Genomic DNA, 50,902 nt, shown 5'->3' on the forward strand with positions numbered 1-50,902 from the left:
TGCTCGACCAGATCGACGATCGAACGGCGCAGCTTCGAATCGGTGATTCGGGTGAACGCCTTGGTCAAAGCGAGCCCTTCCGATGTCGCGAGGAAGTCCGAGACATAAGAGGGCGACGCGCCTTCGGCGAAGCCGTCGGGGCCGGCGACGCCGCTCGGTCCGCCTTCGAACAGGAACGATACCGGCACCTGCAGAATCTCTGCAATTTGCTGGATGCGGCTCGCGCCGACCCTGTTGGTGCCCTTCTCGTATTTCTGGATCTGCTGGAATGTCAGGCCCAAAGCTTCACCGAGCTTTTCCTGACTCATGCCCAACATGATGCGGCGCATGCGCACGCGACTGCCGACATATTTGTCAACAGGGTTGGGCGCTTTCGACATTTCCTCAGCCCTCCAAACACCACCGTCGGCGCAATGAACGATTGCCTCAGGTGACAGCGACGTCAAAACTTCACTCTGATTGGGGAAACATTGCGGAGAAATTTAGCAATGCACCGCTGTCTTTTGCAGACGGTGCAGAATGGGGAGCCCGTGTGCAGTCTGTCAACCGTGGGACTACGGTTGTCAAAGGATTCCGGCCACCTCGCCGGACATCGCAAGCCGCGGTAATCAGGGGCGCCGTTTGGCAACGCGCCGCCGCACCGCCAAAATCACAGCCAGTGCGACGAGCATGGCTGCGGGGATGTCACCGACTCTCGCATAGATCGTGGGCGGGATTGCGGTCGGCAGATTTGCGTCCAAAATGCCTTCGATGCCGAGGCCGAGGCTGGCCACCGTCCGTCCCACCGGATCGATCACGGCCGAGATGCCGGTATTGGCCGAGCGGACCAGCGGCAGTCCAAGCTCAATGGCGCGCATCCGCGCCTGCTCCAGATGCTGGTACGGACCGGTCGAAATGCCGAACCAGCCGTCATTGGTGAGGTTCACCATCCAGCCCGGGCGCTCGTCGCGCGTGCCGATCTCGTCGGGGAAGATGGCCTCGTAGCAGATCAGTGGCAATGCGGGCGGTGCGCTCGGCACCGGTAGCATGTGCCGCACCGTACCGGGAATGAAGCCGCCGCGCATGCGCGTCAGTTGCTCGAAGCCGAGCTTCTCCATGATGCCCTGGTACGGAAGATATTCGCCGAACGGCACCAGGTGCAGCTTGTCGTAGACGGCGAGCACACTGCCGTCGTGGTCGATCACATAGATCGAATTGTAGGCCCGCGTGATCGGCGTGCCCGGTGGCAGATCGGGCGCGCGGACCGAGCCGGTGATCAGCACCGTGCCCTTGGGCAGCAGCGCGGCGATCTCAGCCATCGCGTCGGCTTCGCGGGTCAGGAAGAACGGAAAGGCTGATTCCGGCCAGATCAGGATTGTGGCCGCGCTCACGCCGCTCGATTGCGGTCCGGAGGCGCGGTCCGACAGCGCCAGATATTTCTTCATCACCGCCGCCTTGGCGGAGTAGTTGAATTTCAGGTCCTGCTGCAGGTTGGGCTGCATCAGGCGCAGCTTGGCGCCCGCAACCATCGTGGTCGGATGCAGCGACAGGCGGATCGCCCCGAAAATGCCCATGACGACCAGCAGCGCGAGCGCCGCAGCCGGCACGCGCCATGCCGGCTTGCGATCGCGCGTGCGGTCGATCAGCACCGCCGGGCTTGCGAAGATCGCGACCGTGAGGAAGGTCATGCCCCACTGGCCGATCAGCGAGGCCGTCTGTGCCAGCGCCAGCGGCTCCGACAGCGCATAGCCGAACGCGTTCCAGGGAAAACCCGTGAGCGCGTGCCCGCGCAGCCATTCGCCAATGGTGAGGCTTGCGGCGAGCGCGAGAATGCGGGTGGCGTCCTTGGTCCAGAGCAGGCGGGCCAGCGCGAAGCCGATCGCCGTGAAGACGGAGAGATAGGCCGGCAATCCCAGCACGGCGAACGGCGTCAGCCAGGCGAACACGTCGGCGTCGACGAAGAAGGCGTAGCCGATCCAGTAGAGGCCAGGGACGAAATAGCCGAGCCCGAACCAATAGCCGGTCAGCGCCGCGGCGGGGACGCCGCCGTAACGTCCGGCACCCGCGCCGTCGATCAGCCAGACCATCACCGGGAAGGTGATGAACAGCACCGGAAAGACGTTGAATGGCGCCAGCGCCAGCACCGAGAACGCGCCGCACGCCATCGCGAGGAACGCGCGCTTCCATCCCCAGGTCAGGATGATGGCAAGCGCAATCTGCCGGAAACGCTGGAACGCGCTCACTGCGGGCCGGTCCCGTCGGCAGGCGGCGGGGTCGGGGTGTCACTGGCCGGCGGCTGGCCGCTGTCGGGTGCGGCCTCGCGGCGGCTTCGCTCGCGCTGGGTGCGCGGTGTGGGGCGTTCTTTCCGGGTCGAGATGCGCAGCCGCTTGACGCGGCGCGGATCGGCATCGAGCACCTCGACCTCGTAATGGCCGGGACCGGAGATCACCTCGCCGCGCACCGGCAGGCGCCCGACGAAGCTGACGAGATAGCCGCCCAGCGTCTCGACTTCCTCGCCGGCCTCGCCGGTGACGAAGTCCTCGCCGATGACGGTGCGGACATCCTTCAGGCTGGCGCGGGCGTCGGCGATGAAGGCGTTGTCGGGCAGCCGCACGATCGACGGCGGCTCGTCGCTGTCATGCTCGTCGTCGATCTCGCCGACGATCTGCTCGACAATGTCCTCGAGCGAAACCAGCCCGTCGCTGCCGCCATATTCGTCGACGACGAGGGCCAGGTGAATGCGCGTCGCCTGCATCTGCGCCAAAAGGTCGATCGCGCGCATCGACGGCGGCACGTAGAGCAGCTTGCGGATGATGCGCGCATCCTGCAGCGGCAGCGCGAGGTCCACGGCCTTCAGGTCGAGCCCGGCCGGCAGCGGCTTCTTGCGTTTGGTCTTGGTGGCCTCCGAGACGCGCGCCCGCGCGGTCATGAAGGCGAGCAGATCGCGGATGTGGACGATGCCGACGGGATCGTCGAGCGTCTCGTTGTAGACGACGAGGCGCGAATGGCCCGCCCTCTCGAACCGATCCATCAATTCGCCGAGCGGAATGTCGCGCTTCACAGCGATGATGTCGGCACGATGCACCATGACGTCGGCGATGCGGCGCTCGTGCAGGCCGAGGATGTTGCGCAGCATGGTGCGCTCGACCGCGGAGAAGCCGGTGTCATCGGGCGTCGATGCGTCCAGCACCACCTGGAGATCGTCACGCACCGAGCCGGCTTTCCAGCCGAACAGCGTGCGGATGGCCCGCAAAAGCCAGCCCTCCGCGGTCGGGCGCATGACCTCGCCCGGCGTCACGACGGCCGGCAGATTGGCCGTGTTGCGCGGATTGTCGTGAATAGGCTCTGAGTCCGGCATATCAGTGCGTCCCCGCGCGGTCTGCATAGGGATCGGGGATGCCGAGATGAGCCAGGATCTCGGTCTCGAGTGCTTCCATTTCTTCCGCGTCGTCGTCGTTCTCGTGATCGTAGCCGATCAGGTGCAGGAAACCATGCACCGCGAGATGACTCAAATGATGGTCGAACGGCTTGTGTTCCTCGTCCGCCTCGCGCCGCATGGTCTCAAAGGCGATCGCGATGTCGCCGAGCATGCGCGGCGCATCGCCCGGCTTCCATTCGCCCTCGGGCTGCAGCGCGGGAAACGACAGCACGTTGGTCGGCTTGTCGATGCCGCGCCAGTTGCTGTTGAGCGTGCGGATGCCGGCATCATCGGTCAGCATCACCGCCACTTCCGCGTCCGCGACGTCTTCGTCGACGGATCCGGCGGCCGCCGCAACGGCGCGCTGGATCACGGCTTCGGCGTCAGGCTCGCTTTGCCAGCAATCGGCGACGACGAGGACCTCGGTGATGGGAAGGTTGGGATGTGACATGGCTCTGTTCGGAACGATAAGGCGTTGTGTCAACGCCCGCCTGGTCCCGCTGTTGTCTCGTCAGGATTTGTTGCCGGCGGGCGGCCGCTGCGCCGAGCCTTCATAGGCGGCGACGATTCGTGCCACGAGCTCGTGGCGGATCACGTCCTCGGCCTTGAAATGAACTTGCGCGATGCCTTCGACGCCATCGAGCAGGCGCGTCGCCTCGGCGAGTCCCGAAGTCTGGCCGTTCGGCAGATCGATCTGCGAGGGATCGCCGGTGACGATCATGCGGCTGTTCTCGCCAAGACGGGTGAGGAACATCTTCATCTGCATCGACGTGGTGTTCTGGGCTTCGTCGAGGATGATCGCGGCATTGGTCAGCGTGCGACCGCGCATGAAGGCGAGCGGTGCGATCTCGATCTCGCCGGTCTGCAGCGCGCGCTCGACGATGCGCGCGTCCATCAGGTCGTAGAGGGCGTCGTAGATCGGGCGCAGATACGGATCGACCTTCTCGCGGAGATCGCCGGGCAAAAAGCCGAGCCGCTCGCCGGCTTCCACCGCCGGGCGCGACAGGATGATCTTGTCGACCTCCTTGCGCTCGAACAATTGCGCGGCATGGGCGACCGCGAGCCAGGTCTTGCCGGTACCGGCGGGGCCGATGCCGAACACGAGTTCATGACGCTTCAGCGCGCGGATGTAGGAGTCTTGCGCCGCCGTGCGGGCGCGCACCGGGCGCTTGCGCAAGTTGATGCTGTCGAAGGTCGACTTGGCCGACTTCGCGTCAAACTCGAACAGCGAGCCTTGCGCGATCACGGCGCGGATTGCGCCTTCGACTTCGCCCTGGTCGACGTCCTGGCCTTTCACCGCGTGGGCATAAAGAGTCTCCAGCACGCGGCGCGCCGCGTCGCAGCCGTCGCGGGTGCCGCCGATGGTGATGTGGTTGCCTTTGGAATCCACGACGACGCCGAGCCGGCGCTCGATCTGCGCCAGATTCTGGCCGTAGGGGCCGACCAGCGCGGATGCGGCGCGGTTGTCGTCGAAGTCGATGACGACCTGGGTCTCGGGCGGAACTTGCATGTCGCGGTCAAATTTGCGGCTGGGAGCGATAGCAGACGAATCCGATGCGCTTTTTGGCAAGGGTTCAGGCTCCAGTGGCGATGGATGATAAAGCGGGCTCGCGCGCATGGCGTGGCGCGGCGAGCTCGCCGAGGAAACTGTAGCGCTCGAGGCTGTCGATCCTGACCGGCAGGATTTTTCCGATGATGTCAGGCGAGGCCATCACATGCGCGGGCTGCAGGAAGGCGGTGCGGCCGACGATCTGGCCGTCCTTGCGCGCCGGACGTTCGAACAGCACGTCGACCGTTGAGCCAATCGCAGCCTTGTTGAAGGCCGATTGCTGGCTGTCGATCAAGTTCTGGAGCCGCTCCAATCGCTGGTCCATCTCGGCGGGGGACACCGTCTCCTGCATGTCCGCGGCCGGCGTTCCCGGCCGGGCGGAGTATTTGAACGAATACGCCGCAGCGTAGCCGATTTGCGTGACAAGCGCGAGGGTCGCGAGAAAATCTTGCTCGGTCTCGCCGGGAAAGCCGACGATGAAATCTGATGAAAAAGCAATGTCTTGGCGCGCGGTGCGGAAACGATCGACGACGCGCCGATAATCATCGGCGGTATGTTTCCGGTTCATGGCGGCAAGAATCCGGTCCGAGCCCGACTGCACCGGAAGATGCACGAACGGCATCAGGGCGTCGAGATCGCGATGGGCTTCAATCAGACCGTCATCGACGTCGCGGGGATGGCTGGTCGAATAGCGCAGCCGCGCGATGCCGGGAATCGTCGCCAGATGTTCGAGTAGCCGGCCGAGCCCCCAGGTTTTTCCGTCAGGCCCCTCGCCGTGATAGGCGTTGACATTCTGCCCGATCAGCGTGAGCTCGCGCACGCCATTGTCGGCAAGTCGCTTCACATCGTCGACGATCTTCGCCACCGGGCGCGAGACCTCCGAGCCCCGCGTGTAGGGCACCACGCAGAACGTGCAAAACTTGTCGCAGCCTTCCTGCACCGTGACGAAAGCGGAAATGCCGCGCGCGCGGATCGCATCGGGTTTTGGCGGGGTCAGGAAGCCGAACTTGTCGGCGGCGGGAAACTCGGTCTCGATCGCGCGGCCTTCATGGCCGGCGCGCTTCAGGAGGTCGGGCAGATGATGATAGCTCTGCGGTCCGACCACGACGTCGACAACGGGCGCGCGGCGCACGATCTCTTCGCCTTCGGCCTGCGCGACGCAGCCGGCCACCGCGATCTGCATGGCGCGGCCCTCGCGCGCCGCTTCGTCCTTGGCGACGCGCAGGCGGCCGAGCTCGGAATAGACCTTTTCGGAGGCCTTCTCTCGGATATGGCAGGTGTTGAGGATGACAAGGTCGGCGTCCTCGGCACGGGCTGTCTCCACGAATCCTTCCGGAGCCAGGGTGTCCACCATGCGCTGGGCATCGTAGACATTCATCTGGCAGCCATATGATTTGATGTGCAGCTTGCGCGGCGGCGTCATGGAACCCGGAGGTGAGGTGGAGGACGGCCCTCAAATATAGGCTGAGGGATCGAAAATCCAGCGAATGAGCCGATTTGGGTCGTCATTCCGGGGCGCGCGCCAGCGCGAACCCGGAATCCCGCGCGAAAACCTCTGGATTCCGGGTTCACGCGCGTTGCGCGTGCCCTGGAATGACGGCAATGGGCCGAAATCAGCCTGTCAGGGCGTCCGCGGCGACGCGCCGGACCAGGTCCGGCAATTCATGCATATCGCCGAAGGTCAGGTCGGCGCCGGCCTGGCGCAGGGTCTCGGCATGGCCGTCGTCGCAATGGCTGCCCCCGTAAAAGCCGAACACCTTCATCCCGGCCGCCCGCGCGCCGGCAATGCCGGCCAGGCTGTCCTCGATCACGACGCAGCGCTCGGGCGGCACGCCCATCTGGCTGGCTGCGAACAGGAACAGGTCCGGCGCCGGCTTGCCGTTCGCCACTTGGGAGGACGAGAAGATATTCGGCGAGAGGCGTTCATAGAGCCCCGTGCTTCCGAGGCTCACCTGCATGCGCGGATGCGAGCCGCTCGAAGCAACACAGACGCGTTGCGTCACGACATCGAGCACGTCGTGGATGCCGCGGATCGCCTCGAGGTCGGCTTCGAACGCGCGGAACAGCTCGTCCTGGAGATCGCCGTGATAGGCCTCGGGCAGCTTGCGGCCGAGCTCGCTTTCGATTTCGAGATTGGCCTGCTTCGTCGAACGGCCGAGGAAGCGCTCGGACACCTGTGCCGAGGTGATCGGATAGCCGTGGCGCGTGAGCACATCGGCATGAGCGCGACAGGAAATCACCTCGCTGTCCACGAGCACGCCGTCGCAATCGAAGATGATGAGGTCGATGGGCACGAGACTTAAGACGTCGGCTTGTCGTCGTCGAGCGGGACGCAATAGAGCTCGAGCCTGTGATCGACCAGCTTGTAGCCGAGCTTGCGGGCGATTTCCGCCTGCAGCTTCTCGATCTCTTCCGAGGTGAACTCGATCACCTTGCCGTCGCGCAGGTTGATGAGGTGGTCGTGATGGCTGTCGCGCATCGTCTCGTAGCGCGCGCGGCCCTCGCGAAAATCGTGGCGTTCGATGATGCCTGCGTCCTCGAACAGCTTGACGGTGCGATAGACCGTCGAGATCGAGATCTTGTCGTCGACCGCGACACAGCGTCGGTACAATTCCTCGACGTCGGGGTGATCGACCGCTTCCGCAAGCACGCGCGCGATCACGCGGCGCTGCTCGGTCATGCGCATGCCGGTGGCGGCACAGCGCGCCTCGATGCCGGTCGCCTTGGGTGCCGAAGAAGGTTTAAGTCCGGTCATGGTGTGTCCGTCTGCGGGGGCGCTTAATGCCATCAATGTTACGACAAGTCACGCCGCATCAGAAGTGCGTTCAATTGTTCCCCGTTCGGCTGCTTATAGTAGCGTTCGCGGCGCCCGACCACCACGAATCCGGCCCTCTCATAGAGGCGTCGTGCGGGCTGGTTGTTCTCCTCGACCTCCAGAAAGATCGTTCGCACGCCGCGTCCCGCAAGGTGACCGAGATGGGTCATCAGCAGCGTGCGGGAGAGGCCGCGGCCGCGGTGGGCCTGGTCGATCGCGACCGAGAGGATTTCGGCTTCGTCCGCGCCGATCCGCGACACCGCAAAGCCGATGATTTTGCGCCCCACGCGCAAGCGGTGCACCAGCGTGTTGCGCTCGCTGAGCATGGCCTCGAATTCGCTCTCGCCCCAGCCATGCGCAAAGGACGCGCCGTGCAATTGCGCCAGCCGTGCCGCGTCGCGTGCTGCTGCCGGCTCAACGGCGGCCGTGCCGCCGCGCCACCAGTCCGAAAACCATCTCATCATGAGCTTGCGGCTGGAGCGAGCGGCGGCAATGCGGCCGGCTTTGCGTCGGGCGCCTTCAGATAAAACGGCCGCGCCGGCGTCGTGTCGGGATTGGCCGCGGCACCGAGCCACGCGACCCAGCCGATGTCGGGTGCGGGCTGCGCGTCGACGGACACAGGTTGTGGCGCATCCTTGGGCCAGCGCTCGGCGAGAATGTTCGCGGCGTTGCCGACCAGGTGTGGCGCGCCGAATCGCGCCGCTGCGATCGCCTCATCGATGGAGGCGATGCCTGGCTGCACCAGCTGGCTGCCGTCGCCGCCGACGATCTGGAAATAGACGTGGTCATGCCGCGCATCGATCGCCGAGATCACCGGCACCGAACCGCTCCGGCCGATGATGGGGGCCGCATAGGCCGACAAGGTCGTCAGCCCAACCACCGGCCGCTTGGCTGCGAGCGCAAGACCGCGTGCCGCCGAAATGCCGACGCGCAAGCCGGTGAAGCTGCCGGGACCGACGGTCACAGCGATGCGGTCGAGTGTAGTGAAAGCAAGGTCCGCCGATTGCATCACGCGCGCGATCATCGGCATCAGCGCCTCGGCGTGACCGCGCTTCATCAGCATCTGCTCCTGCGCAAGGAGCTCGCCGGCGTCGGTATCGAGCACTGCGGCCGCGCACGCCTCCAGCGCGGTATCGATGGCAAGGATCAGCATGAAAAAGCGAATGGCTGATGGCGAATAGTAGGCAGTCTAGCGAACCAGACGATTATCCGCCATGTGTCATTCACTATACGTAGCCCCATGGCGCCGCACTTCGTAGGGTGGGCAAAGGCGCTCTTGCGCCGTGCCCACCATCTCTATCCTACGGCAGGGAGGTGGGCACGCTTCGCTTTGCCCACCTACGGCATCCGTGCTCACATCGGCCGGACTTCGACCACGTCGGGCACGAAATGCTTGAGCAAATTCTGGATGCCGTGCTGCAGCGTCGCGGTCGAGGAGGGGCAGCCCGAGCAGGCGCCCTTCATGTTGAGATAGACGATCCCGTCCTTGAAGCCGCGGAAGGTGATGTCGCCGCCGTCATTGGCGACCGCCGGCCGCACCCGCGTCTCGATCAGGTCCTTGATCATGTCGACCGTCTCGGCATCGGCTTCGTCGAAGAATTCGTCCTCGTCGTCGAGATCGATGTCGCCCTGCGCTTCGCCGCCGGCGAGCAGCGGCGCGCCGGACATGTAGTGCTCCATGATGGCGCCGAGGATCGCGGGCTTGAGCTGCTGCCATTCACCGTCCGCCTTGGTGACGGTGATGAAGTCCGATCCGTAGAACACGCCGGTGACGCCGGGCACGTCGAACAGCTTTTCCGCGAGCGGCGAACGGGTTGCGGCTTCGCGGCTCGAAAATTCCATCGGGCTGCCGTCGGACACGACGCGGCCGGGAATGAACTTCAGCGTGGCGGGATTGGGGGTGGCTTCGGTTTGAATGAACATGGGTTTCTCCAGACGTCGCCGGTTCAAGGCCGGCGCGTGGCCTCTTCCCTAGCAGATGGCGACGGAGAACGCACGATCAAGACCGTTTTGCAGATAAATCAGGGAGTTAGGTCCCTTTTGTCGTCCCTCGCGTGCTTCTCGTTCCGTCATTCCGGGGCGATGCGTAGCATCGAACCCGGAATCTCGAGATTCCGGGTCCGCTATGCGGGCGCCCCGGAATGATTGTGACGATAAGCAATCACCGCCGGCGGATGAAGCCGACGATGTCCTTGGAGAGCTTCATGGTCTCCTCGGCGATGGCGCGGGCCCGGTCGGAACCCTCGTTCAGGATGGTGTCGATGTGGCCGGGGTCCGCAACCAGGCGCTTCATCTCGCCGGCGATCGGTGCGAGCTTGCTGACGCACAGCTCGGCCAGCGCGTTCTTGAAGCTGGAGAACTGGCCGCCGCCGAATTCGCGGAGCACGTCGGCCTTGGAGCGGTCGGAGAGGGCGGCGAAAATGCCGACCAGATTGTCGGCCTCGGGGCGCGCTTCCAGGCCTTTCTCTTCGCTCGGCAGTGGCTCCGGGTCGGTCTTCGCCTTGCGGATCTTCTGCGCGATGGTGTCGGCGTCGTCGGTCAGGTTGATGCGCGAATTGTCCGACGCATCCGACTTCGACATCTTCTTGGTGCCGTCGCGCAAGCTCATCACCCGCGTCGCCGGCCCCGTGATCAAGGGTTCCGGCAGCGGAAAGAACAGGCCGTCATTCGTGCCTTGCGCGCGGATCGAGTCGCCGAAATCGTTGTTGAACTTCTGCGCGATGTCGCGCGAGAGCTCGAGATGCTGCTTCTGGTCCTCGCCGACGGGAACATGGGTGGCGCGGTAGAGCAGGATGTCGGCGGCCATCAGCACGGGATAGTCGAACAGCCCGACCGAGGCGTTCTCGCGGTCCTTGCCGGCCTTCTCCTTGAACTGGGTCATGCGGCCGAGCCAGCCCATGCGCGCGACACAGTTGAAGATCCAGGCGAGCTCGGCGTGGCCGGAGACCTGGCTCTGGTTGAACACGATGTGCTTGTTCGGATCGATGCCGGCGGCGATGAACGCCGCGGTCACCTCGCGGGTGTTGCGCGCGAGCTCGACCGGTCCGCCCCAGACGTCCAGGCCTTGCGTGATCGCGTGCATGTCGACCACGCAATAGATGCAGTTGTGGGTTTCCTGCATCTTCACGAAGTTGACGATCGCGCCGAGGTAGTTGCCGAGGTGCAGATTGCCCGTCGGCTGGACGCCTGAAAAGACCCGTTCAACGAATGGCATGGTCAGCTTCCCATAGGTATTTGGCCGTCGTTTCCAACAGCGAGGCTGCCCCGTCAAGGGCAATTCGCTAAGCGGGCCGCCTCAGTGCGGCAGCCGCCTCGCGCCAGGAGGCCGCGCCGAGGATTTGCAGAAGCAGGCCGTAGACGGCGATCCCGGCCGCGATCTGAAGGCCCAGCACCAGGACGCGAACCAGGCCATGGGCCTCTGATGGCATCAGATCCCTGGTCAGCCAGAGCAGGGCACCCATGGCAGCTGCGGCAAGCACGATCCGCGGCAGCCGCTTGCGGGCGGCGACGTCAAGCGAGAAGCCGAATTCGCTAGTGCCTTTTCGCAGCAAGGAGGCTGCGCTGCTCCAGGCTCCAGCGGCGATACTTGCGGCAATGCCACTTGCGCCGAAGAAATGCCCGAGCAACACGGCGAGGGCGATCGCGACCACAAGGCCTTTGGCCGTTGCGAGCAGCGGCGTCATCGTGTCGCCGCGGGCAAAAAAGGCCGGCGACAGCGCCTTGATCAGCACATGCGCGGGCAGGCCCAGCGCCAGCCATATCAGCGCATGCGCGGTCGCCGCGCTGTCCTCAATGCCGAAGGCGCCATGTTCGAACAGCAGCCGCACGATCGGCTCCGCCAGCACGGCAAGGCCCAGCGTGGCCGGCAGCGCGAGCCCGCTCGCCAGTTCCAGCGCGCGCGATTCGGCATGCGCCACGGCGTCGCGGTCGCTGCTGCCGACGGCGCGAGTCAATTCCGGCACCAGCACCGTGCCCATGGCGACGCCGACAATGCCGAGCGGCAGCTCGATCAGGCGGTTGGCGAAATAGAGCCAGGACACGGCCGATGGGGTCGCGGAGGCGATGATCGCGCCCGCCACCATCAGCCATTGCGGGCCCGAGCTTGCGATCATGCCGGGAATGGCCTTGGCGAAAAATCCGCGCATCTCCTTGTCGAAGCTTGCGCGCAACGGCGTCGCCAGGCGCGCGCTTCGCTGCGAGCCCAGCATCACCAGTTGCAGCAGGCCGGCGATGCCCACGGTCGCCGCCAGCATCCACGCAGAGCGAGCGGCATCGGCATGCCACAGCAGCAGCGCGGCGATGGCGGCAATCAGCGCGATGTTGAACAGCAGCGGCGAGAACGCCGTGAGCGCAAATCGCCCCTGCGCGTTCAATAGGCCCATCAGCACCGTCACCGGACCGGCAAAGGCGAGATAAGGCAGCATCAGCCGCGCGTTCTGGACGGCGAGATCGAGCGTGGCGCTGCCGACGAAGCCCGGTGCGATGATCATGATGATCACCGGCATCAGAAGCGCAATCCCGATCGAGATCACGATCAGGGATGCGCTGACCGTGCCAAGCACGCGCCCGGCGAAGGCCGAGGCGGCCTGTTCGCCATCGCGCTCACGGACGCGCAGCCAGGCCGGAATCAGGGCTGCATTCAGCGCCCCCTCGCTGAGCAGCCGCCGCACCACGTTGACGAGCTGGAAGGCGGCCAGAAACGCATCCGCGACAGTGCCGGTGCCGAGCAGCGCCGCGATCAGGGAATCGCGGGCAAAGCCCAGCAGGCGCGAGGCCAGTGTTCCTGTGGAGACGGTCAGGAAGGAGCGGATCATCGGAGCCGTTATAATACCGTTGCTTGCCCGCGAAGGGCCGGTCGTGATAGGCCGCGAGCCAGATTTCAGCTCGACAGGAAGCGGATTTCCTCGGGGTTCGCAATCCGGCAAACAGGATCAAAGTGAATGGCTGACGTGAAATATGACGTTCTTGGCATCGGCAATGCGCTGTTCGACGTGCTGGTCCGGACCGATGAGGCCTTTTTGGTCAAGCACGGCATGACAAAGGGCAGCATGTCGCTGATCGACGAGGCGCGGGCCGCGGCCATCTACAATGACATGGGTCCGGCGACGGAAGTCTCGGGGGGATCTGCCGCCAACACCATTGTCGGCATTGGCAGCCTGGGCGCGCGCGCTGCCTATGTCGGCAAGGTCAAGGACGACCAGATCGGCAAGCTCTATGTCCACGACATCCGCGCCGCCGGGGTCGCGTTCAATACACCGCCCGCGAAGGACGGGCCCGCCACCGGCTGCTCCTACATCCTGGTGACGGGTGATGGCGAGCGCACCATGAACACCTATCTTGGCGCGGCGCAGGATCTGTCGCCGGCCGATATCGATCCGGCCGAGATCGCCGCTGCCAAGATTGTCTATCTCGAAGGTTATCTCTGGGATCCGCCGGGCGCCAAGGAAGCCTTCCTGAAGGCCTCCAGGATCGCCCACGAGGCCGGCCGCAAGGTGGCGCTGACCCTGTCGGATTCCTTCTGCGTCGGCCGCTACCGCGACGAGTTTCTCGAGCTGATGCGGGGTGGCACCGCCGACATCGTGTTCGCCAACGAGTCGGAGCTGCACTCGCTCTACGAGACCTCCGATTTCGACACCGCGCTCAGGCAGCTGCGCAGCGACGTCAAGCTCGGCGTGGTCACCCGCAGCGAGAAGGGCTGCGTCGTGGTGACGCCGACCGACGCCGTCGCCGCGCCTGCCTCGCCGATCGCGCAGCTGGTCGACACCACCGGCGCCGGCGATCTGTTCGCGGCGGGCTTCCTCTACGGCCTCTCGCGCGACCTCTCGCACAAGCAATGCGGCGAGCTCGGCGCGCTTGCCGCCGCCGAAGTGATCCAGCACATCGGCGCACGCCCGCAGGTGTCGCTGAGGGAGCTGGCCCAGCAGCGCGGGCTGACGGTTTAAGGCCCGTCTTTCTCCCCGTCATTGCGAGCTTCGTTCTCCGCCGTCATCGCCCGGCCAGTGCGCAATTGCGCACTAGGACCGGGCGATCCAGTAATCCGAGGCCGTCGTGATTGAATCGATGGGCTGCGGCGTACTGGATCCCCCGCCTTCGCGGGGGATGACAGTCTTCGTGTTGTGAGAGCCGTGCTCTTCACGCCGCCTTTTGCCCACTGCCCGCGTCGAGCCCGGCATAGACGCCACGCTCGAAGCCCGCGAAGGCCTGCAGGCATTTCGCATCGGCAAATGGCAGCAGCTGCATCAGGATCACGCCGGTGACATCGCGCGCCGGGTCGATCCAGAAATAGGTGTTGGCGAGGCCCGCCCAGGCGAGGCTGCCGGCGCTGCGCCCCTCCGCCGTCCTGGCGGTGTTGATCATGAAGCTGAGGCCCCACTTCTTCACCTGATCCGGATAGAGATCGACGTCGTTGGTGTAAACAGGCGCTGCCGTCGTCATCTTGGTCATGTTGAGATCGCCCATCTGGTTTTGTCCCATCATGGCGATCGTCTCTGGCTTCAGCACCTGGTTGCCGTTGCCGCGGCCCTTGTTCAGGATCATCTGCGTAAATTTGATGTAGTCGCCCGCGGTCGAATAGAGGCCGCCGCCACCCATGTGGAATTCCGGATTCTGCTCGAGCTCGAACGGGATCGCGGCAAGCGCGCCATCCTCGCCGCGGGCATGCATGCCGACGAGGCGCTTGCGCATATCGTCGCTGATCTTGAAGCCGGTGTCGCTCATGCCGAGCGGCGCGAACAGATTGTCGCGCAAGTAGGCATCGAGCCGCTTGCCGCTGACGGCTTCCACGGCCTTGCCGACGAAATCGATATTGGTGCCGTATTCCCAGCGCGTGCCGGGGTCGGACACCACAGGCGTCTTCAGTGCCGCGTTCTGGCAGGTGATGATTCCGGGCGTGCCTGTTTTCTCCATGTAGCGCGCGAATTCGCCATTCCACATGTCGTAGCAGAAGCCCGCCGTGTGGGTCATGAGCTGGCGCAGCGTGATCGCGCTTTTCGCCGGCCGCAGTCTTGGCTCGCCCTTGGCATCAAAGCCTTCCAGCACTTGCGGATTGGCGAGGTCGGGCAGCACCGATCCGATCGGCGCATCGAGCGACAGCTTGCCCTGCTCGACCAGCTGCATGGCGCCCGCTGCTGTCACCGCCTTCGTCATCGATGCGATCCAGAAGACGCTATCACCACTCATCGCATCGGGCTTGGACAGGTCGCGCTTGCCGAACGCGCCCTGATACAGAATGTCGCTGCCGCTGGCGGCGATCGCAACAACGCCGGGAATCTCCTTGGCATCGCTTGTCTTGCGCAGAATCTCGTCGATCTGGGCTTTGCTTTGCATCAGCGCTTCCTCCGATTTGATGATTGTTGGAAGTGGTCGGATTGTCCTCCCGCGGGTCGCGTGCGGCAAGCGTGGCGATATGCATCCTGTGGTCGCGATGTCGTGATTTGACGCTCTGCGCTCCGCGCGGGAGGACTGATCTGCAACACGTCTTCACAATCTGCTGTGGATGGCCGCAACTGGCCGTGACCCTGGATAGGCCCGGGCGATATGTTTTCCGGTGTTTGAAACACCTGAAACATTTTGTGCGTTGCGGCGTTCAGCTCGCGGCCCGATCAGCGGCTGACGTTAAGACTTGAAGCAAATTTGGCGGCCTACCGGCCGCGAGGGGACATCAGATGATTTCGACCTGGAGCGAATGGAAGCGCTATCCCCGTCCCGGACGGGGCGAAAATCTGGAAGCGCCGATCTCGCCTGGCATTTACGAGGTGCGCATCGCCGGATCAGGCGCGCTCTATTCGTTCGGCGCAGTCGACAATCTGGCCCAGGCACTGGCGCTGCTGCCGGTCGGCTCAAAGTCCTGGTTCGGCCGCCGCGATACCTCCGACGCGCCCGATCTCGAATACCGGACGTGTGCGACCTCCTCGAAGGCCAGCGCCAAGGCCGCGGCCGAACGCATGATCGGCCGCCGTGAGACCTATATGAGCGGCGCAGCCTGATCATCTCAGCACTATGAGTGCTATACCTCTCCCCCTCGGGGAGAGGTGAAGAACTGAGCGCTCTAACTTTAGCTGTCGGCAGATGTGCGTTGCGGGGCGGTGCATTGCGCGCTGTCTCTCCTTATATTCCGGGCCAATCGATGACCCCAGGAGTAACGCCATGACCCCGACCGCCGCTGCACGCGCCCAGCACGCCACCGTCAACCTGCGTGACCGGTTGAAGGACCCCTCGCTGCTGAAGCAGGCCTGCTACATCGACGGCGCCTGGGTCGGCACGCCGGTGTTCGCCGTGAACAATCCCGCAACGGGGGTCGAAATCGCAAAAGTCCCGCAGCTTGGGGCCGACGACACCACCAAGGCGGTCGAAGCCGCCCAGCGCGCATTTCCGGCCTGGGCCAAGCACACCGCCAAGCAGCGCTCCAACATTTTGCGCAAATGGTTCGAGCTGATCACCGCCAATCGCGAGGATCTCGCGCTGATCCTGACCTCCGAGCAGGGCAAGCCGTTGTCGGAAGCGCTCGGCGAGGTCGACATCGGCGCCGCCTATATCGAGTTCTTCGCGGAAGAAGCCCGCCGCGTCTATGGCGAGACCATCCCGAGCCAGCGGCCCGATGCGCGGCTGCTCGCGATCAAGCAGCCGATCGGCGTCTGCGGCGCCATCACGCCGTGGAATTTCCCGAACTCCATGATCACGCGCAAGGTCTCGCCGGCGCTGGCCGCGGGCTGTACCGTGGTGCTGAAGCCAGCCAACGAGACGCCGCTGTCGGCGCTGGCGCTGGCGGTGCTCGCCGAAAAGGCCGGCATTCCCAAGGGCGTGCTCAACATCATCACCGGTGATGCGCCGCCGATCGGCAAGGTGCTGTGCGAGCATCCGGCGGTGCGCTTCGTCGGCTTCACCGGCTCGACCGCGGTCGGCAAGATTCTCTACCAGCAGGCCTCGGTCGGCGTGAAGCGGCTCGGCCTCGAGCTCGGCGGCAATGCGCCATTCGTGGTGTTCGACGATGCCGATATCGACGCGGCGGTCGAAGGTGCGATCGTCTCGAAATACCGCAACATGGGCCAGACCTGCGTCTGCGCCAACCGCCTCTACGCCCAGGACAAGGTCTACGACGAGTTCGTCAAGAAGCTGTCGGCGAAGGTCGCGGCGATGAAGATCGGCGACGGCACGGAAGCCGGCGTGACGCAGGGCCCCCTCATCAACATGAAGGCGGTCGACAAGGTCGAGCGGCACATCGCGGACGCCGTCAAGCGCGGCGCCAAGGTGGTGACCGGCGGCAAGCGCAGCGAGCTCGGGCGTTCCTTCTTCGAGCCGACCGTGCTCGCCGACGTGAAGCCGGATTCGTTGGTCTCCCAGGAGGAAACCTTCGGCCCGCTCGCGCCTGTCATCCGCTTCAAGGACGAGGCCGATGTGATCGCGATGTGCAACGCCTCGCCGTTCGGTCTTGCCTCCTATTTCTACTCCCGCGACATCGGCCGCGTCTGGCGCGTCGCCGAGGCGCTGGAGTCGGGCATGGTCGGCGTCAACACCGGCCTGATCACGACGGAGGTCGCGCCGTTCGGCGGCGTCAAGGAAAGCGGCCTCGGCCGCGAAGGCTCGCATCACGGCATGGAAGAATATGTCGAGATCAAATACGTGATGATGGCGGGGGTGTAGCCCCCGACTCCCACGTCATTGCGAGCGAAGCGAAGCAATCCGGAATCCCTTTGCGGATTCAGTCTGGATTGCTTCGTCGCATCAGCGCAAAATTGCTTCGCAATTTTGTCGCGCGCTCCTCGCAATGACGGAACGAGACGAAATAGCGCGGCCTATATCTTCAGCTCTTTCCCCGTCACTCGCCGATACGCTTCCAGGTATCGCTTGCTGGTTGCATCCACCACGCTCGCGGGCAGTGGCGGCGGCGGGGCGTCGCCGTTCCATCGGCCGGCGCGGCGCTCGGCGTCGAGATAGTCGCGCAAGGGCTGCTTGTCGAAGCTCGCTTGCGGCTGGCCGGGCTTGTAGGCATCGACCGCCCAGAAGCGCGACGAGTCCGGCGTCATGACTTCGTCGATCAGGATAATGCGGCCGTTCTTGTCGCGGCCGAACTCGAACTTGGTATCGGCGATGATGATGCCCTGCTCGCGCGCCAGCTCCTCGCCGAGCGTATAGATCGCGCGCGTCATGCTCTCGAGCGTGTAGGCGACCTCGTCGCCGACAACTTCGCGCATCTTGGCGATGGTGATGTTCTCGTCATGGCCGGTCTCGGCCTTGGTCGCCGGACTGAAGATCGCAGGCTCCAGCTTCTCGCTCTCGACGAGGCTGGCCTTGAGCTTCTCCCCCGCCAGCGTGCCGCTCGCCGCATACTCCTTCCAGGCCGAGCCGGAGAGATAGCCGCGGATCACGCATTCGATCGGAAACACGGTGGTGCGGCGGCACAGCATGGCGCGGCCGAGGATCTCGGCGCGATGCGGCTTCAACGCCGGTACGGCTGCGACGATCTCGTCGGCATCGGCGCTGATCATGTGATGCGGCACGATGCCTTCGAGCTTTCTGAACCAGTACGCGCTGATCTGCGTGAGGACCGCGCCCTTCATCGGAATGGTCTCGGCCATCACGACGTCGAAGGCGCTGATGCGGTCGGTGGTCAGCAGCAGCAGGCGGTCGTCATCGACGGCGTAGATATCGCGCACCTTGCCGCGGCCGATCTTGGTCAGGGGCAGGTCGCTGGAGAGCATGGTGGTCATCGGCACAGCCTTCGGAAGGGATATCCGGTCGCGCCCGATGGCGCGCCCGGAGACGGGATTAGCCTATTCCGGCAGTGGAATGAACTCATGTTCCTGCGGAACTGTGGCAAAGCGGCCGGTTTTCCAGTCCTGCTTGGCCTGCTCGATCCGCTCCTTGCTGGAGGAGACGAAATTCCACCAGATGTGGCGCGGGCCTTCCAGTGCATCGCCGCCGAGAAACATCATCCGCGTGGCCTTGAGCGCCTTCACGGTGATGCGGTCGCCGGGGCGGAAGATCAGCAGCCGCGGCCCCTCGTAGCGCTCATTGGCGATCTCGATCTCGCCGTCGACGACGTAGATCGCGCGCTCCTCATGATCGGGGTCGAGCGGCACGCTCGCACCCGCGGCGGCCGTGACCTCGGTGTAGAACCAGGGCGAGACCATTTTCACCGGCGAGGTGATGCCGAAGGCGGAGCCTGCGATCACGCGCGCGGTAAAATCGCGCTCGGAGATCATCGGCAGGTCACCCGCCGCATAATGCTGGAACGAAGGATCGATCTCCTCGGAGCCTTCAGGCAGCGCGATCCAGCTTTGCAGGCCGAGCATCTTCTGGCCCGAGGCGCGTTGCGCATCCGGCGTGCGCTCGGAATGGGCGATGCCGCGCCCCGCGGTCATCAGGTTCATCGCACCCGGTGCGATCTCCTGCACGTTGCCTTCGCTGTCGCGATGCATGATGGACCCGTCGAACAGATAGGTGACGGTGGCAAGCCCGATATGCGGATGCGGCCGCACGTCCATGCCCTTGCCGGAGACGAACTGCACCGGGCCGAAATGATCGAAGAAGATGAAGGGCCCGACCATTTGCCGCTTGCCATGCGGCAGCGCCCGCCGCACCTCGAATCCGTCGCCGAGATCGCGGGTGCGCGGCACGATGACGAGATCGAGCGCGTCGCATGTTTTGGGATCGCCGAGCACGGGATCGTTATCAGGCATCCAGCTCATGACGGGCTCCTTTTCTTGGCGGCAGGATTGTAGCAGGATTTCACATCGCCGTCGCGACAAAGCCGGAACCAGACGTCACAGATACAATAGCGCCGTACTCCGCTGTCGTGCGCGACGACGAGCTGCCGTAGGGTGGGCAAAGGCGCGTCAGCGCCGTGCCCACGGTCTTCCTCTAATCGAGAAGAAGCCGTGGGCACGCTTCGCTTTGCCCACCCTACGATTTGTGAAACTGGGCGATGACGGTCGACGTGCGGATCGTCCTTGAAAAAAGCGCCGCAACGAACGATGTTCGACCGACCGCAACCGCGATCGATCGCATGATCCGATGACCCTTGCCACCCTCGACCTCGCCTTTCGCGCGGCCAGTGTCGCGCTGCTGTTGATGCTGGCGGCGTCGCTGTTACATGATTATCGCAATGTGCTGGCTGCACGCCTTGGTGCGGCCTTCGTGCTGGGCTCGGTCGCACATGCGGTGAGCTATTCGCTGGACGTCACGTCGCGGGTCCCGCTCTGGCATGCGCCGCTGATCGCAATATCGACCGCCACCATCGTGGTGTTCTGGTTGTTCACGCGCGCCCTGTTCGAGGACGAGTTCCGCCTGCGCTGGTGGCATGGTTTGATCTGGGCAGCGGTCGCGGCCTACAGCTTCGCGGGCTGCGTCTGGATTGCACCGAGCGGCCATGTGCGGTTCTCGGTCACGGTGGTCAATCTGATCGTGCTCGGCTTCATCGCGCTTGCGGTCGGGCAGATGATCGCCTCCTGGCCGGCCGACCTGGTCGAGCGCCGCCGCAGCGCTCGCGTCTTTATCGTCTGCGCCATCGCGCTCTATGGCGGGCTGAACGCGGTGCTCCAGATCGCCGCTGCCGGCTACCATGTCGGCGCCGTCGCCGAAACCATCAGCGCTGGCGCGCTCACCTTGACCGTCGCGGCGATCGTCTATGCAATGATGCGCGTTGACGGGGCGGATCTGTTTCCGGCCGCCGCGGAGCCCGCAATCCCTGTTGCTTCCAGTCAGCCTGCGGCCGATGGCGCCGCCGATCAAAAGCTCATCGACGCCCTGATGCGGCTGATGGCGGACGAGCGGATCTATCGTCAGGAGAACATCACCATCGGCGTGCTGGCGGGCCGGCTGAAGATTCCGGAATACCGGTTGCGCCGGCTGATCAACCAGCGGCTCGGTTATCGCAACTTCAATGTGTTCCTGAACAACCATCGCATCGAGGAGGCCAAGGCCGCGCTGGCCGATCCCACCCAGGCCGAGGTTCCCGTCATCACCATCGCGATGGACGCCGGCTTCCAGTCCCTGGGCCCGTTCAACCGCGCCTTCAAGGCGCTGACCGGCGTGACGCCGACCGAGTACCGCCGCCTCAAGGCCGACGCGGCCTAGATTTCAGGCCCTTGGAATCACATAGGAATTCCGAAATCAATCAGCCCCGATCAGTTTCGACGAGGCCGATTTCCAAATCCGGCGAGCGCCTATCGCCCACCCCCGGCTTGCTCTCCCGCACTCGCCCCCAAAAGCCGGAGAAAGCCCGTGACCCGTCGCCGCAAGATCCTCCTCCTCACCACCACGATTGCCTGTGGCGTCCTCGCGCTCGGCGCGGCGCGGGCCCGCGACGTGCCGAAGGTTGCCACCGGCTTCATTGCCCACACGCTCTGCTCGGACATTTTCGTCTCCGGCCTCGATGTCAGGCGCGACCTCGCTGACACCACCGATGCGATGCCCGGTGCGGGTCTTCTGACCTGGGCGATGGATCTTCAGGTCGATCGTGCGCGCAAGAATGTCACGGTGTCCCTGTTCGGCGTCGGCCGCAGCCACGCCGTCTATCGCGAGGGGCTCGGCTGCACGCTCGAGCACGGGCAGGGAATCGCCGATGTCGCCCTGCCGTCCGACGACAAGCAGCCCGCGTTGCTGCCCGAGATCGCCGGCCCGGGACCTGTAGCCCCGCAAAGCGAGGGCCTGGCAGCGGCGCTCGACCGCGCCTTTGCCGAGCCCGCGCAGCCGCCTTATCGCCGCACCCGCGCGATCGTCGTCATGAAGGCCGGCCGCGTCATTGCCGAGCGCTACGCCGACGGGATCGGGCCAGAGACGCAGCTGCTCGGTTTCTCCATGACGAAGTCGGTGACCTCGGCGCTGACGGGCATCCTGGTGCGCCAGGGCAAGCTGAAGCTCGACGTATCCGCGCCCGTCGCCGCCTGGCAGGATCCCCGGGATCCGCGCCATGCCATCACCGTCGATCAATTGCTGCGTCACACCGCCGGCATCGCACTCGGAAGCTCGTTGGAGGCCAAGCTTGGCTCGGTGCTCGAACCGGTCAACACGATGAAATATGCCGAGGACGATATGGCGGACTTTGCCGAGCGCGCGCCGCTCGCCACCGTGCCGGGCACGGCGTGGAATTATCACGACGGCAACTTCCTCATCCTCGCGCAGCTGATCCGCAACGCCGCCGGCGGCAAGCCCACTGACGCGCTCGCCTTGGCGCGCCGCGAATTGTTCGCGCCGCTCGGCATGCACGACGTCACGCTGCAGCTCGACGCTTCAGGCACGATCGAGGGCTCCGGCGAGATGATGGCGTCCGCGCGCGACTGGGCGCGATTTGGCCAGCTTTATCTCGACGACGGTGTCGTCGGCGGCAAGCGCATCCTGCCGGGGGGCTGGGTGAACTACTCGGCGTCCGCGACGCCGAACGCCTGGGTCGGCATCGGTGCGGGGTTCTGGACCAACCAGGGCAACAGTTTTGGCGCAAGATTTCGCGTCGACCACGGCTGGCCGCGCGATGCCTTCTTCGCCAAGGGCACGATCGGGCAGTATACGATCGTGATCCCCTCGGAGAAGCTCGTGATCGTGCGCCTCGGCCGCTCGCCGAACTTTCCGCCGCAAGCCGACGGCGTATTCGATCTCGTCCGCGATGTCGTGGCTGTCACGCGCGAGAATGGGAAGCTGGCGGGCGTGAACTAGGCGGCTATTGCCGTCCCAGCTCCGTCGCCGTCGCGACGCGATCGAACCGCTCCAGCGTCATGATCGCGTCGGCGAATTTGTCGGCCCGTGCCTTCAGCACGGGCCGTGCCAGCGTCAGAAACTTCTGCTGCATCGCCTGCGCATCAGGGAATGAATTCGGCTCGCCGGAGGGATCGGCATAGAGCCGCTCGTGCACGCCGTCTTCAGTGGTGATGCTGACGCGTGCGCCAAAAGGATGGGTGCGACCAACCTCTAACCGGTCGTCCTGCACCACGTCGAACTTGTCGGCGAGCGCGTCGATGGCGGCATCGCCCAGCCTGGCGTAATCGTCCCAGCCGAACGAGCCCTGGTCGAGCGCGAGCGCGCCGGTGAAGAACATCGAGAACTGGCCGCCGACGATCGAGGTCGGATGCCGCTTGGTGGCGGCGTCACCGGTCAGCGTGATGCCGTTGCGATGCAGGCCGATCTCGACGCGCTTGACCTGGTCGGGCGTCAGATTGTGCTCGCGCCGCATCGCGATCAGCGCGTCGATCGCGGCATGGGTGTAGCGGCAGCTCGGATAAGGCTTCACGCCGATCTTCATGGTCTCGTAGGTCTTGCCGAGCCCGGCGACCGCCTTGTCGGGATGCGCGTCGTCGGTGTAGCCGGCGAGCAGGCCGTGCTTGCCTTCGACCGATTCCGTCGCGCCGACGAAATCATTGCGCGCCAAGGTCGCTGCGATCACGCCGTTCATCGCGGCGGCGCCGACCTGGTAGCGCTTGTTCCAGGCGCCGTTGACAAGGAATTGCAGCGAGCCCGCAGCCTGGCTGCCGGCGACGCCGAACGCGGCGATGATTTGTTGCTCGGACAGCCCGAACAGTTTCGCCGCCGCAGCTGCCGCGCCGTAGGTGCCCGCCGTCGCGGTCGGGTGGAAGCCGCGCGCATAATGCGAGGTCGGGTCGAGCGCGTTGCCGAGCCGGCAGCACACCTCATAGCCCGCGACGATCGCCGTCAGCACATCGCGCCCTGAAGCGCCGACCATCTCGCCGACGGCGAAAGCGGCCGGAACCACCGGTGCGCTCGGATGCAGCGAGGAATCCGCATGCGTATCGTCGAAATCGAGGGAATGGCCAAGCGCCCCGTTGAGCAGCGCCGCCACGGCCGGGGTCCAGGTCTTGGAATCGCCGAACACGGTGGCCTCGCCCCTGGCGTGGAGCGACAGCGCTTCCAGCGTCTTCAGCAGCGACGGGGTGGATTCGGCCTCGCGCCGCGCCCGGATCGCGCTGCCCAGAAAGTCCAGCGTCAGCACCTTGGCGCGATCCAGCACCTCCGCCGGGATATCGGCGAATTTCAGCCTGGCGACATAGGCGGCGAGCGTTGCGGTTTCGTGGGCCATCGTGTTTCCTCGTTTTGGCCGGCAAGTTAGGCGGGCTGATTGGGCCTTTCAAGCAGCCAGAGGGCTGCGGGCATCAGCTATGCTTTTGGTTGGCGCGAGCGGATGGCGCAGGGGCGTTTGACGATGATTTCAGCAAGACAGCTGTTCGACCGGGTCTGGTCGCGCAGGACGCAATTGGGGCTGGCGGTTCGGGTCACCGTTGCGGCCGCCGGCGCCTATGCGCTCGCCACCGCGCTGCATCTCATGCTGCCGCTCTGGGCCGTGCTGACGTCGATCATCGTGACCCAGATGAGCGTCGGCCGCTCGCTGAAGGCGACGCGCGACTACATGCTCGGCACGATCGGCGGCGCCATCTATGGCGGCGCGATCGCCATCCTGATTCCCTATTCCAGTGAGCTCGGCCTGCTGGGCTTGCTGGTGCTGGCCGTGGCGCCGCTTTCCTTTCTCGCCGCGATCTATCCGAATCTCAGCTCCGCGACGGTGACGGCGGTGATCGTGCTGGTGCTGCCGTCGATGCATCATGCCGATCCCATGGCCTCGGCGATCGACCGCGTCTGCGAGGTTGCGGTCGGGGCGGTGACGGGCCTCCTGGTCTCCTTCCTGGTGCTGCCCTCGCGCGCGGTGCGCCAGCTTCGCCCCAGTGCAGCGAAACTGCTCGATCTGATCGCGGAGGCCTTCGGCGAATTGCTCGCGGGCCTGACCCGCGGGCGCGACAATGATGCGCTGCATCGGATCCAGGACGGCATCGGCACCGCCATGGTGGGCATGAACACCATCGGCGCTGAGGCCGAGCGCGAGCGTTCGGCGCGGCTGTCGAGCGGCCCCGATACCGGCCCCCTGCTGCGCACGATCCTGCGGCTGCGCCACGACGTCGTGATGATCGGCCGCGCCACCGTGGTGCCGCTACCGGCCGAGGTGCAGGTCAGGCTCGCAGGTCCCCTGGCAGAGGTGAGCGCGGCGATCCTGCGCTTCCTCAAATCGGCGGCCGAAGCCCTGCGCGAAGGCAGCGGCGCGCCGCCGATCCATCCCGTGCACGTCGCGCTTCAGCATTATTCCGAGGCGGTGGCGGCCGTGCGCCAGGATGGATTGATCCGCGGCCACACCAGCGACACCGCCGAGCGCTTCTTCGCGCTCGGCTTCTCGCTGGAGCAGATGCACCAGAATCTCTGCGACCTCGACCGTGTCGTCGGCGAATGGTCGGAGGCGGCGGCGGATGGGCCGGTGAAGGTGGCGCAGTGAGTTAGCGACAGCAAAGGCGCGGCGTCATCGCGCCGGCTCCACGATGCTCCCCATCATGCTGCGGGCGACGAGCTTGTGGAAGGGCGTGATGAGCGTGAGATAAGTCCGTCCGAGCAAATTGTTGGTTTTCACCAGCGTGGTCACGGTAACGTGGCGAAGCGTCGCTTCGCCGGCGACATCGACCACGATACGGAAATCGAGATGATAGTCGTTGAAGCCGGCGACCAGCCGCTCCGGCGTCTCGCTCACCACGGGAAACAGGCCGATCAGGCCGCCGGGCGCGTAGGCGCCTTCACCCGATTTTTTCAGGCCGAAGGGCGTCACCAGAATGTTGCGCAAGCGCGTCAGCATATCGATCCAGCGCGGCCCGTGCAGCACCATTCTTGTGCAGGCCTCGCGGGCGCTCAATTGCGTCGTGCCGACCTCCGCGCGAAACGCATCGATGAACTGCGCGCCTGCCAGCACCGTGCCGGCATCGACATCGGGGGTGATTTCGCGAACGGATCCGGTCATCCCGCCAGTTTGCGCGTCAGCATCCGGAATCGCAAGACCAGGAGTCCGGCATAAACGAATGATCCGATCGACAGCCCGGTCCAGACCCCGACCGCGCCGAGATCAGCGTGGAAGGCGAGCATCCAGGCGATGGGAAAGCCGACGCACCAATAGCCAATCGCTGCGAACACCAGCGTCATCCTGGTGTCATTGATGCCGCGCAGGGCGCCGCCCATGATGGTCTGGAGCGCATCGGCGATGAAGAAGGTGGCGCCGACCAGCAGCAGTGTCGCGGTCAGCTCGATCGTCGGCGCGCTGGCCGCGTCGCTGCCGAAGAACAGCCGCCCCAGCTCGTAGCGGCCAAGGACGATGCCGACAGTCAGGGCCGCCACGAATGCAATGCCGAGCACCGCCGCGACGAGCCCCGCGCGCCGAACGCCGGCCGGATCGTCACGGCCAAAGGCGTGACCGACCCGCACGGTCGCGGCCATGCCGATGCCGAGCGGAACCATGAACAGCACCGCGGTGACCTGCAGCGCGATCTGGTGCGCGGCAAGCGCCGTGGTCGAGATCAGGCCCATCAACAGCGCGGCCGAAGAGAACAGGCCGTATTCCAGCAGCAGCGAGAACGAGATCGGCGCGCCGATCGCGATCAGCTGGCGCGTCAGGGGCCAGTCGATTCGCCAGAGCCGCGTGAGCGGATGATAGTCGGCGAACGGCTTGCGCCATCCGGCAATGGCAAGCGCGGCGATGAAGGTGCCGAGATTGATCAGCGTGGTCGCAAGCCCCGCCCCGAACAGACCGAGCTCCGGCAACCCGAACAGGCCATGGATCAGGCAATAGACCAGAGCGAAATTCGCGGGGATCGCCGCGAGCGTGATCCACAGCGGCGCCTGCGGCCGGTTCACCGCGCTCATCATGCTGCGGATCGCGATGAAGCCGAGCGCGGGCGCGATGCCCCAGGCAAGGCCATTCAGATAGCGCTGCGCCAGCGCGGCCGAGTGCGGCGCCTGTCCGAGCGCGATCAGGATGTGCTCGCCATACAGCGGCGAGGCCATCATCGGCAGCGAGATCAACAGTGCGACCCACAGGCCGACGCGCAAGGAGAGGCGGATGCGCCTGATGTCGCCGGCGCCGAACGCTTGGGCTGCCAGCGGCGATACCGCGGCCATCAGGCCGAGCCCGAAGGTGAAGCTGACGAAATAGACGGTGTGCGCAAGTGCCGCAGCCGCGACCGCGTCCTCACCGAGCCGCCCGATCAAGGCGAGGTCGCTGGTGATCATCGCAATCTGCCCGAGCTGCGTCAGCATCATCGGCACGGCCAGCCGCAACGTCTCGGCGAATTCCAGCGCGAGATGGCTTTGCACGCCTGTTTGCGGCGGCTGTTGTGGTTGGACGCTGTCGAGCATGGCGGCTGCAATAGCACGGCCCCACGTCGAAAACATGGCCCGGGCGAGGGGACTCTATCCGCTAGCTCGGTATCGTAGGGTGGGCAAAGGCGCGCTTGCGCCGTGCCCACGACCTATCAATGATTGAGAGATGGTGGGCACGCTCCGCTTTGCCCACCCTGCGACATTGTCGTCGGGGGAGAGAGCCTCACCCCTTCCGCTCCGGCACGCGGCGGATCTTCGCGCCCAGCGCGTTCAGCCGCTCGTCGATGCGCTCATAGCCGCGCTCGATCTGGTCGGCGTTGTTGATGGTGGAGGTGCCCTCGGCGCAGACGGCGGCGAGCAGCATCGCCATGCCGGCGCGGATGTCGGGCGAACTCAGCGTCGCGCCGTGCAGCCGGCTGGGGCCGGCGATGATCGCGCGATGCGGATCGCACAGCACGATGCGCGCGCCCATCCCGATCAGCTTGTCGACGAAGAACATCCTGGACTCGAACATCTTCTCGAACATCAGGATCACGCCCTCGCATTGCGTGGCGGTGACGATCGCGATCGACATCAGATCGGCCGGGAAGGCCGGCCAGGGCTGGTCCTCCAGCTTCGGCACATGGCCGCCGAAATCGTCCTGGATCTTCAGCGTCTGGTTCGACGGCACGATCAGATCGTCGCCCTCGACGCGGCACACGATGCCGAGCCGCTCAAAGCCCATGCGGATCGAGCGCAGATGCTCGACGCCTGATCGCACGATGCGCAAGGGCGAGCGCGTCACGGCGGCGAGCCCGATCAGCGAGCCGACCTCGATATGGTCGGGCTGGATCCGATAGGTCGCAGAACCCAGCGTCGCCGGGCCATGGATCACCATGGTGTTGGTGCCGACGCCCTCGATTCTGGCGCCGAGCGCGACCAGGAAGTTGGCGAGGTCCTGCACATGCGGCTCGGAGGCCGCGTTGCGCAAATAGGTGACGCCATCGGCCGCGACGGCGGCGACCAGCGCATTCTCGGTCGCCGTGACGCTCGGCTCGTCCAGGAACACGTCGGCGCCGGTGAGCTTGGGGCAGCGGAATTCCAGCCGGTCCGTCGCGGTGACTTTGGCCCCCAATTGTTCCAGCGCCAGCACGTGGGTATCGAGCCGGCGCCGGCCGATCACGTCGCCGCCGGGCGGCGGCAGCATCACCTCGCCGCAGCGCGCGAGCAGGGGACCTGCCAGCAGGATCGAGGCGCGAATGCGGACGCAGAGCTCGGGGTCGAGATCGGCGGCGCGGATGCTCTTGGCGTGGATATGGAGCGTGTTGCGCTCAGTCCATTCCGCCGATGCGCCGACCGAGCGGACCAGCTCGACCAGCGTCTCGGTGTCGCGGATCCGCGGCACGTTCTGAAGCGTCACCGGATGCTCGGTCAGCAGCGCGGCGGCGATGATCGGCAGCGCCGAATTCTTGTTGCCGGCCGGCTCGATCGAGCCCGAGAGCCGGTGACCGCCCTCGACGATGTACTGAATGGGCGCCACTGGGATCTCTCCGTCCTGTTGTGGTGGGGCGGGCTGCTTTGGGGGCGGAAACTATAGGGAATTGAGCGCGGTAGCAATTGCGCTGGCAAGGTTCAGGGGGCGGCCGCAAGCAGGAGAGGCCCGCAGCACCGGGCTTTCAATTGCGGAGCAAATTGATCACGCCGCCTTCGCCTTTGGCTTCGAAATACATGAGATCGATGTAGATCGCAGCTGCGAGAACCAGGGCTCGCTCGTCTTCTGTCAGGCTGCGTTCCAGGTATTCCACCAGGAAATTGTCGCGGTCGGTGAACAGTTCGGAGCCGAGGCCAGACCATTTTTTCGCAACGCGCGCGCGCTCTTGCCCTCCGCGCATGAATGGAAAGGTCCAGACGCGCCAGAAAGGCGATGTGACTTCGAGCACCACTCTTCCCTGCGTATCGTGCACGTGGAAACGCTTGGTGAGAATCGAAAACTGACGCTCGATGGTCCCGATGAGGCGGCCGTCGCGCGAACGCAGCTCCAGACACTGAAAGAACCAGCGGAAGGGATGAATCCCGCGCATGACGGGCTGTCGCGAATTGTCGAAAAAATGCACCTCAAAGGAGCGCCAATGGCCAAATACCTGGCGTCCCAGGAAGTCGAGAAGTCCCTTTTGCTGCTCGGCCGCATAGAGCAGATCGCGGCCATTTTCATCGCGAATGCGGTACTTGTTGCGGGTCTCGAAACCGAACAGTTCGGCCATTTCGAAGACCTGCTGCACGTACATCCGGCTCTGTCCAGCTAGCGTCGGCAACATTCGTTCGAACCTCCTCAGAGCCGTCTACGCCATTTCGTCGCGATTGGCTGGGGTGAGGTTCAGGAGGCGGTGTTGCCACGAAGGTGGTCCGCTCCCTCCCCCGCTTGCGGGGGAGGGTTGGGGAGAGGGTGTCTCCGCAACGGGACAATCCCAAGAGGAAAGAACCCTCACCCGCCACGCTCTGCGAGCGTGTCGGCCTCTCCCGCAAGCGAGAGAGGCAAAAGAGTCTCAAATATCGATCGTCGCGCTCAGCGAATGTTCCTGGATGAAGTCGCGGCGCGGCTCGACCACGTCGCCCATCAGCTTGGTGAAGATGTCGTCGGCCTCGTCGACCTCCTTGACTTTCACCTGCAGCAGGGAGCGCGCGTCGGTGTCGAGCGTGGTCTCCCAGAGCTGCTCGGGGTTCATCTCGCCGAGGCCTTTGTAGCGCTGCAGCGTGATGCCCTTGCGGCCGGCTTCGGTCACCGCCTCGAACAGGTCGGACGGACCGTGCACCACGTGCTCCGAGTCCTTGCGCCGCAGCTTGCCGGCGCGGGCGTAGACGTCCTGGAGCTTGGGCGTGTACTCGTCGAGCTTGCGCGCCTCGGCCGAGCCGAGCAGCGCGTCGTCGATCACGGCGGCTTCCTTGACGCCGCGCACGGTGCGCTCGAACAGAAAACCCTGGCCTTCGACGAATTGCCCGGTCCAGCCGCGCTCCACCTCCTCGGACTGGCTGTCCAGCCGGGTCGCGATGTACTGCGCCGCGGCCGCGGCGTTCTCGGGGTTGCCGTAGACCGACTTGTTCAGCACGCCGGTGATGGCGGCCTGCTCGACCACCTTGCGGTTATAGCGGCTATGCAGGTTGCGCAGGATGCTGCGGACCACGCGGGCGTCGTCGACCAGCTGGCGCAGGTCGCGGCCCGAGCGGTCACCGCCGGTCCCCGGGATGTAGACGCAGTCGTCGAGGCCGGCGTCGATCAGATAATCTTCCAGCGCCCGCTCGTCCTTCAGATACTGCTCGGACTTGCCGCGTGAAACCTTATAGAGCGGCGGCTGGGCGATATAGAGATAGCCGCCGTCGATGATGTCGCGCATCTGCCGGTAGAAGAAGGTCAGCAGCAGCGTGCGGATGTGGGCGCCGTCGACGTCGGCGTCCGTCATCACGATGATCTTGTGGTAGCGCAGCTTCTCGATCGAGAACTCGTCGCTGATGCCGGTGCCGAGCGCGGTGATCAGCGTGCCGATCTGCTCGGATGACAGCATCTTGTCAGGACGCACGCGTTCCACGTTGAGGATCTTGCCGCGCAGCGGCAAGACGGCCTGGAATTCGCGGTTGCGGCCCTGCTTGGCGCTGCCGCCTGCCGAGTCGCCCTCGACGATGAACAGCTCCGATTTGGCCGGGTCCTTTTCCTGGCAGTCGGCGAGCTTGCCGGGCAGCGAGGACACCGAGAGCGGGCTCTTGCGGGTCAGCTCGCGCGCTTTTCGCGCGGCTTCGCGGGCGGCCGCGGCCTGGATCACCTTGCCGACGATCATCTTGGCCTCGGACGGGTGCTCCTCGAACCAGGCCTGGAGCGCCTCGTTGAGGACGTTCTCGACCACGGGACGCACTTCCGAGGACACCAGCTTGTCCTTGGTCTGCGACGAAAACTTGGGATCCGGCACCTTCACCGACAGAACGGCCGTCAGGCCTTCGCGGCAATCGTCGCCGGTCAGCGCGATCTTTTCCTTCTTGGCATTGGCCTCGGCATAACCGTTGACCTGGCGCGTCAGCGCGCCGCGGAAACCGGCGAGATGAGTGCCGCCGTCACGCTGCGGGATGTTGTTGGTGAAGCACAGCACGTTCTCATGGTAGCTGTCGTTCCACCACAAAGCGGCCTCGACGCCGATGCCGTTGGCTTCCGCACGTACCATGATCGGCGAGGGCACCAGGGCCTTCTTGTTGCGGTCGAGATATTTGACGAATTCCTCGACGCCGCCGGAATAGTGCATCTCCTCGCGCTTCTCGACCGCGTGACGCATGTCTGACAGCGCGATGTTGACGCCGGAATTGAGGAAGGCGAGCTCGCGCAGGCGATGCTCGAGCGTAGCGAAATCATATTCGATGTTCTTGAAGGTCTCGGTCGAGGCCAGGAACGTCACCTCGGTGCCGCGCTTGCCCGGCGCATCGCCGACGACCTTGAGCGGTGCCACCGCATCGCCATGGGCGAACTCGATGTAATGTTCCTTGTCATCGCGCCAGATGCGCAGGCCGAGCTTGCTCGACAGTGCGTTGACGACGGAGACGCCGACGCCGTGCAGGCCGCCGGAGACCTTGTAGGAGTTCTGGTCGAATTTTCCGCCGGCGTGCAGCTGGGTCATGATGACCTCGGCCGCCGAGATGCCTTCGCCCTTGTGGATGTCTACGGGAATGCCGCGGCCGTCGTCCCGGACGGTGACGGAATTGTCGGCATTGAGGATCACATCGACGCGCGTGGCGTGGCCCGCCAGCGCCTCGTCGATGGCGTTGTCGACGACTTCGTACACCATGTGATGCAGGCCCGAGCCGTCATCGGTGTCGCCGATATACATGCCGGGGCGCTTGCGGACGGCGTCGAGCCCCTTGAGCACGCGGATCGATTCCGCGCCGTATTCGCTCGCGGTGGAGGGCTCGTTTTCGGCAGCTTGCTGCCGAGCAGGTTCTGTCATGAGAGGCCTTCGAAATGTCGCCCGAATCAGCCGCGCAAAAGGCGCTGATCAGGATGCTCTTTGTGCCACGAAAGAGAGTTTGCGCCTAGCGCAAAGTATCTCCCGGCAACCCTTTGATCAGATAGGATTTTTTGGCCGGATTTCAAGCCGTTCGAAGGCCGATTCCCGGGGGCTCGAAAAGCCCGATTCGAGGCTCTGTTTTGGCTCCTCAAAGACGTGGATCTTGCGGGGGTCCGGGGCCTTTTCGGAGCCGCTGCGGCGGCCCTGGAACAGGCGGAGCAACACATATGGCGTGCACGATGCGGGCGGCTTGGAGCGACTGCGGTCCCTCTCCCGCTTGGCAAGCGGGAGAGGGGAGCCAAGCCCGCAGACAATCGTCGTGAAATCTACATGCGATTGGCCTGGGGCCACGGGTTCAGTAGATCTGCGACGGCATCTTGTCGTCGCTGAGGCTCCAGGCCTCGCCTTTGGCCAGCGTGATCGTATCGGCGCGCACCCGAAGGCCTGACACGAGCAGCTCGTAGGGATACGTGCCCGGCGGCAGATCCAGCCTTTGTGGATGATTTTCGCCGCCTGCGATCTCAATGATCTGAGCGTTGATCACAAGCGAAGCCACGTCGGGCCTGAGATGGCCGAATATCACCCGCGCTTGTCCTGATGTCGGCAGGACATCGGCCTTGGCTGCGGCCTCCGGATTCCTCTGCGCCAGGCTGATCGTGGTTTCGCCCTTGGCGCGGCCGAGCTTCAGCACGGCCGGGCCTTTCGGGGAGATGAAGGCCAGCTGCACGCGATCGGCGGCGATGATTGCGTCATCCGGCAGCTCCCGCCAGCCGCGCTGCCCGAGCTCTCTGCGGTAGAAGGCGAGCACCTCGTTGAGCTCCGCCGGCACCCGCGCGTCGATCTCGGTCCGGAGCGGGGCCTCGGCGCCATGCGCCCGCGTGGTGCGGAATTGACTGAAACTGCTTTGCTTCGGTGCCGGCATCTCGACGTTGGGATCTGCCGTCAGCTGTTCCTTCGAGCACCCCGCCAGAAGAATGAGGGCGCATAGCAGCAGCCGCCATCGTGCCGGGACGTTCGGCCCGCGTTTGACCATCGTCATGCTCATTCTCCAGGGACGCCGCGTCGTGATCTTCGTGCGATGCGAAGGCTGCGGCGATGCGCAGCCTCAGGACCACTAGTCGCCGCGCGAACCGCTCAGGTTCAAGCCGGCCGTGACTGGCAAAGGCTGCGGATCAATACATTTGCAGCGGCAGCACCTCGCCGGTCGGGCCCACCATCAAGCCCCAGGCATCGCCCGCGGCAAGCTCGATCGTGGCGTTCCGGCCGGGTTGCCCTGCGACCTTCAGCGCGTACGGATATTTGCCCGGAGGCAAGTCGAGCATCGGCCCTTTCGGCGATTGAGGGCCACCGGCGCCAGCCGCGACCTTGATGGTCTGCTTGTTGATGGTGAGCTGCACGTCCTGACCGCCCATGTTGCCGAGCAATAGCTTGGCCTGACCTGGTTTCGGCATGATGTCCGCCTTGGCTGCGGCTTCAGGATTCTTCTGCACGAGGTCGATCGACGTCTCGTCATTGGCGCGGCCGAGCTTCAACACTGCTGGTCCCTGCGGCGAGGCGAAGGCGAGCTGGACGCGATCGGCGGTCGTGACGGCGCCTTCAGGCTTCTCCTGCCAGCCGAGCCTTTTCAGCTCGCTGCGGTAGAAGGCGAGCACGTCGCTGAGCTCGGCCGGCACGCTGGCTTCGAGCTCGCGGCGGAACGGCACCTCGATGCCCGGCAGCTTTGCCGTGCCCAGCGAGGTCGAACTGTGCTGCTTCGGCACCGGCAGCGCAGAGTCCGGATCTGCTTCCAGCGGGGCGGATGCTCCGGGCTGCGTGGCAGCAGGATCGTTGCTCGCCGCTTGGCTGGTGACGGCAGGCTTGGCGGCAGCTGTCCTCAGGCCGGATCCGTTGGCGCTGACGTTCACCTTCGGGCCCATCTGCATCAAGGTCATCGAGATCGACTTGCCGGCCTTGGAAAATTCCAGCACCGCCATGTTGGGCTGGTTGATGACGGAGGGCTGCTCCTTCCAGCCGGCGGGCTTCAGCGAGGCGCGGTAGAAGGCGGCCAGCGCCTTCACGCTCGAGGTCGAGTTGAACTCGAGCCGGCCGTCGCCGGACTCCACCTCCTGCGCGTTCTCAGGGACGGCCAGCGGCGCGTTGCTGCCTGCGAGCGCCTGCAACGGCGCATCGGACAGCGTCGCGGCCTGCGCCTTGCGACGTGCCGCGTCCTCGGCCAGGACCCGCTTCGTCATCGCCTCCGCGTCCTTCATGAATTGGTCGTCGGCGTCTTTCTTCGCCTTGGCGCGGGCGGCGAGCACGCTCTCCTTCACCTGCGCGGTCAGATGGACCATCGTGAAATCGTATTTGCGGCCGAGATGCAGCACGCCGTTCTCCTCCGGCGAGGAGAATTTCAGCGCGACCTCGTCGCCTTGCGCGAGGGGTGCATTTCCCTCTTCCGTCCAGCCCCGCCTTGCAAATTCGCGGTGGTAGAAGGCCTCCACAGTGGGCAGATCGGCGAGGGCCGCAACGATCAGCTCGCGCGTTGATGTTCGGGCGTTGCCTCGGCCCGAGGACGATTTGTATGGCTTCGGCTCCGGCAGGCCGGCCGTATCGCCGGCCTCGAGATCGGTGGGCAGCGCGAACGGCGCGATCCTGATGTCGACATCGGTGCGGCCGTCGTCGCGGCGGGTCAGTGTCAGCATCACCGGCTTCTGCTTGTAGAACTGCGTCGTATCGCCCTCGGGATGGTCGTAATAGGCGCGCACGCCGTTCGGGATGACCGCAGAGAGATCCGCGTTCGGCCAGCTTGCGGCTGTCTCGGGCGTCAGCCTGCGCCAGCCGATCGCGGCCATTTCCTTCGCGTAGAAGTCCTGTACCGCCTCGAGGGTGGCCGGCGCGATGCAGCCGAGATAGGGCCGGGTCTCGTCGAACACGAGGTTAACAGCGCCCTCGGGGAACGGCACGTTCGAATAGATCCGGTTCGGGGAGTAGGTGACCGCGGATTGGTCCGGTCGGCCGAGGCCCTGCGTGAAGGAGACGGACAGGCCCTGCCGTCCCTTCTTGAAGGCGAGACTGGTGTTGGCCTCGTCGAGCGGGCGGACATAGGGCACCCAGCCCTCGGCGATGAGCATCTTCTTGACGGCCGCCGATGTCACCGCGACCACGGTCGGCACGCCATATTGCACCCGGGAGGGATCGGAGGTGTCCTCGACCGCGCCTGGCAGCCTCGGCAGCGTGTGGGGATCAACATAGCCGGCGTCGAATTGCGCCGCGCGCGCGGTGCTCGCCATCAGCATCAGGCCAAAGGCGAGCAGCAGCCCACGTGCCGGGACCTGCATCCCGCGCTTGATCATCGACATCGGCAGCACTCCAGGATTTCGCGAGATCTCTCGCTCTTTGCGTCATGTGCGGGCTGCGACGTCATCGCGCGGCCCAGACAGCTAGTCGTGGATGGAACCGGGCAGGTTCAAAAGCGGTATCCCGGCCTTGCGAGCAGAGCGAGGCCGCACACGAACAGCCGCCATCGTGCCGGGACTTTCATCCCGCGCCTTACCGTCGTCATGGTCTTTCTCTCCAGGGATCTCGCGCCTGTCGATCGCGCGATTGCAACGGCTGCGACACCGCTAGCTGCGGCCTCACAGTCCTAGTCGCGATCCGAATAGGCCGGGTTCAACACGTCAGGCTATCGCCGGGCGGAAACGCGTCCGCTCTCGACGTCAAAGACTTCGCCGCCCGCGCCGATCTCGGCAAAGGCGGCCGGGTCCGCACCGGTCAGCCACACCTGCGCGCCGAGCTTGCGCAGCTCGTCGAACAGCGCGGCGCGCCTGTTGGGATCGAGATGGGCGACGACCTCGTCGAGCAGCAAAAGCGGCACGATGCCCGTCATCTCGGCGACCAGCGTCGCGTGCGCGAGCACGAGGCCGATCAAGAGCGCCTTCTGCTCGCCGGTGGAGGCATCGCGCGCCGGCATGCTTTTCGGCGCGTAGATCACCTGCAGATCGGTCAGATGCGGACCTTCAGTGGTGCGGCCGGCGATGGCATCGCGCGGGCGGTTGTCGCGCAGGATCTGGCGATAGCGGTCCTCGACCGAGGTCGCCGTTTCCGTCAGCAGCGCGTTCTCCATCCAGCCGTCGAGCGCGATTTGCGCGGAAGGAAAAGCCGAGGCTTGCGCGCGCGCGTTGAGCATGCCGGTCAGGCGCGCCGCGGTCTGGCCGCGTGTTGCGGCGACCGCGACGGCAAGCTCGGCCGTCTCGCGCTCGATCGCGTCACACCAATGGTCGTCGTAATTGCGCGTCTCGAGCAGGCGGTTGCGCGAACGCAGCGAGCGTTCCAGCGCGTTGATGCGGCTGGAATGCTCGCTGTCGATCGCCAGCACCAGGCGGTCGAAGAAGCGGCGGCGCTCGGACGCGGCACCCATGAACAGCCCATCCATCGCCGGCGTCAGCCACACCATGCGGATGTGGTCGCCGAAGCTGGCCGCCGAATTCACCGGCTCGCGGTCGATGCGGCAGCGCCTGATCACCGGGCTATCTGCGCGCGGCGGCTCGATGCCGGTGCCGAGCGTGGCGAGGCCCAGCGCGCCCTCGACCTGCGCGGAGACGGCCCAGGAGCCGTCGCCCTGGTTATCGGCGACATCCTCCAGCGTGGCGCGGCGCAGGCCGCGGCCCGGCGACAGGAACGAGATCGCCTCGATGCAATTGGTCTTGCCCGCCCCGTTCGGCCCGACCAGCGCCACCATGTCAGCCGCCGTCTCGAGCCCCGCCGCCCGATAGTTCCGAAAATGCGTCAGCGTCAGGCGATGGATGCGGGAGGTGGTCATGGTCATTCGCTATGGGCGCGCGCGCTCCCTTTGAGAGCATGCCGTAGGGTGGGCAAAGGCGCGCTCTGCGCGCCGTGCCCACGTCTCGCGGCGATTCGTGCTGCTCGATGGTGGGCACGCTTTCACCTTCGCTCTTCGAGCTACGGCGCAAGCTTTGCCCACCCTACGGTTCCTTGTTTGATGGATGGCCGGGTCAAGCCCGGCCATGACGAGGGGAGAAACCCCCCTCACACCCGCATCGGCATCAGCACGTACAGCGCGCTCTTGTCGTCCTTGTCCTGCACCAGGGTCGGCGAGCCCGGGTCGGCCAATCTCAGCACCGCGACGTCGCCTTCGATCTGGGCGGCGATGTCGAGGAGGTAGCGAGAGTTGAAGCCGATATCGAGCGCGTCGGAGGCGTATTCGACCTCGAGCTCTTCGGTTGCGCTGCCCGAGTCCGGATTGGTCACCGACAGCACCAGCTTGCCCGCCGCCAGCGACAGTTTGACCGCGCGGCCGCGTTCGCTCGAAATCGTCGAAACGCGGTCGACCGCGTTCTCAAAATCCTTCTTGTCGACCACGAGCTCCTTGTCATTGCCTTGCGGAATGACGCGGCCGTAGTCGGGGAAGGTGCCGTCGATCAGCTTTGAGGTCAGCACGACATTGCCGATGGTGAAGCGGATCTTGGCCTGCGACAGCTCGATCGTCATCTCGGCTTCGGTGTCCTCGATCAGGCGCTGCACCTCGCCGACGGTCTTGCGCGGCACGATGACGCCGGGCATGCCCTCGGCGCCCTTGGGCTGGACGAGATCGAGCTGGGCGAGGCGGTGGCCGTCGGTGGCGACGCCGCGCAAGGTCGCGGCGGTCGCGCTGCCGGCGGCGTGCAGATAGATGCCGTTGAGGTAATAGCGCGTCTCTTCGGTCGAGATCGCGAACTGGGTGCGGTCGATCAGCCGCTTGACGTCCTTGGCGGCGAGATTGAACGAATGCGAGAGGTCGCCGGCGGCAAGGTCCGGGAAATCGTTCTCCGGCAGGGTCTGCAGCGTGAAGCGCGAGCGGCCGGCGCGGATCGCCAGCACCGCGCGGTCGCCGTCGGCCTCCAGCACGATCTGCGAACCGTCGGGCAGCTTGCGCACGATGTCGTAGAACATGTGCGCCGGCACGGTGGTCGAGCCGGCGGTTGCGGTTTCCGCCGGCAGCGTCTCGGTCACCTCGAGGTCGAGGTCGGTTGCCTTCAGCGACAATTTCGCGTTCTCGGCGCGCACCAGCACGTTGCCCAGGATCGGAATCGTGTTGCGGCGCTCGACCACGCGATGGACATGGCCCAGTGATTTCAGGAGTTGCGCGCGTTCGACCGTAACCTTCATTGCACTACTCGCCCGATCCCCAAAGATGGAAAAAGCCGGGCGAAGGACAGCGCGCCGCGGCACCGAAGACCCTGGGAAGGCCGGGTCATCGAGCCGATATGACCAAAGCCGTCAGGGTCGCGCAAGGTGGCGCGGATGGCCCCGGGATTCAAGGGATCGGGAGCCAGTTCCCCACGATTTACCCGCCAAAACAACGACCGCCGCCCAGGCATGGCGGGGCGGCGGGAGCATGTCAGGAGGCTTAGGCGTTTATTCCTGCAGCTGGCGCTTCAGCGACTCGACCTCCTCGGACAGCGCATTGTCCTTGGAGACCAGCGCCTCGATCTTGCGCACGGCGTGCAGCACCGTGGTGTGGTCGCGGCCGCCGAATCTGCGGCCGATTTCGGGGAGGGAGCGCAGGGTCAGCGTCTTGGCGAGGTACATCGCCACCTGGCGCGGACGCACCACATTGGCGGTGCGGCGCGAGGACAACAGGTCGGAGCGGCTGACATTATACTGCCGCGCCACCACGCGCTGGATGTCCTCGATCTTGATCCGCTTCGGCTCCGAGGGGCGGATCAGATCGCGCACCTCGCGCTCCGCCATCTCCAGCGTCACCGGCTGGTTGTTGAGTTTCGAGTGAGCAAGAAGCCGGTTGATCGCGCCCTCAAGGTCGCGGCCGTTATGGGTGATGGCGCGGGCCAGATAAAGCAGCACCTCCTCCGGCACGTCGAAGGTCGCGTGATGGGTGCGGGCGGCTGCGACGCGCGACTTGAGGATGCCATGGCGCAACTCCTCGCCGAGCGAGCCCATCTCGACCACGAGGCCGCCGGCGAGGCGCGAGCGGACGCGATCGTCGAGGCTCTCGAGATCCGACGGCGGACGGTCGGCCGCGATCACGACCTGACGGCCGGCATCGATCAGCGCATTCAGCGTGTGACAGAATTCGGCCTGCGTCGACTTGCCCTGCAGGAACTGGAGATCGTCGATGACGAGCACGTCGATGCCGCGCAGCGCTTCCTTGAAGGCGAGCGCCGTCTGGGTTTTCAGCGCGGCGACGAAGCCGTACATGAATTTTTCCGCGGTGAGATAAAGCACCTTGCGCTCATTGCCGGAATTGCCGGCCCAGGTCACCGCCTGGAGCAGATGCGTCTTGCCGAGCCCAACGCCGGCATGGATGTAGAGCGGGTTGAACATCACGGCGTCGCCGCGGCGGCCTTCGGCGACCTGACGCGCGGCCGCATGGGCCAGCGTGTTGGAGCGGCCGACGACGAAGCTTGCAAAGGTCAGGCGCGGATCGAGCGGCGAGCCGCCGAGCGCGTCATGATTGGCGGAAACGGGCGCGGTCGCGGTCGAGCGCAGCTCCGGCGCGGGGGCGCGGCGCGCCTCGACCGGCGCGGGCGCTTCCTTCGGCTGCATCACGGGACGCACCGCGGAACGGACGGTGAGATCGATGCGATGCACTTCCGGCATCTCGGCCTGCCAGCACGACAGCACGCGCTCGGCATAATGGGCCTGGATCCAGCTTTTCAGGAACCGCGTCGGCACCGACAGTCGCACGCTCTCGTCCTGCACGCCTTCCAGATCCATGCGCGCGAACCAGCTCGTATAGACGTCTTCGCCGACGTTCGAGCGCAGGCGATTCTTCACGCGCGACCAGCGATCCTGTTCCGAGTTCGTCATCATTTGAAAACTTTTCTTGAGAGATAAGGTTGCGTGGTGAGCGCCATGCAGAGTTCCTGCCATGCAGGGCGCGACCTCGAGCGAGTCCATCATTCGGGCATAGCTCGACCCTTCGGCGGAAGCGCCGCGGGTCAGGCCAGCGATGTCGGAGATGGAGGGTTCGCGAGGTCAGCGCGTACTCGACGCGTCGTCGCAAATGGGAGGCTGGTCGCAGGACGGATTGGAAACGGCATCGTTGGACGATGAAGCGAAAGTCAATACCGCGTTGAATCCGTAGGCCATGATACCTCCCCGTCCTGCCGTGATCGCTCACGGCAAGGTCCTGCGTAAAAGAACCTCCGCGCTGTACTCAACTCGCGGATGTCCAGCCCGTCTGCTCGTGTCGTCCGTTCGGCCACGCCATCATGCGCGTCGGGGTAGTCTCAAGATGCCTCTCGCATATGATCTTGCACATGCGCGGGATCGCAAAGATCCCGCTTGGAGAGGTCAAGACAAAGAGCTACCGTTCCCATATTGCTACGGGTTTATCCGACTATCGCTTGTTGGAGCGTCGCCTACGTGCACACCGCCGCCGATTTGCACGCTCGCCTCGTTCTTAAACCGCGCTGGTCTGAAGATCGTGGGCGCCGCGAACGACTTAAGGAATACACTAAGCGGAAAGACTCGCAACGAAATTGATTCACACTCGAGGCATCAAAAAACTTGACCAGCGTTAACGCCGCGCACGAGTTGTTCACAGCCTTGAGACCAAGTTTTTGGATTCGTGCACAGATTCGAAAATCGCGCGTGTCATGTGACAGCGACTTCGCCGCCGCCAAAAAAAATTTACAAAATCGTCACGCGCGCGACGTGCAAGCGAATTTTCCAAATGCTTGTCGCCGCTATGTCGATAAGTGATTAGCGAGACACCGTTTTTTGAGTCTCGTTTCACAGGGTAACCCGAGCAGAAAACAGGTTCCGGTGAAACTACGGTGTGCAGAACTTTGCTTCGCGCGAATTCAATTTAGGCCCGCGCCGCAGTGGTTTTTCGCACCGCAGCGTAGCGCAATCAAAGGTTTCAACTGTTGCAAAACAATGGCAGGTAAAACCAATGGCAGGTAAAACTACGGGCGCGGCATGGCGAAGCCGATGATACTCTTCCAACGCAAGATCGGTCGCGCAAAGACTGCAAGGGTGAATTGTAACAGGCAGCAAAAAGCCCGGCGTGAAAGCCGGGCTGATCGAGACTTGCGATATCTGCTTCAACCAATCGAATGACGCGATTGGCCTGGCGCGAACAAATCTACTTCGCGAGGATTATTTCGCGACCTACTTCGCGAGCTTACTTGGCGAGCTTGGCGATCTGCGCGGTGAGGCGCGAGACTTTGCGGCTGGCGTTGTTCTTGTGAATGATGTTGCGCTGGGCGGCGCGCATCAGCGCGGGCTCGGCAGCGGCAAGCGCCTTCGCGGCGGCGGCGCGGTCGCCGCTCTTGATGGCTTCTTCGACGGTACGCACGGCGCCGCGCATCTGGGTGCGGCGCGACTTGTTGACGGCGGTGCGGCGGGCGATCTTGCGCGTCGCTTTCTTGGCGGAGGTAGTGTTGGCCATGGTCTCAATGTCCTTTGCGGGTACCGGTCGCGTCTTGGTCGGGTAGCGCCGGCAGCTTGACCGCGGAATCGACGCTCGGATTTAGGGTGTTCGGTTGCTGGGCCGTTCCCGGAACATGAGCGATGAGCCTTGCGGTCATCTCTGCGGCCCCAAAAGAGCCTGCAACTGCTCAAAGAACAGCGGCGGCAGGATTGCGCCCACCGCCAGTTGGCGCCCTTATAGAGGGGGTCTTTGGCACCGTCAACGCTTTAGGGGCTGGAAAAGCAGGCTTCCAGGCGTGCCAAAGGGGCTGTAACGCCCTGATGAGGTTGAATTTCTGCCGTCTCTTGGCTATTGGCTGACGGCGTTTATCGCCGTCGTCCGACCGGGCGACCAATTTGGGTGGGGTATGATCCGCGGCTTTTTCCGACTGATTGGCTTGCTGCTGCTGGCCGGCGGGTTCTTCTTCATGGTCTATGACGGCGCCCGCTGGGTGGCCGACCAGACCCTCCGCTTCACCCGGTTCGGCCAGTTCTGGAACGACATCAACCAGGCCAGCCAGTCCGCCTTCCGGACCTGGGTCGAGGCCAAGGCGCCCTGGCTCTGGACCTCGGTGATCCGCCTGGTACTGGACCAGCCGGTTTTCGCCGTGCTCGGCCTGCTCGGCATCCTCCTGATGATCCTGTTCCGCCCGCGCAAGCCGCTGATCGGCTATTCCCGGGATTGAACTTCAATTCCCGCCGGGATTGATCTTTCAATTCCCGCCGGGATTGATCTTTCAATTCCCGCCGGGATCGAGCTCGGAACGAGGGGCGGCGTAACAACACTGCCGCTGCTTGCGTAAAGACCTATATTCCCACGCAATCGCGAGCCCGCCGCCTGAGCACCTGGCTGATGCGCGCGCCAGCTCGTTTCTCGGAGATTCCATCATGCTGTTCATGCGCAAGTCCACCGCATTGCCTGATGCAGCTGAGGCGCTGCCCGGCCGCGCGCAGGCCATCCCCACGGCGAGCATCCATTTCGTCAATGGCAGCAAACTGAAGCCGCCCTACCCTGATGGCCTCGAGCAGGCCGTGTTCGGGCTTGGCTGCTTCTGGGGCGCCGAACGCAAATTCTGGGAGCATGGCGAGGGCATCTATACGACCGCTGTCGGCTATGCCGGCGGTCACACGCCGAACCCGACCTATGAAGAGACCTGCTCGGGCCGCACCGGCCACACCGAAGTGGTGCTGGTCGTGTTCGATCCCAACAAGATCTCTTACGAGAAGCTCTTGAAGACGTTCTGGGAGAACCACAACCCGACGCAGGGCATGCGCCAGGGCAACGATGTCGGCACACAATATCGGAGTGCGATCTATACGTATTCCGATGCGCAGAAGAAGGCCGCCGACGAGTCCAAGGCGCTCTATCAGAAGGCGCTCAAGGCAAAGGGCTTGGGAGCCATCACCACCGAGATCGCGCCTGCGGGTCCGTTCTACTTTGCCGAGGATTATCATCAGCAATATCTGGCAAAGAACCCCGCCGGCTATTGCGGCCTCGGCGGCACCGGCGTGTCGTGTCCGATCGGTGTTGGTGTGAGTGCGTAGGGCTAGCCGCAAACCCTCGTCATGGCCGGGCTTGTCCCGGCCATCCACGCAGTTTCGAGCCGCACCAAGAACGTGGATGCCCGGGACAAGCCCGGGCATGACGGCGTGGCAACGTCTGCGGGGATTGGTTGCTTCCCACGATGCCTGCGACGGTCGCGCTGCCACCCCCTCAACCCTTTGTTAACCATACCGGGTGCATCACTGGCCCTGTCTCGTTTTCAGGGATGGTCCGGTGCGGGTTCTGCGCGCGTTTCGGTGGTCGATCATGACAGTGTCCTTGGCAGCGTCCGCCGCGCTGACCCTGGGCGGCTGCATGCAGACCACAGGTCCCGTCGCTTACGCGCAGCCTCGCCCCGATCTCGACACTATGGCCTATGGCTCGCCCTACAGCGCGCCACATCCGGTCGTCGTTGCCAACAGCGGCGGCGGCGCCATCGATGCGCTCACGAATTCCTTTGCCTCGATGCCCACACCCCTGCCGGTCGCTTATGGCGGACCGGTGATGGCTGCCCCCATCCGCTATGACACCTCCTATCACCTCGATGCCGGCGACAAGCTGCGTGTCGTGGTCTACGGCCAGGAAGGTCTCACCAACAGCTACGCCATCGATGCCGGCGGCTCCATCACCATGCCGCTGATCGGTGCGGTGCCGGCGCGTGGCCGCACCACGGCAGGCCTTGCCGGCGAGATCGGCGCGCGCCTGCGCAACGGCTATATTCGCGAGCCCTCGGTTGCTGTGGAGATCGAGTCCTACCGCCCGTTCTTCATCCTCGGCGAAGTCGCAGCGCCCGGCCAATATCCCTACGTGCCCAACATGACGGTCGAGAGCGCCGTCGCGATCGCCGGCGGTTTCTCGCCGCGCGCCAAACGCGACATGGTCACCGTGACCCACGCCGAAGCCGGCGGCGCCATGCGCGCCGTCGTGCCGCTCGGCACCCCCGTCAGCCCCGGCGACACCGTGTTCGTCGGCGAGCGCTGGTTCTAGCACCTGTCATTCCGGGGCGCGCGTAGCGCGAACCCGGAATCCATTCATCCACCGTCTCTGTCGCCTGATGGATTCCGGGTCTGCACCGCTTCGCGGCGCATCCCGGAATGACGCAGGAGAGAGTCGCGCGCTACTTCGTCAAATGCTTCGCCAGGAACGCCATGCTGCGCGGCCAGGCGATCTCGGAACTGGCCTTGTCGTAGCTCGGCCGCTCGTCGCAATGGAAGCCGTGCTGGGCGCCGGGATAGATGAAGACCTCGACGTCGGGCCGCTTGGCCTTGACGGTCTCGACATCGGTGAGCGGAATGCCGGCGTCCTTCTCGCCGAAATGCAGCTGGGTCGGCACCTTCGGCGTCTCATCGGCAAAGCGCACGACGGCGCCGCCGTAATAGCCGATCGCGGCCTTCAGGCCGTTGAGCCGCGTCGCAGCCACGAAGGCGATGCTGCCGCCAAGACAAAAGCCGATGATGCCGACCGGGCCGACATCCTTCACGGCGTCGATCGCGGCTTGGGTATCGCGCAGCATCGCCGCCCAATCCGGATTGGCGACGAATTTTCGCGCTTCCGCGATCTCGTCGGGCGTATAGCCGGACTGGAAGCCCGGCGACGTCCGGTCGAAGATCGACGGCGCGATCGCGACATAGCCCTCGCCGGCGAGACGGTCGCAGACCGAGCGGATGTGATGATTGACGCCAAAAATCTCCTGGATCACCACCACCGCGCCCTTCGGGCTGCCAGCGGGATCGGCGCGATAGGCGCCAAGCTGAAAATTGTCCGACGCCGTCAGTTTGATGTCTTGTCCCACGCGGGTTGTCCTTCTTGTTTGGTGTTGATCTGAATTCCGTTCCTGTTTCTCGTCATTCCGGCGCGCGACGAAGGCGCGAACCCGCAATCCATCGGGCCTCAGAGACAGCCGCACAATGGATTCTCAGGTGCGAATGCCCTCTGGATGAGGGGAGGCAGTGCCGTAGGGTGGGCAAAGGCGCGCAGCGCCGTTCCCACGATCTTGTGCTTGCAGGCACTGCGGTGGGCACGCTTCGCTTTGCCCACCCTGCAGCACCGTTTGCTTGGCCGACTTCGCTACCGCCTCCGAGACGGGAGGGATACGCCTCACTCCCACATCCAGTTGTCGCCATAATCCTCTTTCCATCCTGCCAGCCGTCCATGACGGAATTGCAGGAACAGGCGATGACGGGACGGCACCAGTCCGCTGCCACCGAGATCGCGAAGCGCCAGATAGATCTCGTTGCCGGGCCGTCCCTTGACGTAGTGCAGGGGCTGTCCGAGCGCATGCGCGGTCTGATCTGCGTCCATCCCGAACGCCAGGGGCGTGTTGTTCGACAATGTGTCGACGAAGGGACGCCGCAGCGGCACGGTGCCGAGCGGCTCGGCCTGCACGGATGCTGCCATGATGAGAAGCGCTGCGCCCGCCGCCAAGATGACCCGCTTCATCGCCCGCATTCTCCTCTCGCCGTCTATGCCGGCAAGTTCTTCAGGAAAGGCAGCACGGCGTCAACAAAAGCCTTGGGCTGATCGATGTTGACGGCGTGTCCGGCCGCGGGGATCACGACCTTTTGTGCGCCCGGGATTTTTGCCGCCATGTAATCCGACGCCGCCAGGAATGGCGTGTCATCGGCGCCGACCACGATCAGTGAGGGCACCTTGATGTCGGGCAGCAGCTCCATCACCGCGGCATCGCGCTGAGTCAGCATGCCGCGCGCGGCCAGCACCAGCCCCTTGGCATTGCGATGGCTGGCGGTGGCGCGTTCGCGGGTTGCCGCTTTCAGCACAGCGAGACCTTCCTGGTCGAGCTTGTCGGCGGTGGCGAGCGCCCGCGCATTCCAGGCCTCGCGCGCGTCGTCCTTCTTAAAGCCCGGACCGGTGTCGATGATCAACAGCGCGCGCGTGCGTGTCGGATGGGCGCGATAGAACGCAAGCGACATGTAGCCGCCGAGCGACAACCCGCCGATGATGGCGCGCTCGGCGCCGACGACGTCGAGGATCGCCGCGATGTCGCCGACGGTCAGCGCTTCGCTGTAGGCTTTGGGATCGTCAGGATAGTCGGACTGCCCGTGACCGCGCATGTCCCACAGCACGAGCTTGTGGTCTTTCGCCAGCGCCTCGATCTGGCCATGCCACATCGCCGAGGTCGAGGAATAGCCATGGGTGAGCAGCAGCGGCGGCCCGTCGCCATGAACCTCGTAATAGATGCCGACGCCGTCCCGATCGATCCTTGGCATTGTTTCGGCCCTTTGTTGTCCTTGTCTGCGAGCCCGGAATCGTAGGGCAAAGGCGCACTTGCGCCGTGCCCGCCACCTGTCTCCGATTGCAACGGATGGTGGGCACGCTTCGCTTTGCCCACCCTACGACACTGTCTCGTTCTCTGCACGCTAGCCCGCAAGGTTACTTCGCGGAAACCGTCGCGATCGCGATGCATGTACACCTCGCGCGCCGCTTGTTGCGTCCAGCCGCTAACTTCAGCGCCGTTGTCGCAACGCACAACACGTGACTGCCTGGTTGGTTTCGATCGATTCCAAATTGCATTTGCCTCTGTACCCGAACGCGATCATTCTTGCGCGCAAGGCGGGGGCCAGCCCGGTGGGCGTCCGTCAATCAAGTTGCCGCCGTAAGCGGCTTCATGCACCGGCAGGGGAAGACGCCTATGCCAACGCTCACGATCAACGGGCGGAGTATGTCCGTGGATGCGGCAAACGACACGCCGCTCCTTTGGGCCATCCGCGAACAATTGCAGATGACCGGCACGAAATTCGGCTGCGGTGCCGGCCTGTGCGGTGCCTGCACCGTGCACGTCAACGGCGAAGCCGTGCGGTCGTGCCAGACCATGGTCGGCGATGTCGCCGGCAAGAAGATCACCACCATCGAGGGGCTGTCCGCCAAGGGCGATCATCCCTTGCAGAAGGCATGGATCGCCGAGCAGGTGCCGCAATGCGGTTACTGCCAGTCGGGGCAGATCATGCAGGCGGCTTCGCTGCTGGCGAAGAATTCCAATCCGACCAAGGAAGAGGTCGTGGCGCATATGGACGGCAATCTCTGCCGTTGCATGACCTATTCGCGGATCCAGAAGGCCATCATGCGCGCCGCCACCGAGATGCGCACTGCATCTGCCGCCGGCAACGAGCGGAGGCCCACATGAACAAGCACGTGAAGACCGTCACACCAGAGACATCGGATCTCAGCCGCCGCTCCTTCCTGGTCGGCACCGCCGCAACCGGTCTCGTGCTCGGCTATGCCGGCGTGCCCGGCATCGGTGAAGCGCTCGCTGCGGCGCCCGCCAATTTCGAGCCGAGCGTCTGGTATTCGATCTCGCCGGATGGCTTGGTCACCGTGACCTGCGGCAAGGCCGACATGGGCCAGCACATCGCCTCCACCATGGCGCAGATCGTCTGCGAAGAGTTAGGTGCGAAGTGGAGCGACATGCGGGTCAACCTCGCCTCCAACGATCCGAAGTTCAACGACCCCGTGCTCGGTGCGCAGATCACCGGCGGCAGCTGGTCGACCATGATGAACTTCGAGGCGATGAGCCGCGCAGGCGCGGCCGGCCGCATCGCCCTGAAGGAGGGCGCTGCGGCCGCCATGGGCCTGCCGCCCTACTTCAAGGACGAGCTGGTCGTGCGCGACTCCATGGTCACGCATCCGAAGTCCAAGAAGTCGATGAGCTTCGCCGACATCGTCAAGAGCGGCAAGGCAACGAAGACCTTCACGCCCGACGAGCTGAAGGCGATCAAGCTGAAGACACCTGATCAATACACCATGATCGGCGTGTCGGTGCCGCAGATCGACATCCCCTCCAAGACCAACGGCACGGCCAAATACGGCATCGACGTGATGATTCCGGGCATGGCCTATGGCGCGATCGTCACGCCACCGGTGCGCTACGGCGCCACGGTGAAATCGGTCGACGACTCCGCCGCGAAGTCCGTGCCGGGCTTCATCAAGGCCGTCATCCTCGACGACAAGACCCGGACGACGACGGGCTGGGTGGTCGCGGTCGCCAGCACCTATGCCAACGCCAAGAAGGCGGCGGCGGCGCTGAAGATCAGCTATGACGGCGGTCCGAATGCAAAGCTGTCGAGCCAGTCGTTGCTTGACGAAGCCAAGCGACTTCAGGGGCTCGACGATTCCGGCCAGTTCTTCGTCAAGGACGGCGACGTCGCAGCCGCGCTCGGCTCGGCGGCCAAGGTGCTGGAGGCGGAGTACACCACCAGCATCAACATCCACGCGCCGATGGAGCCGATGAACGCCACCGCAGAGTTCAAGGGCGACATCCTGCACATCTATTCCGGCAACCAGTTCGCGACGCGCTCCGGCGCGATCGCGGCGGGCGCTGCCGGGATCGATCCGAAGTTCGTGGTGATGCACCAGATGTGGCTCGGCGGCGGTTTCGGCCGCAGGCTGGACGCCGACATGATGGTGCCGGCGGTGCAGGCGGCGAAGGCCGTGGGCAAGCCGGTGAAGGTGATCTACACGCGCGAGAACGACATGACGATGGATTTCTCGCGTCCGCTCACCTATCAAAAAGTAAAGGCCGGCGTGGACGGCGACGGCAAGCTCATTGCGCTCAGCCACGACGTGGTCTCGGCCTGGCCGACCCAGCGCTGGGGCATTCCCGACTTCCTGTCGCCCTCGGTCGACAAGAAGGGCCCGCTCGACGCGTTCACGGTGAACGGTTCGGACTTCTTCTACACCGTGCCGAACCACAATGTGCGCGCAATCAAGAACGAGATGGCACACAACGCCACCCCGTCGGGCCAGCTCCGCTCGGTGGCGCCGGGCTGGACCTTCTGGGCGGTCGAAAGCATGATCGACGAGATCGCGGCTGCGACCGGCAAGGATCCGGCGCAATTCCGCATCTCGCTGCTCGACGGCGCCGGCAAGAACGACGGCGGCGCGCAGCGGCTGCGCAACACGCTGCTCGCCGCGATGGGCCTTGCCGGCTACGGCACCAAGAAGCTGCCGAAGGGTGAAGGCATGGGCGTCGCCTGCGTGTCGTCGCAGGAGCGCGCGACCGCAAGCTGGACCGCCTGCGTCGCGCATGTTGCGGTGGCGCCCTCGGGCGAAGTGACCGTGAAGAAGCTCACGGTCGCAACCGACGTCGGCACCCAGGTGCATCCCGACAACATCCGCGCCCAGGTCGAGGGTGCGGCGCTGTGGGGCCTGTCGCTGGCGATGTACGAGAAGGCGACGCTGAAGGACGGTGGCATCGAGCAGACCAATTTCGATGGCTACACACCCTTGCGCATGAGCCAGATGCCCGAAGTCGCGGTCGCCGTGATCGCCAATGGCGAGAACGCCACCGGCGTCGGCGAGCCCGCGGTGACGGTGGTGGCGCCCGCCATCGGCAACGCCATCTTCAACGCCTCCGGTGCCCGCGTCCGTGCGCTGCCGATCACGGCGGAAGCCGTGAAGGGGGCGATGAAGGCGTAAGCTGTTGCTCGTGAGCCGAGATGATCCGCCGGAGGGCCCACCTCCGGCGGATTTGTTTTGGGAGCCGTTTCCACACCCTCGCTGTCGTGCCCCGCGCAGGCGGGGCATCCAGTACGCCGCGGCTTCTCGGCTCCAGCCTCGCTGCCTCGGCGTACCGGGTCGCCCGGACAAGCCGGGCGACGACAGCGGAGTGGATGAGAGCGTTCGAAATTCCTCTTATTCATCAACGGCCCTCCTACTGTGCATGGGGTTGTTTTCGCGTTTGGGGGAAGCCCGGTCCATAAAATTGCGTGCAATTCCGGCAGGTCCCGTTGAGCACGCCTCTTAAGAGCCGGAGAACCTGATCCGGCTTAGGCTGATGCTGAAGACACTCCCGTGCTTTTGGGGAAGCCATGAACGCGCCAGCCAAACCCGCCGCCAAACGCCGGCTTCTGCTCGCCTCCGACCGCAGCGATGCGAGCACCGAGCTCGCCAGCATCCTGAAGGCGGTCGGCGAGGTCTCGACGGTGACCACGCAGGAGATTCCCGAGAAGCCCTCCCGCGACCTCTCCGGCCTCGTCGTCGATATCAACCTCCGCTCGCCCGATAGCGTGCAGCGCGTGCGCAACAAGCTGCGCGGCGAGGCCTATCGTTCGATGCCGCGGCTGTTTGTGCTAGCCGATGCGCTGCATCATGGCACCATGCAGGCCTGGGCGCTGGGCGCCACCGACACCATCTCGCGGCCGCTGCAGGCCGAGGCGATCCTGCAGCGCATCCGCGCCGCCTTCCCGGACACCGCCGTCTATGACGCGACCGATCGCGGCAAGACGCTCAACCGCGGCGTCGAGGCGGCGCATGCGGTGCTGAAGAAGATGTTCGAGAAGCTGCCGCTCGGCGTGCCCCTGACCTTCGACGACGTCATCGCCGCCGAGAACAAGATCCTGAAGGCGATCAAGCACTCCTCGCTGCGCGAATGGCTCACCACTGTCGGCTGCCACCATGTCGGCAGCTACCGGCACTGCCTGTTCGTCACCGGCTTTGCGGTGTCCTTCGCCCAGCATCTGGGCATGCGCGAGGACGACCAGCGTCGCCTGACCCGCGCCGCGCTGCTGCACGATGTCGGCAAGGCCTTCGTTCCCTCCCACCTGCTCGACAAGCCCGGCAAGCTCACCGATGAGGAGATGGCCGAAGTCCGCCAGCATCCCCGCCGCGGCTATGACGCGCTCGCAGCCCAAGGCGGCTTCCCGCCGGAGATGCTTGACGTCGTGCTGCATCACCACGAATTCCTCGACGGCAGCGGCTATCCCAACGGCCTGTCGTCGAACCAGATCAGCGATATCGTGCGCGTGACGACGATCGTCGACATCTACGCGGCGCTCGTCGAGAAGCGCGCCTACCGGATGCCGTTCACGCATGCACGCGCCTTCACGATGATGGAAGGCATGGGCGGCAAGCTGGATCAGCAGCTCTTGCAGGCGTTCCGCCCGGTGGCGCTGGGATCGTTCTGAGGCTGCATTCTCAGCAGCCGTAGGGTGGATTAGCCGCAGGCGTAATCCACCAACTTTGTTCGGCATTCGCGGAAGCATGGTGGGTTACGCCGAGCGGTCTGCGCTTCGCGCAATCCGCT

The 50,902-nt window shown here is 64.9% G+C and carries 43 protein-coding genes (1 of these 43 cut by a window edge); 12 read left to right on the forward strand and 31 right to left on the reverse strand.

What is annotated here, in order from left to right:
• The 13 genes from XH80_RS21820 to murJ all read right to left on the reverse strand — a co-directional run.
• Positions 1-380, reverse strand: partial view of a helix-turn-helix domain-containing protein gene (locus XH80_RS21820; RefSeq protein WP_057746952.1) — the 5' portion only. Its footprint begins 34 nt before the window's first position; the window shows 380 of its 414 coding nt (coding positions 1-380); its start codon is at positions 378-380; the stop codon falls past the left edge of the window.
• 228 nt (positions 381-608) lie between these two features.
• Entirely contained in the window at positions 609-2,222 is a 1,614-nt protein-coding gene (gene lnt / locus XH80_RS21825) for an apolipoprotein N-acyltransferase (RefSeq protein ID WP_271600340.1), read from the reverse strand.
• Positions 2,219-3,337, reverse strand: a complete 1,119-nt coding sequence (locus XH80_RS21830) for a hemolysin family protein (protein WP_271600341.1) — start codon at positions 3,335-3,337, stop codon at positions 2,219-2,221. The genes lnt and XH80_RS21830 overlap by 4 nt, the downstream gene beginning before the upstream one ends.
• Before the next feature lies 1 nt (position 3,338).
• Positions 3,339-3,848 (reverse strand): rRNA maturation RNase YbeY, encoded by a 510-nt coding sequence (ybeY, locus tag XH80_RS21835; protein WP_271600342.1) that lies wholly within the window; start codon positions 3,846-3,848, stop codon positions 3,339-3,341.
• Positions 3,849-3,908: 60 nt separating this feature from the next.
• A complete protein-coding gene (locus XH80_RS21840; RefSeq protein WP_271600343.1) occupies positions 3,909-4,907 on the reverse strand; it encodes a PhoH family protein in 999 nt (332 codons plus the stop codon).
• Positions 4,908-4,971: 64 nt separating this feature from the next.
• Positions 4,972-6,369 (reverse strand): tRNA (N6-isopentenyl adenosine(37)-C2)-methylthiotransferase MiaB, encoded by a 1,398-nt coding sequence (gene miaB / locus XH80_RS21845; RefSeq protein ID WP_271600344.1) that lies wholly within the window; start codon positions 6,367-6,369, stop codon positions 4,972-4,974.
• A 190-nt stretch (positions 6,370-6,559) separates the two neighbouring features.
• Positions 6,560-7,240 carry an HAD family hydrolase gene (locus XH80_RS21850; protein ID WP_271600345.1) on the reverse strand — a complete coding sequence of 227 codons (681 nt, stop codon included), beginning with the start codon at positions 7,238-7,240 and terminating at the stop codon, positions 6,560-6,562.
• Between the two features lie 5 nt (positions 7,241-7,245).
• Positions 7,246-7,701, reverse strand: a complete 456-nt coding sequence (locus XH80_RS21855) for a Fur family transcriptional regulator (protein ID WP_271600346.1) — start codon at positions 7,699-7,701, stop codon at positions 7,246-7,248.
• A gap of 38 nt (positions 7,702-7,739) precedes the next feature.
• A complete protein-coding gene (gene rimI / locus XH80_RS21860; RefSeq protein ID WP_271600347.1) occupies positions 7,740-8,225 on the reverse strand; it encodes a ribosomal protein S18-alanine N-acetyltransferase in 486 nt (161 codons plus the stop codon).
• Positions 8,222-8,914, reverse strand: a complete 693-nt coding sequence (gene tsaB, locus XH80_RS21865) for a tRNA (adenosine(37)-N6)-threonylcarbamoyltransferase complex dimerization subunit type 1 TsaB (RefSeq protein WP_271600348.1) — start codon at positions 8,912-8,914, stop codon at positions 8,222-8,224. The genes rimI and tsaB overlap by 4 nt, the downstream gene beginning before the upstream one ends.
• 200 nt (positions 8,915-9,114) lie before the next feature.
• Positions 9,115-9,684, reverse strand: coding sequence for a NifU family protein (locus XH80_RS21870; protein ID WP_220004224.1), 570 nt, complete (start codon positions 9,682-9,684; stop codon positions 9,115-9,117).
• Between the two features lie 238 nt (positions 9,685-9,922).
• Positions 9,923-10,975: a tryptophan--tRNA ligase gene (gene trpS, locus XH80_RS21875; protein WP_271600349.1), complete on the reverse strand. Its 1,053-nt coding sequence runs from the start codon at positions 10,973-10,975 to the stop codon at positions 9,923-9,925.
• 67 nt (positions 10,976-11,042) lie between these two features.
• Positions 11,043-12,575, reverse strand: a complete 1,533-nt coding sequence (gene murJ / locus XH80_RS21880) for a murein biosynthesis integral membrane protein MurJ (RefSeq protein ID WP_271600350.1) — start codon at positions 12,573-12,575, stop codon at positions 11,043-11,045.
• A 126-nt stretch (positions 12,576-12,701) separates the two neighbouring features.
• Here murJ and XH80_RS21885 point away from each other — a divergent pair, with 126 nt between their 5' ends.
• A complete protein-coding gene (locus XH80_RS21885; RefSeq protein WP_271600351.1) occupies positions 12,702-13,703 on the forward strand; it encodes an adenosine kinase in 1,002 nt (333 codons plus the stop codon).
• Between the two features lie 190 nt (positions 13,704-13,893).
• Here XH80_RS21885 and XH80_RS21890 read toward each other — a convergent pair whose 3' ends face one another.
• On the reverse strand, positions 13,894-15,087 hold the full coding sequence (locus XH80_RS21890) for a serine hydrolase domain-containing protein (protein ID WP_271600352.1): 1,194 nt from the start codon (positions 15,085-15,087) through the stop codon (positions 13,894-13,896).
• Between the two features lie 338 nt (positions 15,088-15,425).
• On the opposite strand from XH80_RS21890, the gene XH80_RS21895 reads away from it, so the two are divergent.
• Together XH80_RS21895 and XH80_RS21900 are read left to right on the forward strand one after the other, a co-directional pair.
• A complete protein-coding gene (locus XH80_RS21895) occupies positions 15,426-15,746 on the forward strand; it encodes a hypothetical protein (protein WP_057746926.1) in 321 nt (106 codons plus the stop codon).
• Between the two features lie 160 nt (positions 15,747-15,906).
• Positions 15,907-17,400 carry an NAD-dependent succinate-semialdehyde dehydrogenase gene (locus XH80_RS21900; protein WP_271600353.1) on the forward strand — a complete coding sequence of 498 codons (1,494 nt, stop codon included), beginning with the start codon at positions 15,907-15,909 and terminating at the stop codon, positions 17,398-17,400.
• Positions 17,401-17,552: 152 nt separating this feature from the next.
• On the opposite strand, the gene XH80_RS21905 is transcribed toward XH80_RS21900, so the two are convergent.
• Together XH80_RS21905 and XH80_RS21910 are read right to left on the reverse strand one after the other, a co-directional pair.
• Complete coding sequence (locus tag XH80_RS21905; RefSeq protein ID WP_271600354.1) at positions 17,553-18,467, reverse strand: phosphoribosylaminoimidazolesuccinocarboxamide synthase; 915 nt, start codon at positions 18,465-18,467, stop codon at positions 17,553-17,555.
• Positions 18,468-18,530: 63 nt separating this feature from the next.
• Positions 18,531-19,448 carry a pirin family protein gene (locus XH80_RS21910; RefSeq protein ID WP_271600355.1) on the reverse strand — a complete coding sequence of 306 codons (918 nt, stop codon included), beginning with the start codon at positions 19,446-19,448 and terminating at the stop codon, positions 18,531-18,533.
• 325 nt (positions 19,449-19,773) lie between these two features.
• On the opposite strand from XH80_RS21910, the gene XH80_RS21915 reads away from it, so the two are divergent.
• Both XH80_RS21915 and XH80_RS21920 read left to right on the forward strand, forming a co-directional pair.
• Entirely contained in the window at positions 19,774-20,835 is a 1,062-nt protein-coding gene (locus tag XH80_RS21915; protein ID WP_271600356.1) for an AraC family transcriptional regulator, read from the forward strand.
• Positions 20,836-20,982: 147 nt separating this feature from the next.
• Complete coding sequence (locus XH80_RS21920) at positions 20,983-22,410, forward strand: serine hydrolase domain-containing protein (protein ID WP_271600357.1); 1,428 nt, start codon at positions 20,983-20,985, stop codon at positions 22,408-22,410.
• Positions 22,411-22,414: 4 nt separating this feature from the next.
• Here XH80_RS21920 and XH80_RS21925 read toward each other — a convergent pair whose 3' ends face one another.
• Positions 22,415-23,785: an MmgE/PrpD family protein gene (locus XH80_RS21925; RefSeq protein ID WP_271600358.1), complete on the reverse strand. Its 1,371-nt coding sequence runs from the start codon at positions 23,783-23,785 to the stop codon at positions 22,415-22,417.
• Positions 23,786-23,908: 123 nt separating this feature from the next.
• On the opposite strand from XH80_RS21925, the gene XH80_RS21930 reads away from it, so the two are divergent.
• Positions 23,909-25,024 (forward strand): FUSC family protein, encoded by a 1,116-nt coding sequence (locus tag XH80_RS21930; RefSeq protein ID WP_271600359.1) that lies wholly within the window; start codon positions 23,909-23,911, stop codon positions 25,022-25,024.
• A 24-nt stretch (positions 25,025-25,048) separates the two neighbouring features.
• On the opposite strand, the gene XH80_RS21935 is transcribed toward XH80_RS21930, so the two are convergent.
• The 11 genes from XH80_RS21935 to rpsT form a co-directional block, all read right to left on the reverse strand.
• Positions 25,049-25,537, reverse strand: coding sequence for a DUF2867 domain-containing protein (locus tag XH80_RS21935; RefSeq protein ID WP_271600360.1), 489 nt, complete (start codon positions 25,535-25,537; stop codon positions 25,049-25,051).
• Positions 25,534-26,925: an MATE family efflux transporter gene (locus XH80_RS21940; RefSeq protein ID WP_271600361.1), complete on the reverse strand. Its 1,392-nt coding sequence runs from the start codon at positions 26,923-26,925 to the stop codon at positions 25,534-25,536. The genes XH80_RS21935 and XH80_RS21940 overlap by 4 nt, the downstream gene beginning before the upstream one ends.
• 187 nt (positions 26,926-27,112) lie before the next feature.
• Complete coding sequence (gene murA, locus XH80_RS21945; protein WP_057754129.1) at positions 27,113-28,408, reverse strand: UDP-N-acetylglucosamine 1-carboxyvinyltransferase; 1,296 nt, start codon at positions 28,406-28,408, stop codon at positions 27,113-27,115.
• A gap of 136 nt (positions 28,409-28,544) precedes the next feature.
• A complete protein-coding gene (locus tag XH80_RS21950) occupies positions 28,545-29,183 on the reverse strand; it encodes a phospholipid scramblase-related protein (RefSeq protein WP_271600362.1) in 639 nt (212 codons plus the stop codon).
• 228 nt (positions 29,184-29,411) lie between these two features.
• Positions 29,412-31,847, reverse strand: a complete 2,436-nt coding sequence (gene gyrB, locus XH80_RS21955; protein WP_271600363.1) for a DNA topoisomerase (ATP-hydrolyzing) subunit B — start codon at positions 31,845-31,847, stop codon at positions 29,412-29,414.
• A gap of 415 nt (positions 31,848-32,262) precedes the next feature.
• Complete coding sequence (locus tag XH80_RS21960) at positions 32,263-32,946, reverse strand: hypothetical protein (RefSeq protein ID WP_271600364.1); 684 nt, start codon at positions 32,944-32,946, stop codon at positions 32,263-32,265.
• Between the two features lie 133 nt (positions 32,947-33,079).
• Entirely contained in the window at positions 33,080-35,245 is a 2,166-nt protein-coding gene (locus XH80_RS21965; protein WP_271600365.1) for a hypothetical protein, read from the reverse strand.
• A 323-nt stretch (positions 35,246-35,568) separates the two neighbouring features.
• A complete protein-coding gene (recF, locus tag XH80_RS21970; RefSeq protein WP_271600366.1) occupies positions 35,569-36,705 on the reverse strand; it encodes a DNA replication/repair protein RecF in 1,137 nt (378 codons plus the stop codon).
• A gap of 227 nt (positions 36,706-36,932) precedes the next feature.
• Complete coding sequence (gene dnaN / locus XH80_RS21975; protein ID WP_271600367.1) at positions 36,933-38,051, reverse strand: DNA polymerase III subunit beta; 1,119 nt, start codon at positions 38,049-38,051, stop codon at positions 36,933-36,935.
• A 249-nt stretch (positions 38,052-38,300) separates the two neighbouring features.
• Positions 38,301-39,713, reverse strand: a complete 1,413-nt coding sequence (gene dnaA, locus XH80_RS21980; protein ID WP_271600381.1) for a chromosomal replication initiator protein DnaA — start codon at positions 39,711-39,713, stop codon at positions 38,301-38,303.
• Positions 39,714-41,034: 1,321 nt separating this feature from the next.
• Positions 41,035-41,301 (reverse strand): 30S ribosomal protein S20, encoded by a 267-nt coding sequence (gene rpsT, locus XH80_RS21985; RefSeq protein WP_057754033.1) that lies wholly within the window; start codon positions 41,299-41,301, stop codon positions 41,035-41,037.
• 388 nt (positions 41,302-41,689) lie between these two features.
• Between rpsT and XH80_RS21990 the strand changes: the two genes are divergently transcribed.
• The 3 genes from XH80_RS21990 to XH80_RS22000 all read left to right on the forward strand — a co-directional run bounded on the left by XH80_RS21990 (position 41,690) and on the right by XH80_RS22000 (position 43,851).
• Positions 41,690-42,007, forward strand: a complete 318-nt coding sequence (locus XH80_RS21990; protein WP_057754029.1) for a hypothetical protein — start codon at positions 41,690-41,692, stop codon at positions 42,005-42,007.
• A gap of 202 nt (positions 42,008-42,209) precedes the next feature.
• On the forward strand, positions 42,210-42,866 hold the full coding sequence (gene msrA / locus XH80_RS21995; protein ID WP_271600368.1) for a peptide-methionine (S)-S-oxide reductase MsrA: 657 nt from the start codon (positions 42,210-42,212) through the stop codon (positions 42,864-42,866).
• A 232-nt stretch (positions 42,867-43,098) separates the two neighbouring features.
• On the forward strand, positions 43,099-43,851 hold the full coding sequence (locus XH80_RS22000) for a polysaccharide biosynthesis/export family protein (RefSeq protein ID WP_271600369.1): 753 nt from the start codon (positions 43,099-43,101) through the stop codon (positions 43,849-43,851).
• 130 nt (positions 43,852-43,981) lie between these two features.
• On the opposite strand, the gene XH80_RS22005 is transcribed toward XH80_RS22000, so the two are convergent.
• From XH80_RS22005 to XH80_RS22015, 3 genes are all read right to left on the reverse strand, one after another.
• The gene (locus XH80_RS22005; protein ID WP_271600370.1) at positions 43,982-44,656 is read right to left on the reverse strand and encodes a dienelactone hydrolase family protein; all 675 of its coding nucleotides are present in this window, start codon (positions 44,654-44,656) and stop codon (positions 43,982-43,984) included.
• Between the two features lie 305 nt (positions 44,657-44,961).
• Positions 44,962-45,303 carry a hypothetical protein gene (locus XH80_RS22010; protein WP_271600371.1) on the reverse strand — a complete coding sequence of 114 codons (342 nt, stop codon included), beginning with the start codon at positions 45,301-45,303 and terminating at the stop codon, positions 44,962-44,964.
• Between the two features lie 23 nt (positions 45,304-45,326).
• Positions 45,327-46,091, reverse strand: a complete 765-nt coding sequence (locus XH80_RS22015; RefSeq protein ID WP_271600372.1) for an alpha/beta fold hydrolase — start codon at positions 46,089-46,091, stop codon at positions 45,327-45,329.
• 422 nt (positions 46,092-46,513) lie between these two features.
• On the opposite strand from XH80_RS22015, the gene XH80_RS22020 reads away from it, so the two are divergent.
• The 3 genes from XH80_RS22020 (at position 46,514) to XH80_RS22030 (ending at position 50,783) form a co-directional block, all read left to right on the forward strand.
• The gene (locus XH80_RS22020) at positions 46,514-47,005 is read left to right on the forward strand and encodes a (2Fe-2S)-binding protein (RefSeq protein WP_057754010.1); all 492 of its coding nucleotides are present in this window, start codon (positions 46,514-46,516) and stop codon (positions 47,003-47,005) included.
• Complete coding sequence (locus tag XH80_RS22025) at positions 47,002-49,296, forward strand: xanthine dehydrogenase family protein molybdopterin-binding subunit (RefSeq protein WP_271600373.1); 2,295 nt, start codon at positions 47,002-47,004, stop codon at positions 49,294-49,296. The genes XH80_RS22020 and XH80_RS22025 overlap by 4 nt, the downstream gene beginning before the upstream one ends.
• A gap of 392 nt (positions 49,297-49,688) precedes the next feature.
• Complete coding sequence (locus tag XH80_RS22030; protein WP_271600374.1) at positions 49,689-50,783, forward strand: HD-GYP domain-containing protein; 1,095 nt, start codon at positions 49,689-49,691, stop codon at positions 50,781-50,783.
• The last annotated feature ends 119 nt before the right edge of the window (positions 50,784-50,902 follow it).

Source organism: Bradyrhizobium sp. CCBAU 45384 (genome assembly GCF_028128665.1).
Classification (GTDB): Bacteria; Pseudomonadota; Alphaproteobacteria; order Rhizobiales; family Xanthobacteraceae; genus Bradyrhizobium; species Bradyrhizobium manausense.

Coding starts and splice junctions, on each gene's coding strand:
- XH80_RS21830 (WP_271600341.1), bottom strand. CDS start 3,337: ATGCCGGACTCAGAGCCTATTCACGACAATCCGCGCAACACGGCCAAT.
- ybeY (WP_271600342.1), bottom strand. CDS start 3,848: ATGTCACATCCCAACCTTCCCATCACCGAGGTCCTCGTCGTCGCCGAT.
- XH80_RS21840 (WP_271600343.1), bottom strand. CDS start 4,907: ATGCAAGTTCCGCCCGAGACCCAGGTCGTCATCGACTTCGACGACAAC.
- miaB (WP_271600344.1), bottom strand. CDS start 6,369: ATGACGCCGCCGCGCAAGCTGCACATCAAATCATATGGCTGCCAGATG.
- XH80_RS21855 (WP_271600346.1), bottom strand. CDS start 7,701: ATGACCGGACTTAAACCTTCTTCGGCACCCAAGGCGACCGGCATCGAG.
- rimI (WP_271600347.1), bottom strand. CDS start 8,225: ATGATGAGATGGTTTTCGGACTGGTGGCGCGGCGGCACGGCCGCCGTT.
- tsaB (WP_271600348.1), bottom strand. CDS start 8,914: ATGCTGATCCTTGCCATCGATACCGCGCTGGAGGCGTGCGCGGCCGCA.
- XH80_RS21870 (WP_220004224.1), bottom strand. CDS start 9,684: ATGTTCATTCAAACCGAAGCCACCCCCAATCCCGCCACGCTGAAGTTC.
- trpS (WP_271600349.1), bottom strand. CDS start 10,975: ATGCCATTCGTTGAACGGGTCTTTTCAGGCGTCCAGCCGACGGGCAAT.
- murJ (WP_271600350.1), bottom strand. CDS start 12,575: ATGATCCGCTCCTTCCTGACCGTCTCCACAGGAACACTGGCCTCGCGC.
- XH80_RS21885 (WP_271600351.1), top strand. CDS start 12,702: ATGGCTGACGTGAAATATGACGTTCTTGGCATCGGCAATGCGCTGTTC.
- XH80_RS21890 (WP_271600352.1), bottom strand. CDS start 15,087: ATGCAAAGCAAAGCCCAGATCGACGAGATTCTGCGCAAGACAAGCGAT.
- XH80_RS21895 (WP_057746926.1), top strand. CDS start 15,426: ATGATTTCGACCTGGAGCGAATGGAAGCGCTATCCCCGTCCCGGACGG.
- XH80_RS21900 (WP_271600353.1), top strand. CDS start 15,907: ATGACCCCGACCGCCGCTGCACGCGCCCAGCACGCCACCGTCAACCTG.
- XH80_RS21905 (WP_271600354.1), bottom strand. CDS start 18,467: ATGACCACCATGCTCTCCAGCGACCTGCCCCTGACCAAGATCGGCCGC.
- XH80_RS21910 (WP_271600355.1), bottom strand. CDS start 19,448: ATGAGCTGGATGCCTGATAACGATCCCGTGCTCGGCGATCCCAAAACA.
- XH80_RS21915 (WP_271600356.1), top strand. CDS start 19,774: ATGACCCTTGCCACCCTCGACCTCGCCTTTCGCGCGGCCAGTGTCGCG.
- XH80_RS21925 (WP_271600358.1), bottom strand. CDS start 23,785: ATGGCCCACGAAACCGCAACGCTCGCCGCCTATGTCGCCAGGCTGAAA.
- XH80_RS21930 (WP_271600359.1), top strand. CDS start 23,909: ATGATTTCAGCAAGACAGCTGTTCGACCGGGTCTGGTCGCGCAGGACG.
- XH80_RS21935 (WP_271600360.1), bottom strand. CDS start 25,537: ATGACCGGATCCGTTCGCGAAATCACCCCCGATGTCGATGCCGGCACG.
- XH80_RS21940 (WP_271600361.1), bottom strand. CDS start 26,925: ATGCTCGACAGCGTCCAACCACAACAGCCGCCGCAAACAGGCGTGCAA.
- XH80_RS21950 (WP_271600362.1), bottom strand. CDS start 29,183: ATGTTGCCGACGCTAGCTGGACAGAGCCGGATGTACGTGCAGCAGGTC.
- gyrB (WP_271600363.1), bottom strand. CDS start 31,847: ATGACAGAACCTGCTCGGCAGCAAGCTGCCGAAAACGAGCCCTCCACC.
- XH80_RS21960 (WP_271600364.1), bottom strand. CDS start 32,946: ATGACGATGGTCAAACGCGGGCCGAACGTCCCGGCACGATGGCGGCTG.
- XH80_RS21965 (WP_271600365.1), bottom strand. CDS start 35,245: ATGTCGATGATCAAGCGCGGGATGCAGGTCCCGGCACGTGGGCTGCTG.
- recF (WP_271600366.1), bottom strand. CDS start 36,705: ATGACCACCTCCCGCATCCATCGCCTGACGCTGACGCATTTTCGGAAC.
- dnaN (WP_271600367.1), bottom strand. CDS start 38,051: ATGAAGGTTACGGTCGAACGCGCGCAACTCCTGAAATCACTGGGCCAT.
- dnaA (WP_271600381.1), bottom strand. CDS start 39,713: ATGACGAACTCGGAACAGGATCGCTGGTCGCGCGTGAAGAATCGCCTG.
- rpsT (WP_057754033.1), bottom strand. CDS start 41,301: ATGGCCAACACTACCTCCGCCAAGAAAGCGACGCGCAAGATCGCCCGC.
- XH80_RS21990 (WP_057754029.1), top strand. CDS start 41,690: ATGATCCGCGGCTTTTTCCGACTGATTGGCTTGCTGCTGCTGGCCGGC.
- msrA (WP_271600368.1), top strand. CDS start 42,210: ATGCTGTTCATGCGCAAGTCCACCGCATTGCCTGATGCAGCTGAGGCG.
- XH80_RS22010 (WP_271600371.1), bottom strand. CDS start 45,303: ATGAAGCGGGTCATCTTGGCGGCGGGCGCAGCGCTTCTCATCATGGCA.
- XH80_RS22015 (WP_271600372.1), bottom strand. CDS start 46,091: ATGCCAAGGATCGATCGGGACGGCGTCGGCATCTATTACGAGGTTCAT.
- XH80_RS22020 (WP_057754010.1), top strand. CDS start 46,514: ATGCCAACGCTCACGATCAACGGGCGGAGTATGTCCGTGGATGCGGCA.
- XH80_RS22025 (WP_271600373.1), top strand. CDS start 47,002: ATGAACAAGCACGTGAAGACCGTCACACCAGAGACATCGGATCTCAGC.
- XH80_RS22030 (WP_271600374.1), top strand. CDS start 49,689: ATGAACGCGCCAGCCAAACCCGCCGCCAAACGCCGGCTTCTGCTCGCC.